Consider the following 57,671-nt stretch of genomic DNA (forward strand, 5'->3'; position numbering starts at 1 on the left):
CAGCGCGGGATCCTTAATGTAAGTATCGATGATATGACGATCGTAATTCTCGGAGAGGTTAAAATCTACCAACTGGAACTGACCCTGCTCCATCTTCTCAAGTACCATCTGCGGAAGTTCCCTGTCGCGTATAGCCGGGGCATCGGGGAGATCGAAATCGCCATCATATACAAAGGTCATGGTGTAGTTGTCCATAGCAATTTTTATTATAAAGTTACAGCATCATACACCATCCACATAGCAGATTAACAAGTTGATAATACATAAAATATCCTTAAAAATGTGGCACCTTCATTTTGGATACAACAATATTTGTTTTGGATACTTCCGGATTGAAATACGTACTGATATTTGCCTGTCGAATTATAAAAATAAAACCATGATACAAGCGAAAGGGTATGCAGCCCAAAATGCAGAAACAGACCTAGCACCGTGGGATTTTGAGCGCCGCAACGTAGGGCCGCACGATGTACAGATAGAAATATTGTATTGCGGTGTATGCCATACAGATCTCCACCTCATCAAAAACGAGTGGTTTCCGGGGTTGTTTCCTATGGTGCCGGGACACGAGATTGTAGGCAGGATCGTTGCTACCGGGGCACATGTAAAGAAATTCAGCATTGGCGACCATGCCGGCGTGGGCGTGATGGTAGATTCCTGCCAGCATTGCGAGAATTGCGATAACGGGCAGGAACAATTTTGCCTTGAGGGCGGCGTGCTTACCTACAACAACCTTGACAGGGAAGGCCAGCCTGCTTATGGCGGTTACAGCAATACTATCGTGGTACACGAGCGGTATGTACACCTTATTTCCGAAAAGCTGGACCTTGCCGCCGTAGCCCCGTTGCTTTGTGCCGGTATTACAACCTACTCGCCTTTGCGGAAGTGGAAAGTAGGCAAAGGGCATAAATTAGCTGTCGTAGGGCTTGGAGGACTGGGACACCTTGGGGTAAAATTCGGATTGGCTTTTGGTGCCGATGTGACTGTACTTAGCACATCAGAATCGAAACGCGAGGATGCCAAAGCGCTGGGAGCGCACCATTTTGTGGTAACTAAAAACCCTGAAGAAACTGCAGCAGTGGCCGCAACGTTCGACTTTATACTGGATACCGTGGCCGCCGACCATGAGATTGCACCTTACCTGGCCATGTTAAGGACGAACGGGACTTATATTAATGTAGGGATGCCGGTCAAACCGCTGGAAGTGTCAGCGTTTACATTGGCATCCGGCAATAAGACAGTAGCAGGATCCGGTGCAGGAGGAATGCCCGAAACACAGGAAATGCTTGATTTTTGTGCTGAACATAATATCGTGTCTGACATTGAGATTATCGATATTAAAAACATCAACAATGCTTTTGAAAGGATGCTGAAAGGCGATGTGCGGTATCGTTTTGTTATTGATATGGGGACTTTGTAGGCATTCTTCTTTTGTCTTGAAACAAAAGAAGCAAAAGTTCAAGGCCACAAATATTTCACTTAAAATCTACGGATTTTTGCATCGCGACCCAAGCCGCGGCCTGCTGCGCGCCGCTCGTGGATCGCTCTCCTTCTCCCAACGCGAAATCCTTCCTTGATTTTTACGTGAAATATTTGATGCCGAGCTTCACTCGAACCTGCTTACTCCTGCTTTATTTACAGTTACACAATAAGAGTTTTGGTTAGGTTTAGAGAAATTCAATTAAACAATAATCCTATCTTTACCATATCCTTTTTCAAAAATTCCTAAAATGAAGCCAACTGCACAATCACCCATACATATCGATTCTGTTTCGGAAATGCACCGCTTCCTGAACCTTCCGGGGCCCGAGCATCCGCTGATAAGCATGATCAGCTTTAAAGATGTTGAACCCGAACTAAACGAATGGGGACGCGGAATGATTATAAACCTTTATATCATAGCTATCAAAAAGGAATTTACAGGCAAAGTGCGCTACGGCCAGGGCTATTATGATTTTGACGAAGGCATGATGTCGTTCATCGCGCCGGGGCAGCTGTGCTACCAAAGCGGGCCCGGGGAGAATCCGAGGGGCGGGCAGATGCTTATCTTTCATCCCGATTTTTTAAGGAGTTACCCGTTGGGCAAAAAAATAAAGGAATACGAGTTCTTCTCTTATGATGTTACCGAAGCGCTCTACCTTTCACAAAAGGAAGAATCTATGATCGAAGGCATCATGAAGAATATCGAGCAGGAATACCACTCCACCATGGACGGTTTTAGCCATGATCTCATTATGTCGCACATAGAGCTGCTGCTCAACTATTCTAACCGCTTTTACAACAGGCAGTTCATGACCCGCAAAGTGGCGCACAACGACCTGTTGGTAAAGCTCGAACGCGTTTTTGAAGAGCATTTTTCTTCTGAAAATAAAACGGCTGCCCTGCCTACGGTAAAAGATATTGCCGCAAAGCTCAATGTATCGCCGGGATACCTGAGCGATATGCTCCGCACCTACACCGGGCAGAACGCACAGCAGCACATCCATAACAAGCTGATCGAGAAAGCGAAAGAAATTTTGACCACGACACCATTATCCGTAAGTGAAATAGCTTTCCAATTAGGATTTGAGTACCCGCAATCGTTTAGTAAGCTGTTTAAATCGAAGACGAATGTGTCGCCACTGGAGTTTAGGAAGTTGTTTAATTGAAAGCAGGTTCGTTTATTAAATTTAGAAGGTTTTAAAAATACAAGTTCGGAAAAGTTTGAACAAATAGTACAAACATGTTCTTCCTTTTCGACGAAGGAGAAATCTCAATTTGTTACAATGATTTTCTGAGATTTCTCTCTCCGCAAGCTCCGATCGAAATGGAAAACCGGTCATTTGAGAAATGACAATAATTCACAGAATCCCCATATCTGCAAAGCTCAGATAGCCGTTTTCGGTCACGATAACATGGTCGAGCACATTGATGCTTAGTGTATTCCCGGCGGCTTTGAGCTCGCGGGTTATCTGTTTGTCCTGCTCACTGGCCTGCAAAACGCCTGACGGATGGTTATGGCAAAGGATTATAGCGACCGCACTTTGCTCTAAAGCCGACTTGAATACAATCCGCACATCTACCACCGTTCCGGTAATACCGCCCTTGCTCAGCTGCGATTTGTAAATGACCTTATTGGAATTATTGAGGTACAATATCCAAAATTCCTCATGCGGCAATTCGCCTATAATGGGCTGCATGATTTCGAAAACCGCACGGCTCGATGTTATCTTTTTTAAGTCAACGGTTTCTTCTTCCCTCCTTCTCCGGCCGAGCTCCATTGCGGCGGCGATCGTTATGGCTTTCGCCTCCCCTATTCCCTTAAAATTCATAAGCTGCTGCAGCGACTGCTTGCCCAGTGCGTTCAGGTTGTTGTCTACACTTGAGAGTATACGCTTGCTAAGCTGTACGGCACTCTCGTTGCGGCTACCGGAACCGATAAGGATCGCTATCAGCTCGGCATCACTGAGTGCAGCCCTGCCTTTCAGCATCAGCTTTTCTCGGGGTTGGTCGTCCTCAGCCCAGTATTTTATAGAAAATGTGCCTTGTGTTTCTTCCATGGTTAAGGGAATTTGTACGAATTTAAGTAAATTCATAAACCATCGGCATACTATTATAAAATTTTCTGTCGTTAGTTTTAAAAATTATTCGTCATGAAACACCTCTTACTTTTATTCCTGTTGGGATTTGCCTGTGCTTCCCCTGTTGAAAAGACATTTGCTGAAAAGCTGTCCGATGCAGCAATTTCCCTTACGAAAGATGATGTGCGCTATGACGGCACTTATTTTAAAATCCCTTACCCCAATGGCGACGTGCCCAAAGGCAAAGGTGTGTGTACCGATGTGGTGATACGGGCTTACCGGAAACTCAACATCGACCTCCAAAAAGAAGTGCATGAAGATATGAAGGCCAATTTTTCCAAATACCCGAAAAGCTGGGGATTGAAAAGCCCCGATACCAATATCGACCACAGGCGTGTCCCGAATTTGCAGGTATTCTTCACCCGAAAAGGCACATCACTTCCCGTTACCGATAAAGCTGCCGACTACAAGCCCGGCGATATTGTTACCTGGATGCTGTCGGGCAACCTGCCGCATATTGGGATTGTAGTCAATAGAAAATCCGAAAAAAATAGTGACGGGTATATGGTGGTGCACAACATTGGCGGCGGCCAAAACCTTAACGACTGCCTGTTTGATTATAAAGTAACAGGGCATTACAGGTACCAAAAGAAATAGCATTCTACTTCTTAAGAAATTCCTATAAATTTTGATGCCGTTGCAATTTTTTGTAATTTGAATTACAAACTATTCTTATGGCAAAATTCAGGACGATCTTCAACCTTAGCGAAGGCGAAGATGATAAGGAAAAAACCCTCGAGACCATCTCAAGGAACATTACCTTTAAAGGCGCCAACCTATGGATACTGGCATGTGCGATACTGGTGGCGTCGGTTGGACTCAATGTAAATTCGACCGCTGTTATCATTGGCGCAATGCTTATCTCACCGCTTATGGGGCCTATCGTAGGCGCAGGGTTTGCACTGGGCATTTATGATTTTGCACTGCTTAAAAAATCATTGATCAACCTGCTTATAGCTACCGTTGTAAGCCTGAGTGTATCTACCTTTTACTTTTTTATAAGCCCTTTTAAAGATGTACAATCAGAACTACTGGCGCGCACAGCACCGAATATCTATGATATACTGATAGCCTTTTTCGGTGGCGTTGTTGGCGTAATCGCCGTTACGCGTGTAGAGAAAGGCAACCCTATACCGGGTGTTGCTATCGCGACTGCTTTGATGCCCCCGCTGTGTACCGCAGGGTATGGCATAGCCACAGGACAATGGGCCTATTTTCTTGGTGCTTTTTACCTGTACAGCATTAACTGCGTATTTATAGGGATAGCGACATTCCTTATTATTAAATACTTAAAGTACCCACCGAAAAAACAGGTGAACGAAAGGCAGCAAAAACAGGTAAAAGTCACCATTACAATACTGATCATCATAATGCTGGTGCCCAGCGGCTACCTGGCATGGTCGCTGTACCGCGAACAGCAGTTCCGGAAAAATGCCGACCTGTTTGTTGAAAATGAATTTACCTCAAAGGGCTATACTGTGGTATTTAAGAAAAGCGACTTTAATGCCGGAAAGAAGAAGCTGGAACTGGCTTTTTTACAAAAAAGGTTTAGTGACAGCGAGATCGATTCGTTGAAAGCACACATAAACGGCTACCATTACCTGACCGGTACAAACCTAATTATAAGACAGGATACCACCGACCGCTTTACAGCGCTGAAGGGCGATATACTCAATGAAATTAAAAGTTCTGAAAACGAGATTAATGTACGGGATGCGAAGATCGTACAATTAGAGAAGAACCTCGAGCAAAATAAGTTCGATACAAAACAACTGCTAAATGAATCCCGGGCATTGTTCCCACAGATCGTTTCAATGTCGGTTTCCAGGAATGAGATGCTTACCGGCAAAGACAGTATTACAGCATTTACCGCAGTAATCTACGCCGCACCAAAGGCCCTTAACAAAGCCGATACGGAAAAATTTGCGGACTGGCTTAACCAACGGCTTTCTGTAAAAAACGTGGTGGTGTTGCGGAAAGAATAATGTGATGGCCGATCACCTCTCTCCAAAACCACGCGATTAAAGCAATGTTTTCACCTCATCAAAATTAAGCCCGCCGTAATTACCGGAGCTCATGAGCAATAACGCTATTCCTTCAGTATCGTATTTCAGGTGGAAGAGGTATTCCTTAAAGGCAGCAGGATTGGTATAAATGATCAGGTCCTGTCGGTTAAAGGCTTTGGCGATCTGCTCATAAGTAACTTCTTCAAGCTGCTTGATCTTTACCGCATCCGGGCTGTAGAACACAACAGCTACATCGGCAGCATCGAGCGCCCCTTCATATTCTTTTAAAAATTCGGCGTTGAGGCTGCTGTAGGTGTGCAGCTCCAGGCATGCGATAAGCGTGCGGTCCGGGTATTGTTCTTTTACAGCTTTGGTGGTGGCGGCTACTTTGCTCGGGGAATGCGCAAAATCTTTGTATGCGACATTCTTTCCATTCTCCGCAATTTTCTCAAGGCGCTTGCTTGCTCCTTTAAAGGTCGCTATAGCCTCGTAGAAGTCGGCTTCATCTACACCCATGTTCTGGCATATCCATTTGGCTCCGGCCAGATTGTTCAGGTTGTGTGCCCCGAACACCTCAATCGGCATTGGGCCTTCGGGGGTTTCGAGGTAGGTGGTTCCGTTGTTCACAGTATATTCCGGCGTGTGGTACGGCAGCTTGCGGATTGGGTTGGTCGCTGCTTCGGCCACGCGCTTTACTTCGGGGTCGTTCTCGTTGTACACAAGTATTCCTCCGTTGGTTATCTTTTCGATAAATATCTCGAACTGCTCTACATAATTTTCGTAGGTAGGGAACACATTGATATGATCCCACGCGATGCCACTTATCAGGGCAATGTTAGGCTGGTAGAGGTGAAATTTCGGTCTGCGGTCCATTGGGGATGACAGGTATTCGTCGCCTTCGAGCACAATAAAATCGTTGTCCTCCGTCAGGTGTACCATGTTATCGAAACCTTCCAATTGTGCGCCTACCATATAATCCACTTCAATATTGTGGTATTTCATGACATGCAGTATCATGCTGGAAATGGTCGTCTTGCCATGCGAACCACCGATAACGACACGGGTCTTGTTCTTGCTTTGCTCGTAAAGGAATTCAGGATACGAATAGATGGTGAGCCCGAGTTCCTGCGCCTTAAGCAGTTCAGGATTATCAGCTTTGGCGTGCATGCCCAGGATAATGGCTTCTATATCCGGTGTAATCTTTTCGGGAAACCAGCTCAGTTCGGCAGGCAATAACCCTTTCTTTTCGAGGCGTGTTCGCGATGGCTCAAAAATAGCATCGTCGCTGCCGGTTACATGATATCCTTTATCGTGAAGGGCCAGCGCAAGGTTGTGCATGGCCGCGCCGCCTATAGCTATGAAGTGTGTTCGCATCAAATGGAATTTTGCCAAATTTACCAAATAGATTTATAATTGGCTTATTGCTGAAAACAAATCTTACATGAATTTCCTTCTTTGACCTATACTAATTGTTATTTCTGCATTCAGCCTATTTATAAGCCACTCTTTTTGCGAAGGTGTAATCTCATCAAGAACTCCTTTATTGTCGATATTAAAATCCTCCAGCATATCCCGCAGGTATTCGGCGTGGATGGCAGCTAACCGGTCGGCATTAGTAAAGTCCAGGCTGCCGATCTTGGAGATCACACTGTTAAGGCGGTTATCAGTTAAATAAGTGCGTATCTCTTCTAAAAGAAACCCTATCTGCTCCGTATTCGTTGTTACCCCGGGTATATAGGACCATTTCTCCGCTTCGTGGAATTTCTTCTCCTCATCGAACTCCTTATTCTTTAATTTCAGGATTGGGCGCTCATCATTTTCAATCAGCCCATTATGCCGCAATGGTTTTATCACTACTCCTTCTATCAGGTTATTTTCCAACGCGGGCCATCCTAACTGTGCCGGCACTGCGGAATTAATGCGTGTATTAAAATTCAGTGCCTCATTCAATTTGCCGGTAAAAAGGACGCGTGCATGAAAGATGCCGAACCTTTCTAAATAACCGACAGCATCTTCATAGTCAAGATAAGCTTTTGTGCCATCTTTTACTATGGCTATGTCAAAGGCACAAAAGCCTATTGCGGGGGTGTAGTATACCCCTGTCTGTATAGCTTGTACATTGGGATACGGCAGAACCTCCGGGTGCGGGTAGCTTCCCCCGAATAGCTCGCCATACAGCATATATTTTTCTGCTGGTAGGTCTGCCGATAACTGTTCAAAAAGCGCCAGCACTTTATCTTCAAGCTGATGTACGACTTCCTGGAAACCGAAAAAATCATCGCTCCACGACAGATACTCTTTCCTTTTGGCAAAGGCCAGCTTCCTGTCCCGGTATACAAAGCTGAAATTAGCGCCATGCACCTTTTCGGTCACGGCCCACTTTAGCTTGTTCAACTCACTGAATGCTGTTGTATCCTGCCCAAGGCTATTGAAGTTTTTGGGCATTTTCTCATATTCTGAAAATTCGTTCACCTATTTATTTTTGATTTATCACCGGGCATTCATTAAATACTCCATAATAATGTTTTTACATTATAGATAATAAAAAATAGACTGAAATAATTTTTCAGAAGCTTTGGTATTATTATCCTTATAGTAATTCAACTGCATTACCGTAGTTATAGTGCTTCTTGCGACCTCTTCATCTGTTAGCAATGGCTCATTCTCATCGGTGTAGGTTATTAAATGTGTGTACCCAGGTTTGAATGCAAAATACCACTGATTATTAACGTACCGACAACTGACAAACCGAACGCAATCTACACGTCTGCCTATATTATCCGAAATCCTGTTAAGCCCTAGTACTATAGCCTTGGTTTTGCTTTTGTCAGTAAGTACAGGGAATAGTATTTTCATTTTTGACACCCCTTCCGACGACAGTTCCTGATAGTTCTTAACCATATAGGTATCCAGTTTTTCTAAAAATTGCTTTTGTGAATCACGCGAGAGGAATGCTGTCGAGGCGGTCTGGAGTTCTGTATATTGCCGGGCCAATCTTTGATTACTATCTTTAAGCATATCGCTGGTATGCTCTTGTTTTAAGTTACTGCACCCGCAAATAAAGCAAAGCAGGAATACAGTTATGAGAATTTTTCGCATATAATTTTATCAGAGATAGTGAGATCTGCTGCTACAAATATAAAAAAACCGCCCTTCATCAGGGCGGCTATCTATTATCTAACGTCTTTTATCTAATCGTCTTATCTAACGATCGTCATTTCGTCAACAATATGTTTTGCTCCTGAGAACTTGTCGATGATCCAAAGTACATAACGGATATCCACATTGATCGTCCTTTGCAGGTCTTTGTCAAAGATCACGTCTCCGGCCATAGCTTCGATGTTACCATCAAAAGCAACGCCTATAAGCTCCCCTTTGCCGTTAAGTACCGGCGAACCTGAGTTACCGCCTGTGATATCATTATCCGTAAGGAAATTTACCGGCATGTAACCTTTCTTGTCTGCATACTGGCCAAAATCCTTCTTGTTGTACATATCAATAAGTTTCTTAGGCAGGTCGAACTCCTCATCATTCGGCTTATATTTCGCCACTTCACCCTGCATTGTGGTATAGTAGTTCACTTTGGCATCATTCCTCTTATCTTTAGGAAGCGACCTTACTTTACCGTATGTCAAACGCAGTGTGCTGTTGGCGTCAGGGTAGTATTTTGCAGTTGGGTTAGCCTCCCTCATACCTTCAACAAGAAGGCGGAATGCTTTTGAATAGTCTGCATCCAGCTTGGTTTGCTCATCCGATTTTGCCCTGTATTTTGTCAAAAGATCCGAAGACAGCTTGTACAGCTCATCTTTTTTCAACACTTCAGCATTCGGGTTTTGAAGGAAAGCAGCGAGCTTTTCTTTCGAACCGAATATACTTGAGTTGAAAGCATCGTTTACATACGCTGTAAAGTTATTGCCATTTTTATCACCCAGCTCTTTTACATAAGGAGCAATCGGGTATCCAACTGCTTTCGTAGCATAAAGGTTAAGCTGTGCTGCAAGCACGTCTTTCTCTATCGGCATATATAATGTTGCATACGACTCATCAATACCCGCCTGAAGATCAGGAAGCATTTGAGCCCTTGCAGCTTCGTTGGCATTGGTATACGCCTCAAGCCCACGGCCCAGGCTATACGGAAGTGCTGCGAAAGTAGCAGTCCTCAGCATACCCACCAGGTAGTTGTCATGGCGCGCCTTCTCATTCGTTTTAGAATAGAAGTTGTTCAGCGTGGCTATTACAGTGCCGTATTTATCTTTATTCGCAGGCATGTTTGCCCATTTGTTGAATTTATCTTCAGCCATTTTCTTTTCGGCGGCGGTCTTATGCTTGGTAAGCGCATCGATCATACCCTGGCGGTTCTTCCAGTAGTTGGCCACGCTTGCATATTGCGATGCATAGTGAAGGCGCACCTCGTCGCTTTTATCCATGTGCACTTTCATTTTGTCCATGCCCAGCTTAGATGATTCCACCCATGCCGGGTAAGCAAACTTCACGTTCTGCTCGATACCGCCCGCAGGCATCCAACGGTTGGTACGGCCAGGGTAGCCAAGTATCATGGCAAAATCGTTCTCCTGAACACCTTTAAGGCTTACAGGAAGGTAGTGTTTTGGCTTAAGCGGTACATTGTTAACCGAATATTCCGCAGGGCTTCCGTCGGGGTTGGCATATACGCGGAACATAGAGAAATCCCCTGTGTGGCGCGGCCATTCCCAGTTGTCTGTATCGCCACCGAATTTACCGATGCTCTCAGGGGGCGTACCTACAAGGCGAACATCTTTATAATCCTGGTACACAAAATAGTAGTACTCATTCCCCTGGAAGAAAGAGCGTACAGAAACTACATATTTCCCACCTTCGTTATTCTCTTTTTCAATAAGGGCGCTTTCCTGCTGTACGGCTTTTTCCCTTTCAGCTTCGGTCATTCCCGGGGTCAGCTTGCCCAATATCCTTTTTGTAACGTCATCCATCCTTACGAAGAAACGCACTGACAGCTCTTTCGGTTTTAGCTCTCCGGCACGGTTTGCCGCCCAAAAGCCATTTTTAAGGTAGTTCGCTTCAGGGGTAGAAAGTTCTGCAATGGCATCGTAGCCGCAGTGGTGGTTGGTAAGCACAAGGCCATCTTTAGATATGATCTCGGCAGTACAGCCGCCGTTAAACTGCACAATGGCATCTTTAAGGCTGTGGTTGTTGATGCTGTAGATCTCTTCAGATGTAAGCTGCAAGCCCATTTTTTGCATATCCCTGTGGTTAAGGCGCTCAATGAACATCAAAAACCACATTCCCTCATCAGCCCTTACAGGCAGTACCATCAGCGACATGGTAAGGAATAAAATAAGTTTTTTCATATAATTCGAATAAAGTTAATAGTTAGACTGATAAGTCCACCGAAACACAAAAATGTTACAGTAAAATTACCGGTTTATTGATTTAGTGATGCGAAGATAACTGTTTTTTGAGAATTTCGTAAAACAACACCGTCGTAAATACTGTACTGTCACAATTTTTCACGGTAAAAATCAATCTCCTATTAACTTCACCACGTACTCCAGCGCATCCTCACTTTTCGGCAATAGAATATCCGGCTGAATGCTGTCATTGTCTGGCATACCACTGGGGCGCACGTTGAAGCTGGTGGAAACCTGGAAAGTTATCCTGCTATTGGGGAGCATGTACCATATCAGGGGATCGGCATAAAAGCTGGAAAGGTTGCCGGTGGGCTGTCCAACGAGCATGCCAAGGCGGTAGTCTTTTACCATGGCGGCGAACATAGAACTCGCAGAAAATGTATCGTTATCTATAAGAAGGTACACTTTTTTCGGATGCTTCAGAGCAGACCTGAAGGGCTTGTGCTCTTTGTGTTCTACAACAGCTACAGTGCCGTCTTTGGTTTTACGGATCGCACCGGCATGCTCGTTCAGTCCGTATAAGAATTTCGCCCAGCGCAGGACGCCCGGTATGTACATTTGTGCAAAATTCTTCCGGAACTCGGGTGTCACTTTCCACATTGTGCGGGAGGATATGCGGAATGGCTTACCGGCAAAGTAGCGTGCCATATCTTCGCAGTACCGGTCATCACCGCCATCGTTGCCACGAAGGTCGATCACCAGGTTTTTTATCCCCCGCCTGTTTAGCTCCCGGAATGTTTTGCGATAGAATTTCCTGTAATAGCTCCGCGGTTTTGTATCAAAATCGGCAATGGTTATCAATGCCGAACTTTCATTGGGGAACGTCAGGGTACACACCTCTTTCTTTTGGGAAGGTGCACCTGCTTTATCGAGCTGCCCATACGTAATGCCTTCAGTCATAATTGGGGCTTCAATATCAGAATACATAATAGCATAGGGCGGCTCCCATCCGTAAACTTTCCATACATAATAGGGGAATGATTCACATATTGCCCGTTCATCCAGAAAGTCAAGCTCTTTTCCACATTGTTTTTTCATTGCCGAATAAATCGTATCCATTGGCCTGCCATTTATACTGATGATCCTGCGGGAAGCATCTGCCTGAGAATTGCTGCTAAAGCTTTGAAGCGGATAATAGCCTCCATCCTTTTTTTGGATATTGAACGGGAAGAACAGCCCTCCGCGTGCAACATATTCCTCGCGATATTTCCACGGATAGGTACGCGTATGGGCATCGTTCATGAATACCAGCAACTGCTCGGTTTTCCGCCAGAATCCGAAATTTGAAAGGCTGTCAGGCAGGCCCGCTTTCATCTGCTTTACGAATATATCCCACTCTTCCCTGTTCCGGTAGTGATACGGATTGACATGCGAGTAGTTGATTCCGTACACCATGACATCGATATCATGTACCATCTGCTTTTTAGAAAGCATGTCCTGCGAAAACATCTTTTGTGCGGCGCCCAGCATCAGGATAACGGCTGCAAAAATTACTTTTATCATTTCAATATATCTTTGAGCTCCACGATTTCGAAAGTATTGTCGTATTTAATGAACTCACGCAGCATTGCTGTATGGCCTGCCCCCAGGATAACCATCACTTTGTCGTCTCCCGCATCGGTAAGCCTTTGCAAAAGCGAATACATATACAGATTGCGGCGGTACCATTCCGATACCAGGTAAGCGCCCGTGAAATTGCCGTTGCCACCACCCCTGTTAGCAATGCTTAGGTACCACCCAATGTTTTCATGATCTTCTTCGGGCTTGTTGTGTTCAAGGAGCAATTGGGTCAGCGTATATGTGGCTATCCTTTTGTTTTCGGTTGCTTCATACTTTTTCATCGCAGCATCGCTTTGTTGTATAAGTCCGTCCTGTTTTGCTTTTTTCATTTCGGCTATAAGGCTGTCGTACGGAAAAACGGTTTGGTTATAATCTATAGCGTACAATTTTTTATGGTTAAGTTTCTTAGCAGAACGTAAAGCCACCTGCACGATCTCGTCACCTTTTTTACTTATCAGGCTGTCGGCATCCCTGCTGTAAAACTTGTCGAGCGACGCCTGTTTTTCATAAGGCCATTCTACAAATATCTTGTCCGGTGAAAAGGCTTTTATTTTATTGGCTATGTTCTCAAGCTCTTTCTGGCTCTTTGGGGTCATTACATCAAAACTGTTGAACTGCGCAACATCGTGCCCGGGGTTCTCAAAATGAAATGTCCCTATCACAAGTATCTGTTTCTTTTTTGCCTGACCGTAAGAAAGGAAGGAAGAGGCAATCATAAGTAGTAATGCTAATTTTTTCATGACATTGGTTTTTTAATTCGGATCAAAAGTACAGGCGGTATCACGGCGGTTTTAAAACTTTTGACCAATGAACGGATTGAAGCCTACTAACCGTCATTGTTGGCGTCCTGAAAATCCGTCATCCTGTTTTGGGCGGTTCGTGTACGCAAAATGGCTATTGGTGTAAATAATTGATTTACCTTTATGGCTATGGATACTTTTGAGGAAAAATCCATCATTATGAGACAGAAGATCCCTTTTCATTACCATATATTGCTGTTCGTCGCCGTATTCCTGTTCTTTACCGGATGGGATATGGGTTCCAAAGCCGACCGCATGACTGACGAGCTCAGCATGTCTAGCCTGATATTTGGCTTCACGCATATATTTACTATATTCCTTATTTACCTGCTCAATTACTACTTCGTTTGTCCTTATCTTCTCAACCGGAAGCGGATATTGCTGTATGCTCTTTCGGTACCTGCCTCATTACTCCTTTTTGCCGGATTAAGGTATCTGATAGAGGAAGTTGTCGTTTACAGCATTATAGGAATGCACAATTACGCCCCTGAATCATTGCAACCCGGTTATTACATCAGGGATAATTTCTATTTCGGGCTGCCGTCGATATTGCTTTCGGTAATTGTATATCTTTCCTGGCAGGCACACGTGTACCGCATGAAAAACCAGTTGCTGGAGATCGAGAACCGGCATGCCCAGTTCGCATTGCTCAAATCGCAGGTGAGCCCGCACTTTTTATTCAATACGCTGAATTCTTTTTACAGCGAATGGGTAGAAAAAGACGAGGAAACCGCAGCCGACCTGCTGGTACTCTCCGACTTGTTGCGTTATATCATTACCGAAAGCGATAAAGAACAGGTGCCTTTAGAAAAGGAGTTACAGTTTATTGATGGTTATATCAGGCTACAGAAAAAACGGTTCGAGAACCAGATGTACCTTACTTATTCTGTAGAAGGCGATGCCGGAAACCAAACGATACTGCCTGCCGTAGTAATTCATTTCATAGAAAATGTATTCAAGCACGGGATTATTAATGATAACGAAAAACAGGCTTTGATACATATTACTATTTCCGGGGGAAGCCTTGAGATACGGACGAGAAATCATATACAACAGGGAGAGAATTATTCCTCTACAGGCATAGGGTTCAAAAACTTAAGTGACAGGCTGGGCTATGCGTATGGTGAAAATTTCAAGCTCGATAAAACCACCGAAAATGATATTTTTACAACCTATTTAAAGATTCCGCTCAAACAATCATGAAGCTAACCTGTATACTTGTAGATGACGAACCGCCTGCTATCCGCCTTCTTGAGAAGTATGTGGAGCGCATACCTTTTTTAGAAAAGCTTGCCGTGTTCAGCGATTCATTAAAGGCGCTGGAATTCCTGAATGCCACCAGCGTTGATGTGATCTTTCTTGATATCCAGATGCCACAGCTTACAGGGCTGCAGCTGTCTAAGATCCTTCCTGAAAGCACAAAGGTCATATTCACCACGGCCTATCCGGATTTTGCATTGGAGGGTTTCGACCTTAATGCTACCGATTACCTGCTGAAGCCTATTGCATTTGAAAGGTTTTATAAAGCGGTGTCGAAACTCAGCCCTGAAAATAAGACAGCCTCAGCACCCGTCTCCCCTGCTACGGATTATCTTTTCATCAAAACTGATGGCAAGAATAAGTTCTCCAAAATTTTCCTTGACGATATATTATATGTAGAAGCATTGCAAAATTATGTGAGCATCCATAAGGTAAATGATACTGTTATTACCCACAGTTCGCTGAAGAATATCCTCGACCTGCTGCCTGCTAACGATTTTATCCAGATACACCGCTCCTATGCCGTAGCCGTAAAGCAGATCGACACCACCGACAGCTTTTCTGTCTTCATAAAAAAGAAAGAGCTCCCGTTGGGTAATACCTACAAGGATGCTTTCTTTAAAAGAATCGGGGACGTATAGTTAAGAATCCGTTGGGATTTATACATAAACCTTTGCTAAAATTAAAAGCACAGCTTTTCGGGTTAGCCGGGCTTTAGTAAATTTAATATCCAATTATAAAACTAAAGCTATGAGCACAGTATCCTTCATGAAAGAATTAGGAGAGAAAATTTTAAGCGGCAATGCACAGACACCGGAGCAGGAGCACAAAAATGCAAGTGACCTGATGGCATTCGTAAAAAAACTGGGACTTACATACAAGAATATCCAGATATCAGCCACCGGCGGTAAAGTAGTCCTTGAAGGCGAAGTTGACACGCAGGCTGATGCCGAGAAGATCGGACTCGCTGTCGGAAATGTACAGGGTGTTGAATCGGTAGAGAATAAAATGCGCGTAACGGTTTCGGAACCGGAATCGCAATATTATACTGTAGTATCGGGAGATTCGTTGTCTAAAATTGCCGGCAAATATTATGGCGATGTACAGAAATACAATGTAATATTCGAAGCTAACAAACCCATGCTAAGCGACCCCAATAAAATATACCCGGGACAGGTTTTGAGGATCCCTGCACAGAAGTAATAGCTGACCTCTAAATAAAAATCCCACAGAAGCGGGATTTTTATTTAGAGTGTATAGCCGGCTGCGGAAGCCCCTTCTATAAATTTTTGCTTTAGGGATTCGAGTTTAGCTATTGCCACATTTACCTTTGGGCTTTGTGTCGCTATTGCATTATCAAAAGGTGCCGGTATATCATTAACGGCAGCCCCGGCAGCCGTAATAGCTGCAGCTATTTCATTGGCAAGGTTTGCGTCGGAAGCCCTCACAAGGCTATCCACTCCCGCGCCATCTTCCATTGGAAAAGTTTCTGACAGCGGTACAATTCCATAGTAAAGGTTTGAAATTCCTTCCAAAGCTTTTTTAATATCAGTCAGTGAATTATCGCTGAACTTTGAATGTTCTGTATAATCATTACCCGACACGAAAGGCTGCTGCAGGTGTTTCTGCGAAAGCTCAGAAGTGGCGAGAACCAGGCCCCGGAAAATGTTTTTTATAACCACATCATTATCCTGCTCAATAACTGCGTTAACCATATCCCCATAGATGATTGGTGATTCGTGTTCCCATCCAAACCAAAAAAACTGCATGTCTTTCAGCAGCGTACTATACACGCTTACTGCCAACTGGCCCCGCCGTCCCGCCCAGGACTCAGTACCAATCGAGTTGAAATCAAGGTAAGTGGCTTGTCCGGGAAGGTTTAGTGAAGGATCGGTATAATCCGCTCCCCAAAGCAAATATTCAAGGCTATGATAACCTCTGGTAACATTTTCCTGTCCGCCCTGCTGGTGCCATTGCTTTACAGTACCTTCTGATATCTGGGGATATGCAGAAGTCCCGGTAAAGATGGAAAATGTATAATCTTCATTTAAAGGCCATACATCGATGTATTGCAGTGTGGCGGAACTTCCTGCATAATCCCTGGCTGAAAGCGCTATTGGCAGTGTTTTCATATACTCACCCATAGCTGTGCGCCATTGGGACTGGCAGTTCGCAAACTGCTGTTCCCGTGTGTCAACATAGACATGAAGTGAAGTCAAAGAGCTTGATAAAGATAGAAAGCTGTAGTAGGCGCCATCATAGGTTCGTTCAGCTACATCAAGATAGTTATCTACGATTTCGCCTTTATTGACAATAGGATTGCCTGGATTTTCGGTATCGCCGGGGTTTTCCGGGTTGTTTGGATTCGCAGGATTGGTCACATCCGAGCTACTGTCACTGCACGCGGCCGCCAAAAAAGCCGCTAATAGCAGAACGTTGATTTTTTTCATTAATGTTGGTTTTTGCTGCAAAAAAACAATTTATTCCAATACTAAAGGAACTTGTTTCCCAAACTTTTCAACATTTCAACAAACACCGAAAGACACTAATACAATTTGTGTGAAAAGTCTTAAACGTGAATTCGCTTTATGCCACCAACTTTAATTATTAAGCATCTGCCACAACTTGTCTTTTAATTCGGTTAACCCCTGCTGGGCCACTGATGATATGAACATATACGGAATGCCTTTAAATTCTTTATCCAGCACCTGTTTCAGTTCAGCTTTCAGCTCGTCATCCAGCATATCGGATTTAGAAATGACAACCAACCTGTCTTTATCCAGCATTTCGGGATTATAGCGTCGGAGCTCATCCAGCAATATCTCGTATTGTTCTTTAATATCATCAGCATCAGCCGGGATAAGGAACAGCAGTGTCGAGTTCCTTTCGATATGGCGAAGGAAGTAGTGACCAAGCCCTTTGCCTTCGGCAGCGCCTTCTATGATTCCCGGTATATCTGCCATTACAAAGGATTGGTAATCCCTGTAGGCAACGATACCAAGGTTTGGTTTTAGTGTCGTGAACGGATAATCTGCGATCTTTGGCTTGGCAGATGTCAGTACCGAAAGCAATGTTGATTTGCCCGCATTCGGAAAGCCTACAAGGCCCACATCGGCAAGCACCTTCAACTCTAGCAGTACATCCTTTTCCTCGGCCGGCATACCCGGCTGGGAATACCTCGGGGTCTGGTTGGTCGAACTGCGGAAATGCCAGTTGCCCAGTCCGCCCTTGCCGCCTTTTACCAATATTTGCTTTTCACCGTCTTCGGTAATTTCAAAAAGCACCTCACCGGTTTCCTGGTCCTTTACCACAGTACCCAACGGCACCTCAATATATTTGTCCTCACCATCGGCACCGGTACTGCGTGCGCTTCCGCCATCGCCGCCATGGGTCGCCTTAATGTGGCGCGCGAACTTTAAGTGAAACAATGTCCAAAGGCTTTTATTGCCTACAAGGTACACATGCCCCCCACGGCCGCCGTCTCCGCCGTCCGGGCCACCTTTTTCAATAAATTTTTCCCTGTGTAAATGCGTAGATCCCTTACCCCCTTTTCCGGAGGATACATATATCTTTACATAATCTACAAAATTTCCTTCTGTCATTTTTTTAGTTTAAAGTTTAAAGTTTAAAGTTTAAAGTTGCCAATCAGCACTTTTAACTTCCCCTAAAACTTGTTTTTATTCTTACAGAAAATTTAAACTTTCAACGTTTAAACATTCAACTTATTCTTTTAAAGACCGTATTTTCACCTTATCGATCTTCACGCCGTCCATTTTTTCTACTTCCAGCTCAAACAGGTGCCATGCCAGTTTTTCGCCTTCTTTCGGGATGTAGGACAACTCGGTCATAATGAGGCCGCTTACGGTGGTCACTTCATAATCGTTGATCAGCTCATCCAGGTCGAAGTACGTCAGGAAGTCGTGCAGCGGATAATGCCCGTCTACCAGCCACGTGCCGTCTTCATTGGCTACCAGCTGGAATTCGTCATGATAAAAATCGGCCGCATCGCCCACGAGGGCTTCCAATATATCGTTCAGGGTTATTATCCCCTGGAAAATACCGTATTCATCTGTCACCAGGGCATAATGCACCTTGGTTTTTTTAAATATTTCCAATGCTTTATAGGCAGAGGTATGCTCAATCAGGTACACCGGTTCTTTTACAATGTCTTTCAGCCTGAAATCAGGCTTGTCAAAATTAGCAAAGATATCTTTCAGTAAGGCAATGCCTATCACGTCGTCCAGGCTTGTCCCTTCACATACAGGGTATACCGAGTGCAGCTCCTGCAGCATTATATCGCGTATGCCGGCATTATCAGATCCCGTAGAAAGATACGCCACCGATTTCCTGTGGGTCATAAGCGAGTTCACTTTCCTGTCACCGATATGGAAAACCCGCTCCATGATATCGTGCTCTATCTCCTGTACTTCACCGCCTTCGGTACCTTCTTTAATGATCGCCTTAATTTCCTCTTCCGTCACTTTCCCGTCAGCCGTTGGACGTATACTGAATATCTTCAGCAGGAAGTCGGTCGTAGTGGTCAGCATCCATATAAAAGGCGCTGTGATGATGGAAATATACTTCATCGGCAGTGCCATGGCTTTTGCAATGCTTTCGGGGTAATTGAGGCCTATCCTTTTTGGAAGCAGCTCACCAAGCACCAGCGAGAAGAAAGTCAGTATCACTACCACGATCCCAACAGAGATGTTCTCTGCATAAGGCTTCAGTACCGGGAATTGCTCTATGAAAACCCGTACGTCGTCAGTTACTTTGTCGCCGCTGTAAATACCGGTCAGGATACCGATGAGCGTTATGCCTATCTGTACCGTAGAGAGGAATTTGTTGGGCGAGTTGGCAAGGTCGAGCGCAGCCTGTGCGCTGGCATTACCCTTTTTAGCAGCCATTTCGAGGCGGTTCTTACGGGCAGAGATCAGTGCGATCTCGCTCATGGAGAACACGCCGTTAAGAATAATAAGAAATAATATTATGGCTATTTCCAATGGTGGAATTTTTAGTTAAGCGTATCGATCACTGTACTTAATCGATCTGTAATTTCAGCTATTTCGCCGATGCCGTCCACACCGTGGAATTTACCCTGTTTCCTGTAGTACTCCATCAGCGGCGCCGTCTTTTCATTGTACTCCTGGTAGCGGTTCCTTATAAGGTTTTCATCCTGGTCGTCCGGCCTGCCGCTGGTCTTGCCCCTTTCAAGCAGGCGCTGCACCAATACTTCATCATCGGCTTCAAGGCCAACAGTTGCATCTACCTTCCAGCCTTTCGATTCCAGAAAGGTGTCCAGCGCTTCTGCCTGTGCGATCGTACGCGGAAATCCGTCAAATAGGAATCCGGCAGTATCCGGATGTTTTTCGGCCTCATCCTGCAGCATTTTTATCGTAAGCTCATCCGGAACCAGGTCGCCTTTATCCATGTAAACCTTTGCCTGACGGCCAAGTTCGGTATTATTCTTCAGGTTGTAACGGAACACATCGCCTGTAGAAATATGTGTCAGGTTGTATTTTGTCTTTAAAAATTCGGCTTGTGTCCCTTTGCCTGCACCCGGCTTTCCGAATAGTACGATATTGATCATTGTAGTAGTTAGGTTGTGTTATGATTGTAATTGATAAATTTCAGGTAGGTTGCGCCCCAGCCCGTCGTAATCCAGGCCGTAGCCCACGATGAACTTATTGGGGATCTCGAAGCCAATGTAATCCAGCGCGATGTCTTTAGTATACGCTTCCGGCTTAAAGAACAGTGTGGCGATCTTCAGCTGCTTCACGTTCTGGCTTTCAAACATTTTTTTAAGCTCTACAATAGTATTGCCGGTGTCTACGATATCCTCGATAATGACTACACTTCTGCCTTCAAGGCTCTGGCTGAGGCCGATGAGTTGCTTTATCTCGCCGGTGCTTTCGGTACCTTCATAGGAAGCCAGCTTTACAAAGCTCACTTCGCAGGGGCCATCGTAATGTTTTACAAAGTCGGACACTACCATGAATGCACCATTGAGCACACCAATGAAGACCGGGGTTTCGTCTTTCAGGTCGGATTCCGCCTGTTTTGCCATCCGCATAACTACTGCATCAATATCTTCTGCAGTAATAAATGGCACAAAATGTTTGTCGTGAAGCTGTATCACCCTATTAATTTAATGATTTGGAATAATTTGCAAATATACTAATTCGCTGATAGCTGATAAATTATACGCCTGTAATTTGTAATATTTTTATGAATGTTAAATTACCGCTAATAGTCAAGGGTTTGGGAACGCAAATGGGTAAATTCGTTATGCATTGAATAACCGAATTACTTTTACCATGAAAACATCGTATATCACACTGGCACTTATTGCCCTGGCAACACTTGGCTCGTGCAAAAAAGACCGCGTTACCAAAGAAGAAAAGCAGGAGGCCAAAGCCGAAGGCAGCACTACTGTAAAAACAGCTATTGGCGACCTTACGCTGCCGGCCCCCTTTAGCACAGAATCGGCAACAAAAAAGAACAGCATGGCCGACTGGCCGGAAGGGCAGACACCAAAGGCCCCTGAAGGGTTTACCGTAACTAAATTTGCGGGAGACCTGAAGAATCCGCGCAACACTTATATCTCACCGAATGGGGATATTTTTGTAGCAGAATCGGGCACCAGTGGCAGCGCCGACCAGATCACGGTATTGCGCGATAAAGATAAAGACGGCACTTATGAAACACGCGCTGTTTTTGCTGAGGACCTGAACCAGAATTACGGGATGCTTATCCTGAAGAATTATTTTTACATTGCCAATACCGACGGGCTGTACCGCTATCCTTACAAAGATGGCGATATGAAACTGCAGGGCAAAGGTGAAAAAATTGTCGACCTGCCGGCAAAAGGATACAACAACCACTGGACCCGAAACCTCTTGACGAATGCCGATGGCTCTAAGATATACATCTCTGTAGGATCATCAAGCAACGTTGCTGAGCATGGGATGGATCACGAAGTACGCCGAGCCAATATCCTGGAAATAAACCCGGATGGCACCGGAGAGCGTGTTTTTGCCAGCGGACTTAGAAATCCTGTAGGCATGGACTGGAACCCTGCCAATAAGGAATTGTGGACAGCCGTTAACGAGCGCGATGAGCTGGGCGACGAGCTCGTACCCGATTATATAACCAGTGTAAAAGAAGGCGGTTTTTACGGATGGCCTTACTCTTACTATGGCAAGATAGAAGACCCCCGCATGAAGGGACAGGGTAAAGACCTTGTTACCAAAGCTATTGTGCCCGATGTTCCTGTAGGAAGCCATACTGCATCATTAGGGCTCGCTTTTTATACTAAAGATGCTTTTCCTGCGCAATATAAAAATGGCGCTTTTGTAGGGCAGCATGGCTCATGGAACCGCTCTATACTAAGCGGTTATAAAGTGATCTTTATACCGTTTAAAGACGGCAAACCGTCAGGGCCGCCGCAGGATTTCCTTACCGGTTTCATTGCCGATGAGAAAAAAGCGGAAGTCTGGGGACGCCCTGTGGATGTAACCGTGATGAATGATGGTTCGCTATTGGTGAATGATGATGCGGGGAATACGATTTGGAGAGTGAGTGCCTCAAAATAAATTCCAAAAGACAATTCCAAATAATAAAATTGAGCTGCATTTAACCACATAGGCACATAGGCTTTTTAGTGGAAATTTATATTTAAGGATTGCATAAGCATACATAGATGAAGCGTAGCTTCAAACTATGTGTGACTCTGTCTCCTTCAAGAACTATGAAACCTATGTATCTATGTGGTTAAATTATCTATCCTATTTGTTTAGCTTTATGCCATGCTAAAAAAACTACTGCTACTATTTTTTTTCTTTACTATAAATGCTTTTGCGCAACAACCTGCTGACAGCATTCCCGCAAAAAACACATTGCAGGAAGTTATAATTAGCAATTACCACGTCAACGACAGCCTGCTGAATGCACCTGCCTCTATTGGTGTATTGTCTGCTGCTCAGCTACAGCGGAATAACCTCTCGGATATTTCGCCGGTACTGAATACGCTGCCGGGCGTTTTCATGCAGTCGGGCGGCATCAATACCAACCGCATTTCCATTCGCGGCATCGGGGCACGAACGCCTTACGGCACTAATAAGATACGGGCATTTTATGGCAGTATTCCTTTGACATCAGGTGACAGCGAGACTACCATTGAAGACATCGACCTTGAGATTATCGACCAGGTGGAAGTCATTAAAGGGCCGCTTTCCAGCCTATATGGCGCGGGACTCGGTGGAGCTATTTTGCTTTCGCCAAAACTCGCAGCAGCATCGGGAAGCACCGGGCGGGTCAGCAGCACACATGGGTCGTTCGGATTGATGAAAAACACCATTGGCTACAGCCTTAATACCGAAACTGCCAGCCTGAACCTGAGTTACCATAAATTAGAAACGGGCGGCTACCGGGATAACAGCGCTTACAACCGTGAGGGCGTTACGCTTGCTGGCGAACTGTTTCGGAGAGAGAACAGCAAGCTTACGTACTTTGGGAACTATACCTATATGAAAGCCTTTATTCCGAGTTCTATTGATAAGGCAACTTTTGAGAATAATCCGAGGGCGGCAGCCTTTACATGGAACGCTTCCAAAGGATATGAACAATACGATTCGTATCTGGGCGGACTGGCGTATGACTGGAAGGCCACAAACTGGCTGAAGAATTCCACTTCGGTATTCGTAAACTTTAAGCAGAGTTATGAGCCCCGCCCTTTTGATATCCTTACGCAGGATACTAAAGCATGGGGAGCGCGCACGCATTTTTTCGGTGATTTTAAATTGAGGGAGATGAAGTCGCAGTTCATTGCCGGGCTGGAATATTTCAATGACGGATTTAAAGGCGGAACGTATGCCAACCTTTATCAAGACAACAACGGACAGGGTTCGCTCCAGGGCGACAGACTGACGGGTTCCGAACAAAAGCGCGACTTCATCAATGCGTTTGCGCAGCTGCGGGTACAGCTTTCGCGAAAGTTTGAAATGCAGGCCGGGCTGAATTACAACAAGACGCAGTTTGAATTGGATAACACTTTCCCTGCTGAGGCTACATCTTCCGAAAGCTACAGCTACAAAGGCATCTGGTCACCCCAGGTTTCGCTACTGTACAAGCCTTCGAAATGGCAGACGGTCTATGCCTCGGTGAGCCGCGGGTTTTCGCTTCCGGCTATTGAGGAAACATTGACCGCAAACGGTACCATCAACCCAAACATCAAACCCGAGAACGGCTATAACTTTGAAGTCGGAGGTAAATTTTACCTTTTGGATAAAAACCTCTATGCCGAAATTTCTTTATACAGGATGCAGATAAAAGACCTGCTTGTGGCACAGCGCGTGGGCAACGACCAGTATGTTGGTGTGAATGCGGGTGAGACATTGCACCAGGGCATTGAGGCATCCTTAAATTATAACTGGCAATTGGGAACCGACCTTGCTTTGCGTCCTTATGCTGCCGCTTCTATTGGGAAATATGAATTTAAGGAGTTCGTGAATAATGGTATTGATTATTCGGATAACAACCTGACGGGTGTTCCTAATAACAAGATCAATGCAGGCTTTACATTGCTTATCCCAAAAGGGCTTTACCTTTCTGCTGACTATTATTATGTGGACAGGCTCCCATTGAATGATGCTAATTCGCTTTATGCAGATGGATACAACCTGCTGAACGCGAAAGCGGGTTGGCGGCATGAGCTGTTCAAAGGGTTTCTGGCGCATATATCGGCAGGGGTGAATAATGCTACCGATACCCGCTATGCATCAATGGTGCTGGTTAATGCCACGGGGGTTAACGGAGCCTCGCCTCGGTATTATTATCCGGGGCTGCCGGTAAATTATTATGGGAATGTGTCGGTGAGTTATTCGTTTTAGTTTGTCATGCTGACGACGGAAGCATCTTTATCAAACAAAGATTCTTCACTCCGCAAGCTACGTTCAGAATGACAAGGCGTAAATTTTCGTATTTTCGTTTTCAAATCATCTCCCTTTGGACCAGCAGTTTTATAATAGCATCGTAAACAGCACCGCCCACCGCCCCATTCGCGATCTGCTTTCGGGACAGGTGCTGGACAACCCGGAATTGCTGCCCGACCTGCTGCACATTGCTTTCGACAAAAAAGATAATAGCTACCACAAGGCCTGCTGGATTCTGGAACTGGTGATGGAAGCAAAGATTGAATGGCTGGCCCCACACCTTGATGATTTTTGCATTATGCTTTCAACCTACACGCATGAGGGTGCAATACGTTCGATCTCCAAGATCTGCCTGTTTGCGGTAACCCGGCATCAAAAACAGCATCTCCTTTCTGCAAAGCATTCTGAACAGATAACAGAAGCCTGCTTTGACTGGCTCATCGACCCGAATGGGAAAGTCGCTGCGAAAGCATACGCTATGAGGGCGCTTTTCCTTATCGGCAAAAAAGAGGACTGGATATACCCGGAATTGCAACGGATACTTTCGGAAGATTCGGTGAAGCATACGGCGGCTTATAAAGGTGCTGCGAAGGATATTTTGAGGAGGATAACACTTTAGTTATTACTTCTCGTCAGACTTTGCAGTGCAACGTCTCTACAACGGTGTTCATCATATTCCTTATTGATACGACACAGAGTGGTGTAATGCAACATCTGACAATCTTATTGAAGATAAAATCTTATCTTCGGCACGATGAAACCTATTGACGACATTCCGCAACCAAAACAAAGCCTGCTCTTCAGGATAACTACCAACCTTACCTTTTGGGTACTGATCGCGATACTTGCAGGCATATTGCTCGGGCATTTTTATCCGGCCACGGCTGTGAAAATGGAAATTATCGGCACCTGGTTCGTGAAGGTCATCAAGGTATTCATTGCGCCTATCATTTTCCTGACGATCGTTTTGGGTATTGCCGGTATGGGCGACCTTAAAAAGGTGGGACGGATCGGGTTGAAATCGCTTATTTATTTTGAAGTAGTTACCACGTTTGCATTAGCTATTGGCGTTACGGTCGCTTATTTTATGGAGCCGGGAAAAATTGACAAAGCCGGGCTGAATATGCAGAACCCGTCAAAATACACCCAGGACGCAAAAGCTTTCAGCTGGCTGCAGTTTTTTCTGGACAATATTACACTACAAGTGTTGCTCGCTGCGATAATCGTTGGTGTTGCGCTCAATTATTATAAAAAGCGGGAACAGGCTATCGGCGTTTTATATACCTGCTCGAAATATGTATTTCTGGCGTTAAAATGGGTAATGTACCTTGCGCCACTCGGGACATTCGGCGGAATGGCGTTTACCGTGGGTAAATTCGGGCTGCACACGCTGATCCCGTTAGGCAAACTGATGCTGACAGTTTATATTACCATGGCAATATTCATTTTTGTGGTACTGGGCAGCATCATGAAGTATTACAAACAGAATATTTTTACGTTCATAAAGTACATAAGGGCTGAGCTACTTATTGTTTTAGGCACGTCATCATCTGAAAGTGCGTTGCCCAACCTGATGGAAAAGCTCGAAAAGATGGGCTGCAGCAAATCGGTTGTCGGGTTGGTGGTGCCTACGGGCTATTCGTTCAACCTGGATGGAACTTCGATCTATCTTTCGATGGCCGTGATATTCCTGGCGCAGCTTTATAATGTACACCTGACTTTTGGGGAAATAGTTACTGTAATAGGCTTGCTGATGCTGACCTCCAAAGGTGCGGCGGGTGTGACGGGAAGCGGATTTATCGTACTGGCTTCTACATTGACAGCTATTCACAAGATCCCTGTAGAGGGGCTGGCGTTCCTTTTGGGTGTGGATAAGTTTATGAGCGAGGCACGGGCGATTACCAATTTTATTGGGAATGGGGTAGCGACTATTGTTATTTCTAAATCGGAAGGGGAGTTTGTAGATGTGGATAAACCGATAGTGGAGGCTGATTAAAATGGAACGCGGATGACGCGGATCGAGCGGATGACCGCGGATTTTTCCAAAGAAAAAGATCATTCATGACTACAAAAGGCACGAGTGTAGCTACTCCTTCTCCTTTGAAGAGGGCTGGGGTGAGGCCTCATCTTCGCTATCGTAGTTGAAGTTTCGCAATTTTGGTGCGCCGAAGAATGTGACTGCGACTACACCTAAGGTAAGGCAACCGCCGACTACAACGGCACGCACCGTACCCAGCCAGTGCGCCATGACACCGCTTTCGAAATCGCCCAACTCGTTGCTGGAGCTTACAAAAATGGTGTTTACCGAGGCTACACGCCCGCGCATATGATCGGGCGTAACAAGTTGTAATATCGTACTGCGGATGACTACGCTGACAGCATCGAACATACCTGATAAAAGCAGCATGGCAAAGGACAATATAAAATTGGTAGAAAGCCCGAAGCCAATGATACAGAGCGCAAAGCCGGTTACTGCGATAAATAATTTTCTTCCCGGATAGGTCTTTAACGGCAGGAATGCCAAAAGGCCAAGTGTGAGCAACGCCCCTATTCCCGGCGCAGAACGCAGCAGACCGAAACCAACCTCATCTACATGCAATATCTCTTTTTGGTACACCGGCAGCAGGGCGACCGCACCACCAAACAGCACGGAGAACATGTCCAGCATTTGCGCCCCGAAAAGGGCCGGCGTTTTGACAACAAATTTTATACCCTGCGAAAGGCTTTGAAGAAAGGGTTCTTTCTCCTGCTTGAGGATAGGCTTGCGCTTAATAGCAAGCATTGGAAAAAGGAGCAGTACCTGTATAACGATAACAGCAAACATACCGTTGACTATACCGTTCATGGCTATCATAAGCCCGCCTGCCAATGGGCCGAGCATAGCGCCTGTTTGCCAGGCCATGCTGCTCCAGCTTGTGCCGTTGGGAAAATGTTCCCTGGGAACCACAAGCCCGAACAATGAGAACATAGAAGGCCCCATGAAAGTGCGTATTATTCCCCCGCAAAAAACGAAGAAATAAATGAGGTATAGCACGGTGTGCATGCCCAATTCGGCAAAAGCGTAAGAGGTGGTCAGCGTGAACAGGCAGGTACCGGTTATGATGTAGCTCGTAATACAGAACAGCACCATCTTGCGCTTTTCGCTAAGGTCGACAAAGTGGCCGGCAAACAGCGAACAGCCTATGGCAGGTATTACCTCGGCAAGGCCAACGAAACCGAGTGCCAGCTTATCATTGGTAATGTGGTACACCCAATAATAAATGATGGTAGACTGCATGTTAAGGGTAAAAATGAGCCCGAAGCGCACAGTGAGAAACAAGCGGAATTCCTTTAGCCTTAGCGCAGGATTTTTGCCAAAAAATCCTTTTTCCGTAACCTCTTCCAATTTATGATGCTTTATTTTTTATTAGTTTCAAAGGTCTTGTTTTACTACAAAGGCAGTAGGTTTTGGATAAATAATCTTAATTTAAACTCACAGTGCATCGCGACCTGCCTATCGGCAGACACGCTGCGCCCGATGCGACAAACGTTAACGACTGACAAAACATAAATGACATACTGCTTTCAAAAAACTGTGGCTGCGACCTGCCTTTGCCGGCATGCAGGCTGAAAACTAAAAAAACCTACCCTCCATTACGAAGCCTGTCGAGTAGTGTCCGTATATTCACCGTTGCAAAACCGGAACTGTGGTCGGAATGGCCGTACGGGAGTATCAGCTCTCCGTTATGGATCACCGACCCGCAGGAATAAACAACATTCGGCACATAGCCTTCGCGCTCGTCCGGGTTCGGCACTATGAGCGGGTCGCGCAGCCTGCCAATCTCTATAGACGGGTCATGTATGTCCAGCAGCGACGCCCCAATTGTGTAGCGGCGCATTGGTCCCACGGCATGTGTTATTACGAGCCATCCGTATTCGGTTTCTATAGGTGAGCCGCAGTTGCCTATCTGCACAAATTCAAAATGGTATTCAGGCCCCTGTATCTTGATAGGGTTTTCCCATTCGTTGATATTGTCGGAATACATCAGGTAGTTGTTCCAGCCATCAATCCGGGAAAGCATGGCATACTTGCCGTTGATCTTACGGGGAAACAGCGCCAGATTTTTGTTCTTGGCCCCTGTCCCATTGAGCGGGCTGGTCTTGAATTCGTAAAAATCGGTGGTCTTCAGCAGCTTTGGCATGATGTGCACGCCATCATAGGCCGTATAGGTGGCATAATAAACCGCCTTGCCATTATCATCGGTAAATTTTACAAAGCGGGCATCCTCGATACCTTTCGACTCAAAGTCGGATATCGGGAAAATCACGCGATCGCTGATATCAGTATCTTTTGAAAAACTTATCCTCCTGTAGCTGTCGGAAAGCGCCAGCAGAAGGTTATATTGCCTTATGACAACGGGATCATCTGTTTTTTGGCGGGCTTCGAGCACTACCTTTTTAAGCTGCTCATAGTCGAAACGGTCTTCAAGCTGGTTTGTGACCATTTCCAGGAATCCGCCATTTATATCGGCCTCCTGCGCTTTTTTAAGGAAAAGGCGTTTATGGTAGATGATGTTGTGTATCTTGTCGGCCTCATCGATATAGTTCCCCGCAGGCATTACTATAATATCATTGTTCCTGTCGATCATCGCCCGGCGGAACACCACTGAGGACACGTGTCCCTCGCCCACCGCACGGAAGCTGATGATAACGCGCAGCTGCCCTTCCTCAAGATTGGACTGGTCAGGGTCCGGCACTATGGACGGGTTAAAGAAGGCTGCCGATTCGATGGAATACTCATGGGTAAAATAGGATCCGATCAGCAGCTTTGTGTAATCGTCAAGCTTTTCGAAGTCGCCACCTGCCATGGCAATATATCTCTTTACGCGCTCGCAATGGCGGAAAAGTTTTTTTGTGATGCTCCTGTGCCTTTTCGAAAAATCCTGCAACAGGGGCGAAATCAGGCCGAAGGTTTCTTCTTTATCAAGAGCCAGTATTTTTTTCAGCAGTTCGACAGCCCTTTCTTCACCATTGAAAAAAAAGCGTGCGATCACGCGTCGTGTATCGGGAAGTACTTTTGCCGGTTTTCTTTCTACGGTTAATCTCATACGTAAACATTTGTATCCGCAGGTGCGGATTAGTGAACCTCTAAAATACGCATAATTTCAAATACGGAAAGCTTGAAAATGCTAAAATTATCGTAAAAATACTACAAAGGAAATGTGTGCGTTTTTGCAGCGCACCTACCTGTGGCAGGCAGGTTCATAACCCGGTTTTTATACCACATGTGACTTAATTTTTAGTAATAAATAGTATCTTTGGCATTGAAACAACAACACAACAATGAACTATTTTTCTTCTGATTTTAAACTGGGGATACTGGGCGGCGGCCAGCTTGGCAAGATGCTGCTGACGGAGACCCGGAAATTCGACATACAGACGTATGTGCTCGACCCGAGCGATGAGGCGCCGTGCAAAATTGGCTGCAACCAATTCTTTAAAGGCGACCTTATGGATTATGACACCGTGTACAACTTTGGCAAGCAGGTAGACGTGCTGACCTTTGAAATAGAGCATGTAAACGTTACCGCCCTCGAAAAGCTGGAGGCGGAAGGCATACAGGTGTACCCATCGCCAAAGACGCTGAACCTCATCCAGAACAAAGGGACACAGAAGGATTTTTATGCTCATCATAAAATCCCTACTGCCGATTACCGCAGGTTTGAAACGCTGGCCGAACTTATACGAGCTGTCGAAGAAAAGCATATTATAATGCCTTTTGTATGGAAAAGCACCGAAGGCGGGTACGATGGCATGGGCGTTAAAGTAGTCCGCAATGCTGAAACTTTGGAGAGCCTGCCGGATGTGCAATGCATTGCCGAGGCGATGGTGCCCTTTAAAAATGAGTTGGCGGTTATCGTGGCACGCAACCCGTCGGGAGAGATAAAAACGTACCCGGTGGTGGAAATGGAATTCCATCCAGAGGCCAACCAGGTGGAGTATGTGATATGCCCGGCACGGATAGACCATGTAGTGTCTGAAAAAGCACGTGCTATTGCATTGAAGGTATCAGAGCATTTCGACCATGTGGGATTGCTGGCCGTAGAAATGTTCCAGACCATAGACGATGAAATTTTAGTAAATGAAGTTGCCCCACGTCCACATAACAGCGGGCATTATTCTATTGAAGCAAGCTACACATCGCAATTCGAGCAACACTTACGCGCAATACTCGACCTGCCGTTGGGCAATACTGATAGCAAGGCCGCCGGGATCATGGTGAACCTTGTGGGCGAGGAAGGCTACAGCGGGAACGTAGTGTATGAGAACATTGACAAGATAATGAAGCTGGACGGCGTTACACCCCACATATACGGTAAGAAACAAACAAGGCCGTTCCGCAAAATGGGGCATGTGACGATAGTGAACAAAGATATTGAGCAGGCAAGGAGAATTGCTGAGGAAGTAAAGAATACAATTAGAGTTATAGCATAAATTGTTCCGGGTTTGGAGTTTTGGGTTCAGAGTTAACCCGGAACCCTAAACCCGGAACCCTAAACCTGAAGTTATGAAAGTAGCAGTGATAATGGGCAGCATATCGGATATGCCGGTAATGCAGGATGCCATAGATATATTGAAGGAATTCGGGATTACAACGGAGATCGATATTGTATCGGCGCACCGTACGCCGGAGAAATTGTTTGAATTTAGTAAAGATGCACATATAAAAGGTATTTCGGTTATTATTGCCGGAGCCGGTGGTGCAGCGCATTTGCCGGGAATGGTGGCCTCTATGAGTCCGCTGCCTGTGATTGGTGTACCGGTAAAATCCAGCAACTCCATTGATGGTTGGGACAGCGTTTTATCTATACTGCAAATGCCGGGCGGCGTTCCTGTAGCTACCGTGGCTTTAAATGGCGCGAAAAATGCAGGGATACTTGCCGCACAGATAATAGGCAGCCACGACAAGATCGTGCAGGCAAAAATGATAGCATACAAATTAAGCCTGAAAGAAGCGGTGAATAAGGCTTCGGAGGGATTGAGGAATAAGGAATAGTTTTTGTAAAAGATAAGCTATGGATATAAATGCTGCAAAAATAGAGTTGATACAAATTGTCCTTGACCTGGATGATGCTGAACTTATTGTAAAAGCAATTCAATTTCTCAAAAATGAGCAGACTGACTTCTATGACGAATTGTCGGAGGATGAAAAGCTTGAAATACAATACGGACTTGAACAACTTGACAGGGGTGAAAGGATTTCGTGGGAGGATTTCAAAGAGAGACGGCTTAAAAAGTAACATTACAAGAATCGATAAAAAAATTCAATCAGAAAAGAGATCCGTAAATACTACGGGCAAATATAACCATGAACTTACTCACACAAAAATTTACCACAAAACACGATACCGCACCATTTAGTGGGATAAAGACCGAAGATTTCATGCCTGCTTTTAAAGAAGGAATTGAAATTGCGCGCAAGGAAATTGATGCTATTGTTGCTAACCCTGAGGAGCCGACTTTCGAGAACACCATTGAAGCCATGTCATTCGGCGGCGAGGTTCTGGAACGTACCTCATCGATATTCTTTAACCTACATTCGGCGGAAACCAATGATGAGATACAAAAGATCGCGATGGAAGTGTCGCCCCTGCTCTCGGAATTCGGCAATGACGTTCGCCTGAACAAAGAGTTGTTTGAGCGTGTAAAAGCTGTTTATGACAAAAGGGATTTGCTGAACCTTACACCGGAACAAACCACTTTGCTCGAAAAGAAATACAAAGGCTTTTCGCGCAATGGCGCCAACCTTGCGGAAGACAAGAAAACACGACTTCGTGAGATTGACAAGGAGCTTTCCCGGCTTAGCCTGCATTTTGGAGAAAATGTTTTAGCGGAAACCAATGCCTACCAACTGTATATTACCGACGAAAAAGACCTGTCCGGACTACCGGAAGGGACAATAGAAGCCGCCCGCGAGCTGGCTATGAGCCTTGAAAAAGAGGGCTGGGTATTCACGCTGGATTACCCGAGCTACGTACCCTTCATGACCTATGCCGATAACCGTGAACTGCGTAAGGAACTGGCAATTGCTTTTGGAGCAAAGGCTTTTCAGGGGAATGAGTTTGACAACCGTGAGATTGTTTTAAAGATAGCGCAACTGCGCCATGAGCGTGCCAACCTTTTGGGTTATAAATCGCATGCTGATTTTGTATTGGAAGAGCGCATGGCCGAAAGCCCGGAGAAAGTGAAGTCGTTCCTGCAGGACCTGTTAGCCAAAGCGAAGCCTGCAGCCGAAAGGGAATTTGCCGAACTGACCGCTTTCGCAAAAGAAACAGACGGGCTTGACCACCTTGAGAAGTGGGATGGCGCTTACTATTCTGAAAAACTAAAGCAAAAGCTCTTCAATCTTGATGATGAGAAGCTGAAACCGTATTTTAAGCTGGAAAATGTACTGAACGGCGCGTTTACCATTGCCGGAAAACTGTACGGATTGAAGTTTGACGAAGTAAAGGACATTGACACCTACCATAAGGACGTTACAACTTACGAAGTAAGAGATGAAAATGGAAACCTTGTCGCGATTTTCTACGCCGATTTCTTTCCAAGAAAAGGGAAACGCAACGGCGCGTGGATGACCTCGTTTAAGTCGCAGTACGTAAAGGACGGCGTGAACGAAAGGCCGCATGTTTCGATCGTGTGCAACTTTACCAAGCCTACAGAAACTAAGCCGTCGCTGCTCACATTTAATGAAGTGACAACGCTGTTCCATGAATTTGGGCACGCGCTGCACGGCATGCTGGCCGATACAGTCTACCCGAGCCTTTCTGGCACTAGTGTATATTGGGATTTTGTGGAGCTGCCAAGCCAGGTGATGGAAAACTGGTGCTATGAGCCGGAAGCATTGGCCTTTTTTGCACATCACTACCAGACCGGCGAGATGATCCCTATGGAATACATCAACAAAATAAAAGAGAGTGCAAGTTTCCAGGAAGGCATGGCTACAATGCGCCAGCTGAGCTTCGGCTTGCTGGACATGGGATGGCACAGCGCCGACCCAAGTGGCATAACCGACCTGAAAGCCTTTGAAACGGAGCAATTCGCCACAACGCAATTGTATCCCGATGTAAAGGAAAATGCCATGAGCACGGCGTTCTCGCATATCTTCCAGGGCGGGTATTCGTCCGGATACTACAGTTACAAGTGGGCGGAGGTACTGGATGCAGATGCTTTTGAGCTCTTCCTCGAAAGAGGTATTTTTGATAAAGAGACCGCGATGAGCTTTAAAAATAACGTACTTTCTAAAGGCGGCACAGAGCACCCAATGCTTTTATACAAGCGCTTCCGCGGGCACGAACCAAAGCCTGACGCATTGCTGAAAAGGGCGGGGCTTCTTTAGATTGTTGGACTGTTAGATCATTGGATTTTTAGATATTGGAAACCCCGGAGTTTATGGCTTCGGGGTTTTGTTTTAGTCTTTTAGAATATAATATGCAAGCCATCCTATAGTATAAGTTACATCCTGATTCATAAATTTAGGGTCGGGATCATCACCTTCTTCATTTAATTTTCTTTTACCTGGACAAAAAGGCCAAGATCCCGTGCAATATGTATGGCAAAATCCTATTGTATGCATATATTCATGACATATATTGACAGCCAGGGCTTGAGCAAAAGAAAGATCTGGCATATTATCCTTTATGTTTTCGTACCATGCATATGTCGTAGATGAACCCGGGCTTGTTTCTCCTAAAGAGCTTCCACTTCTTTCAAGTATTAATTTAATTGCCACTTCAGGCTTTGAAAACAATTTGTCTAGTACCTGGTTACCTGATATCCTTCCATTTATAGTTTGAATATTTCTGCAACCATCACAATAGCTTTTACAGTCAAAAGACAATTTGCTTACCTGATATTGAAATTCCTGAGAATTAAAAATAACATTGACTAATCTAAATGCCTCTTCTGCATCTTTTTTGAATCGAGGATCAAATAGCTTTGAGTCAGGATCATACTTTATAATGATACTCCTTGGGGTGGCATATGATAACCCCACAACAAAAAATAAAAATAAAAATTTCATAAACTAATCTTTTAAGTTATTTATAATTACGTATTAAACCGGGTAATAAAGATATACTGAAAAATCATCTTCACACCAAGTGTTTTTACCTGTTTTTCAGCAAAGTAAAAAACAGGTAAAAATACGCAATAAATAACTTTCATTTATTTTTGAAAGTTTAAAAATAAACTATATCTTTGAGCTATGGAATTCAGTGAAGCAAAAAATAAGTTCGTACAAACCTGGGGGGCATTGGGTTCCCAGTGGGGCATCAACAAGACGATGGCGCAGATACACGCCCTGCTGATGGTAGCTCCCGAACCGCTATCTATGGAAGATGTGATGGAAGAGCTCCAGATATCCCGCGGCAATGCCAGCATGAACCTTCGTGCGCTTATGGACTGGGGTATTGTATATAAGGAGTACAAGCAGGGTGAGCGCAAGGAGTTCTTTACCGCCGAAAAGGATCTTGACGAACTGGCAGTGAAGATAGCACAGGAGCGCAGCAAACGTGAAATAAAGCCTGCGCTGAAAGTACTTAAAGACGTTTCGACAGCGGTAAAAGAGAACAAATCGGCTGAAGCGAAGCATTTCACAGAGCAGACGACCAAGCTGTACGACTTTGTGCTGAAAGCTGACAATATGCTCGAAAAAGCGACCGAAATGAAGGACAACTGGCTGGGAAGCCTTATCCTAAAAATCATGAGGTAAAAAAATTTAAATCAATGTTTCATTTTTTTCTGAAACTTTAAAATTTATAGTATATGAAAAATATAAATTATATGAATTATGCAATGGTGGGTATCCCATTGTTCCTCATAGGAGTAGGATGGCTGATTAATCCTGATATGATAATTTCCGGGTTACTTTTCACCATAGTGACCGACGCTTTTCAGCTGATTGTGGGCATTGGGTTGTTTATAGACAGCGGTTACAGGGACAGTTATTTAGGAGTTTACCTTATTGGCGTAGCGATATTCTTTGCATTATGGATATTCATTGCACAGACGTGGATCATCGCCATCCCTCCCCTTCTCGCCTTATACCTGAGCATCATTATATTCACAAAAGCAAAACACGCAAAGCCATGAACCTCAACCTGGTCGCTTACAGCATTTTCCTGGCAATCGTAATCTATATTATCGTGGTGGTGGGGCGCATCTGCTATCGCAACGGCAACCTCTTTGTTTTAGAGCTGCTGCCGGGCCACGAGGATCTTTGCCTCCGCATCAATAAAATACTACTGATGGGCTACTACCTTGTCAACATAGGGTATGCTGCCATGACGCTCGTTAGTTGGGAGAAAATTACCGGGCTGCCGCAGCTTGTGGAGGTTATCGCCATAAAAACCGCTGGTATCATCTGCATCATCTCAGCCTTGCATTACCTCAATATTTACCTGCTTACCAATCATGTTCAAAAACTTATTCGATAAACCAAATATTCAACCTCATGGAAACTTCAAAAATTTTAACCGGTTACGCCATCTACTTACCCCTCGCACTCGCACTGACTTTTTTTGTATCCCGTACGCTTTTCAGGAACGGGAAGATCTTTATGCTCGACATATTCAAGGGACGTGAAGACATTGCCAATGCTACCAATCGCCTTTTCGAGACCGGGTTTTACCTGCTCAACCTCGGCTTTGCCCTGATGATACTGCGCCTCGACCTTAGCAGCAACAGTTACCAGTCGCTTGTAGAAGCACTGAGTTACAAGATTGGCGGCTTTTCGATTTACCTGGGCCTGATGCTGTTCTTTAACCTGTACTTCTTTTTCAGGGGTAAAAGAAAAGCAAAAGAGAACCGTACCGAAGAAAGAATCGTTTTTAAAGCCTGATAACCTTAAACCAACCATCATGAACTTTACCATCCCAAACTGGCTCATTATCCTCGGAGGCATCGGCCAGATATTTACAGCGCTCATTTATCCCTACATCCGCCATCGTGTTTTCGACTGGTATAATGATGTAAAGCAGCTGAAACCCCTGAACCAGGAGATTGCGAAAACCTACGGGCGCTACATACAGGGCTTAAACTTCAGCTTTGGGCTGATTGCTATTCTTATCCCAGACGACCTTAAAAACCAGACGCACCTTTCCATTGCATTAACCGGGCTCATTGCCGCTTACTGGGTAGGGAAAGTCGCCACACAAATAGCCTATTACCCTATGTATGACATTCCGAAGAAAATGCTGTTCCGTTTGGGCGGCTTTGGAATGAACGCACTGTTCACGCTCTTTGCTGTGGTTTACACCCTGCTGCTTATCCATAATTTAAAAGGTTTTTAAAATGAAAACCTTACACAAAATAAATACCTGGGCGGTTGTTACTAATTTATTCCTTTGCATAATCCCTTTCCTCGGGATGCTGGCCTTACTTCCTCTTGGTTTGCTGCAGCTAATACTGGCTTTTATAATTACAGGAAGATATTACAGGAATCTCGATCGGAAGCGGAGATCAGTATTGCTGAAATACTGGCTGTTTGTTACCCTGGAGGTTACTATTATGGTAGTAGTTTGTCTTTTTGATGGCTTCAGCGATCTTTCCGCCGTCTTCTTACTCTTCCTTTTCCCTGCCTGCATAGCTATTTACTTCGTTTATACAACCTACACCATCACCAAATATTTTAAATATGGGAACACTGCACCTCAACACTGAACTTTTACACTCGGAGAACAACACCAAAACTGCCGAATTGTATAATGAAGCTACCGAAGACTACGAATTCTGGAGCCGTGACTTCAATATGCACTTTGGTTATTACAGTCCGTTAAGCACCAACCCATTCCGGCGCGACAGCATGCTTAACGAAATGAACCGCCAGATATACGACCGACTTAACGCCAAAGGCCTGCTGTGCGATATGGGCTGTGGCATGGGCGGCACGATGAAATACGGACTTACAAAATACAAAGACCTTAGGATAATGGGCGTAACACTATCGGATTTCCAGGCAGAAGAAGGAAACAAAAGGCTCGAAGGGCTTAATGGATCTATCCTGAAAGAAGATTACAACCAGACTTCATTTGCTAATGATACCTTTGATGGCGTAATGGCTGTCGAAAGCTTTTGCCATAGCGGGCACAGCATTGATTCTTTTAGTGAAGCGTACCGGATACTGAAGCCCGGCGCAAAGCTTGTTGTCGCCGATGCCTTCCTTAAAAAAGACTTTGAAGAATTATGCATTGGAGGCAGCTACTGCTATAAAGGCCTTTGCAATGGCTGGAGCCTGGAAAAGCTGGGCAACATCCACAAAGTAAAAGCAATGCTGGAGGAGATCGGGTTTAAGAATATTACCATTGAAGATATTTCTTTCCGTGTAGCGACATCGGTACTGCATGTGCCCTTTGCGATAGGCGGCTTTATGATTCGTAAAATTTATAATGCCGAAGCATTGAAGCCGCAAAGCATTAAAAATTTAAAGGGCTCATTGTTTGCCTTATTGTCAGGGGTACAGATGAATAATTTTGGGTATTATATGATTACGTGTACAAAGTAGCAGGTTCCCTACTTGCAAGGTTTTCAAGAACCTTGTAGGTCGGACAAAACACAAAAAACCTTCAAGATGTTATGCTTTGGGGAATTTGGTGTTAACGCAATAGGAAATAGCCCCTATTAATGTCCTTAACGATATTTCATAGAGACAATAATTCCAGCAAATAAAATGATTGGAATAATGACTACAAATAGAAGATAGGCGCCTATCGGATATTTCTCTATCAATGGATATTTCCCTTCATATTTTTCTATTATTCTTTGTACTTTACTTTTCCTGAAAAGAAATAAATAATTAAGTATTATCAACATTACACTCATAATGATCATGTAAGCCTTAACATACTTACTGTAAAATTCTTTGCCATAATAGTCATTTATCAGCAACGAAGGTATACCTATAAAGAACAACCATTGCATAGCAACAAAAATCAGCTTAGCCTTTTGAAGATCACTTCCTGATTTTTCGTAAAACCCACACAATATGATATAGTACAGGAATTTCATGTTTTAAAATAATTTTTATCCAAACAAAACAACCAGTCCCAGCCAGAATATCGGTATCGCCTCTACCCAGAAAAGTGTGTAATACTTAGGCCTTTCGGGCGTAGCATAAATGGTGAAAATCGCAGTGGCAAGCACCATGCAGGAGTTGGCGGCCAGCTGTCGGTAGTCGATGGTTATCCTGAGCAATTCGAGGAAGAAGAGAAAGGCTAACAGAAATAGGTTGAGTATTTTGGTTTTCCGCACCCCTATCTGCTGCGGGATGGTTTTCAGGTGCGGGTCGTCTTCCTTCAGGTCGATGATCTCGAATACCAGTATAAGGACGATAATCAGCAGAAACCGTTGGGAAAATTTGAGATAGGCATCGGATGTCAGCGGCACCTCGGCATCAACAAGCGGCAGCACCAGCGTGATCCCGGCCCAGCACAATGCCACGATATAGATCTTTACCCCGCTCCAATTGCGCAGGTTTTTTGTATTCGGAAAGAAAGGCACGGTATAAAGGGCAGTCAACCCGAAAAAGACTATCGCGGTTATCTGCGTAATCCTTTCGAGAAAAAAGAAGCTTATCCCGGCAACGATGAGGGCAAGTGTACTAAGGCCCACGATAACTTTTATCCGCCTTCCCGCCGTCTTTTTTACACGGAACAATCCGTCGTATTTCATGAAATTATAGCTGAACATAGTACCGCAATAGGCAAACACCGCCACAGCCCAATTGAACGGCAGTCCAAACATGTGGTTGGTCATTAATACCAATGCCAGCACGCTCATGGCAACATGCATGCTTCCATAGATATAGGCCTTAAATAGCTGTTTAATCGCATTCATACCTTACAAAAATAACGAATATGACAACAGGAACAGTTTTGAGGTAAAAAATTCACAAATTGCAGTTCAAAAAAGCATTTTTAATTGAAGATATTTAGCTAATTTTGTGCCTCTAAATCTTTTGCTACAACACACATGAGAACAGATGCTTTTGCTTTAAGGCACATTGGCCCAAGGGAGAATGACCTCCAACATATGTTTAAGACAATTGGTGTCGAATCCATCGACCAGTTAATATACGAAACACTGCCGGATGACATCCGCTTAAAGGCGCCGCTGAACCTTGAGCCGGCCATGACCGAATATGAGTATGCAAACCATATCCAGCAATTAGGCAATAAAAATAAAATATACAGGTCGTACATCGGTTTGGGCTACCACCCTGCCATCGTGCCTGCCCCGATACAACGTAACATTTTCGAAAACCCGGGATGGTATACTGCCTACACGCCTTACCAGGCCGAGATAGCGCAGGGCCGCCTTGAGGCTTTGCTCAACTACCAGACTACGGTTATCGAATTATCGGGTATGGAAATAGCCAATGCATCGCTTCTTGACGAAGGTACTGCCGCCGCTGAGGCTATGGCGCTTTTGTTTGATGTGCGTACACGCGACCAAAAGAAAAACAACGTAAATAAATTCTTTGTTTCTGAAGAGATATTGCCGCAGACTTTATCTGTACTGCAGACACGTTCGACACCGATTGGCGTAGAGCTTGTTATAGGCAACCATGAGGAGTTTGGCTTTGGCGATGATTTCTTCGGGGCGATACTGCAATACCCGGGCAAATACGGCCAGGTATATGACTATGCCGGCTTTATCGCGAAAGCAAAAGAAAAAGAAATAAAAACAGCTGTTGCTGCCGACATCCTTAGCCTTGTGAAACTGACTTCACCGGGTGAAATGGGCGCAGATGTTGTTGTGGGTACAACGCAGCGTTTTGGTATCCCTATGGGTTATGGCGGGCCGCATGCAGCATTTTTCTGTACGAAAGAAGAATACAAGCGCTCAATGCCGGGCAGGATTATCGGGGTGACTGTTGATGCTAATGGCAACCGCGCACTGCGTATGGCATTGCAAACGCGTGAGCAGCACATCAAGCGCGAAAAAGCAACTTCAAACATCTGTACAGCGCAGGTACTGCTTGCCGTTATGGCCGGTATGTATGCGGTATACCACGGGCCGAAAGGGCTTGGCTACATTGCTGATAAAGTACATGCATCTGCCGTTACAACTGCCGATGCGCTGAACAAGCTTGGCGTTTACCAAACCAACACCGCTTTCTTTGACACTATCCTTGTAAAAGCCGATGCTGCCAAAGTGAAAGTTGCTGCCGAAAAGAAAGAGATCAACTTCTACTATGTAGATGCTGATACCATCTCTATTTCATTCAACGAAACGACATCTGTAAAAGACATCAATGATATCCTTGCCGTATTTGCGGAAGCGACAGGGAAAACTGCCGAGACTGTAAGCGAACTTTCAGGAAGCGTTGCTATCCCGGATGTGGTAAGCAGGACAAGCGAATTCTTGAAGCATGATGTATTCAACAAATACCACAGCGAAACGGCTATCATGCGCTACATCAAAAAACTGGAGCGCCTTGACCTTGCACTGAACCATTCGATGATATCATTGGGTTCATGTACCATGAAGCTGAATGCCGCATCGGAAATGCTGCCTTTGAGCATGGCCAACTGGAACAGCATCCACCCATTTGCCCCTGTTGATCAGGCAGAAGGCTACCAGCAAATGCTTAAAAAACTGGAAGAGCAACTAAACGTGATCACCGGATTTGCAGGCACTACGCTACAGCCTAACTCAGGTGCACAAGGCGAATATGCCGGCCTTATGGTGATACGCGCTTACCACCAGTCCCGCGGCGAAGGCCACAGGAACATAGCGCTTATCCCGGCTTCGGCACACGGTACCAACCCGGCAACCGCACACATGGCAGGTATGCAGGTAGTTGTGACCAAAACATCAGAGAATGGCAATATCGACGTGGAAGACCTGAGGGCAAAAGCCATTGAGCACAAGGATAACCTTGCCTGCCTTATGGTAACCTATCCGTCAACACATGGTGTATATGAAGCTTCGATAAGGGAGATCACAAACATTATTCACGAAAACGGAGGACAGGTATATATGGACGGTGCAAACATGAACGCACAGGTTGGCCTTACCAATCCGGCTACCATTGGCGCTGACGTTTGCCACCTTAACCTGCACAAGACTTTCGCTATCCCTCACGGCGGCGGAGGCCCTGGCGTTGGCCCTATCTGTGTGGCGAAACATTTGGTTCCGTTCCTGCCTACCAACCCTGTGATACCTACAGGCGGCAGCAATGCCATTACTGCTATTTCTGCAGCTCCATGGGGATCGGCGCTGGTATGCCTTATTTCTTACGGCTATATTACGATGCTTGGCGCGGAAGGACTTACAAATGCTACAAAATATGCAATCCTGAATGCAAACTATATTAAGGAAAGGCTGAGCGGCCACTACGAGACGCTGTACACCGGCGAGATGGGAAGGGCTGCCCACGAAATGATCATCGAATGCCGTCCGTTCAAGGCGAATGGCATCGAGGTTACGGATATTGCCAAACGTTTGATGGATTACGGCTTCCACGCTCCTACAGTTTCTTTCCCTGTGGCCGGAACGCTGATGATCGAGCCTACAGAAAGCGAGAACCTTGAGGAGCTTGACCGTTTTTGTGATGCGATGATCTCTATCCGTAAAGAGATCGAAGAGTCGAACGCTGATGATAAAAACAATGTACTTAAAAACGCACCGCACACACTTGCGATGCTGACAACTGATAACTGGACACTTCCTTATACAAGGGAGAAAGCAGCATTCCCGCTTGAGTACCTGCAGGAGAATAAATTCTGGCCGGGCGTAAGGAGGGTTGATGATGCCTACGGTGACCGAAATTTGATCTGTTCCTGTGCGCCTATTGAGGCGTATATGGAAAACTAATCAAGAAGAGGCTGCCACAGGGCAGCCTTTTTTTATGAATGTGCTGCCCGGATTATTAATTAAAACAAATTTAAATATTGAGAAAATTATTTTAAACTAAAACAAAATGGAAAAAAAGAGGATACTGATCGTTGGGCTTGAAGAAAATGAGGTGAATGCTATACGCAAAAACCTGGAGTTCGAATATTTGGTAATACACTACGACATGCTGCCGAACGTCAAACTCATGGAGGGGCAGCTGTTGGTGGAAAGCCCGACAGTACCCGGTAAATATTTTGTTGTAGATAAAGTAGTTTTCCATGGTATTTATGAAACAGATGTCGATTTCCTAACCCTACTGGCGTTGTGGAACGGACCTTGCCTGCCCGATGCGCTTGGCATGATGGATCTGAGGCAGCGCATACCGGGACTGGTGCGGGCGCTGAGGGCAACCAAATTCGGCAGCAGCAAACGAGGTATGGCTATAGGCAGGCAGCAATGGCATTCTGATACCGAGGTAGTGGCTAAGTGGGGCATCTGGCATTGCGGGGAAGACAAGCATAAGTTCAGCGGCGATTGGGAAAGCAGCGAAACTTCTGTGATCGAACCGTTCATCGATGGTGAAGCTTTACGCATAATGATCGTTGGCGACAGGCATTGGCAGATACGGCTTACCGGCGATGGATGGCTAAAGTCGATACACAATGAAGGTTCGTGGGAAATGGACGTTGACCCTGAACTACTGGAGGATAGCCTCAATATCGCAAAGCATTTTAATCTTGATGCCGTGGGTGTGGATTATATGGTAGGCAAGGATGGGCAACGGCATTTGCTGGAAGTGAACCACATCCCGAATGTAACGGTATTCCCTTTTATTACTGAAGCGTTTGTCGCGTATGCATCGGAGTGGATAATGAGATAAAAAGTTTAACCACTAACCTGCCTGCAGCTGCAGGCAGGTTAGTGGTTAAACTTTTTAATGACCCTCATCATTTTTAAAATTGATGAAATTCCTGTATTTTGTAGCAAATAAACCGTATGAAAGACATCGAAAACCGGCAGGACCTTGAATTGCTCCTGGCTGAATTTTATAACACCCTGCTGAAGGACCCGTCTATAAGCTATATTTTTACGGATGTGGCGAAGATCGACCTGCCGCACCACCTACCGATACTGGCTGATTTCTGGGAACTGAGCCTTTTTCATACCGGGGACTACAGGAACAACCCAATGAAAGTACACCTTGACCTTAATGCTAAGGAAAAGCTTACTGAACAGCACTTTGAAACCTGGCTCAACCATTTTTATGATACGGTGGACAGGCATTTTGAAGGACTGAATGCAGAAAAAATAAAAACACGCGCTGTATCTATAGCGACAGTGATGAAAATAAAATTAGCCGCAACTTAAATTATCGCTTTCTGATTATTCTTTAAAAAATATAAATTTTTAATAAATTTATATGCACGCATAATTGTTTAGGTTTCACATATCAGATAATTGATTAACTTAGCTATAAATTTAGGAGGGACATGAATATTAAAATTACAGGTTCAGGGAGTTATATCCCCACAAGAACCGTTACGAACCTTGACTTCGCAAAGCATGTTTTCCTTAACGATGACGGCACCCCACTTAACTATTCGAATGAGGTGGTAACCGAGAAATTCAGGCAGATCACCGGGATCGCAGAACGCCGCTATGTTGAGGATAACCTGCAGACATCTGACATAGCCTTTCTGGCTGCTGAAAAAGCGATAGAAAGCGCCGGTATCGACCCGGAAACACTCGACTATATCATTTTTGCCCATAACTTTGGCAATGTCAGGAGCGGGACGATACAGGGCGACATGCTGCCGAGCCTTTCAGCACGCGTAAAGCACAGCCTTAAAATAAAGAATCCGAAATGCGTGGCTTACGACCTTCTTTTCGGGTGTCCCGGATGGGTGGAAGGCGTTATCCAGGCCCAGGCGTTCATTAAGGCCGGTATGGCTAAAAAATGCCTTGTCATTGGTGCCGAAACACTGTCAAGGGTTGTCGACCCGCACGACAGGGACAGTATGATCTATTCCGATGGTGCAGGGGCAACCATTATAGAGGCAACAGAGGACGAAGGCGGTATCCTTGCGCACGAAACAGCATCTTTTACCCATGATGAAGCCTATTTCCTGTATTTCGGAAACTCTTTCAATACCGATCACGATCCGGATGTACGCTACATTAAGATGTACGGCCGGAAAATATATGAATTTGCCCTTAACCACGTGCCTCTGGCCATGAAGGAATGCCTGGATAAAAGCGGGCTTGCCATTGAAGACGTAACCAAAGTGCTTATTCACCAGGCGAACGAAAAAATGGACGAGGCGATAGTGCAGCGTTTCTTTAAGCTCTACAACCACAGCGCCGCAAAAGACATCATGCCCATGTGCATTGGCAAGCTGGGGAACAGCAGTGTGGCCACCATACCCACGCTTTATGACCTGATGATAAAAGGAAAACTGAAAGAACAACAGCTCCATAAAGGCGATGTGGTATTATTTGCTTCTGTAGGGGCAGGTATGAACATCAATGCTTTTGTTTATAAAGTGTAAATGTTTGGAACGCGGATGACGCGGTTCTTTGATAATCAAGGACATTTTGTCTTTGCAAAATATATGTTCCAGACCCCAAAGGTTTAAAAACCTTTGGGGCCTTTTTGTATGATGCGGATTGAAAATATGATTTTGAACGTTTGCGTGAGCGATAGAAGCGGCATCCCCGTAACGCAGTGGAGGGATATAGCGGATAGCGCGACCCTCGAAGTGGCTTGTGCGTTGGAAGGGGCACGCCCAAAATTATCTTTTTATTTTCGCTAAAACTTTATCTACAGAAACATTTACCTGGTAAACCAGCCTCAGCTTGTATACGGTAAATGCCGTAACTGCCATGTAAAGCCCTATTTTGTAAAGAAGGTTAATAAGGTGCGAAGCGCTGTTAGGAAGAAAATATATAAGCGCCCCGGCAGCAGCGAAGATAAGGCCCATCTGGAAGAACTTTTTGTCGAAAGGGAGCAGTCCGAACTTTTTGTAAATGAAAAGGAGTTTGCTGATATTGAAAAGGGTCATGCTGATAAACGATGCCCAGGCCACACCGGTGATCCCGTAGCCTGCCCCGATAAACCAGATGTTAAGCGATACATTGACACCAATAAGAAGTAGCACCGCTAAAAGGTTAAAACGGTAGTATTTGGAATAGGTGATAATTTCGCCGTTAAAGCCTGTAGCCATATTGACCAACACGCTAAAGCCCAATATTTGGATGATAGGGATTGTCGCTTTCAGCTTATCATAGTCGGGCATAAGGCGGAACAGGTCTTCCAACCCTATGAAAATACAGCCATAGAGCACAGCGCCAATAAAGAAAAGCAGGCGGGCTATTTCTTTGTATTTTACATTCAACTCGGCAATATTGTGGTTTTTGAGATAATTGGAAATGATGGGCGCATAGAGGGCGAACATCCCAACGGCGGGTATCTGCAACGTAGTGGCCAGGATAGCCCCAATGCTGAACACACCGTTGGCTTCCATAGAAATCATCTTAGGGATTATGAGTCCGTCTATCCGGAAGGCGAGTAATGAGCCGAGGCTCCCTGCGAGTGAATACAGGCTGTAGCGAAAATATTCTTTGCGGGATATTTCGCCAAACAGTGTCTTAAAGCGGTAATTGAACCCCGGTTTGTAATATTTAAATAAATAGATTGCGGTAAAAAGTAGTATGAGAATAAAACCGCACATGTATATCCATAAAGCAGCATCGCGCGTTACTACATTATAAATCAGCAATAAAAAGGCGGCAGGCAGCACCACTTTGGGTATCAGTTTTTCGAACATGGCAGGCCAGGCAATCTTTTGCAGGTCCTGCAACTGCTTTTTAAACAACTCTACAAATGCCAAGGCAACAGCTATGGGGAAAGCAAAATAGACCAACCCTTTGAATTCGGGTTCGCCCAGTTCCTCATAAAACAATACTCCTGCGAAGACTATACTGCTGACCGCTGCAACCGAAAAAATACTATAGAGGAAAAGCTGTTTTTGGCGGTGTTCATTCAGGGCAGGATAAAATTTAATGAGTGACTGGCTAGCTCCCAAAACCATTACAGGGAACAGCAATTGCGAAATGCTGTCGATGTACCTCACAATGCCCTGGAACTCGAAATTACGCGGATAGATAAGCAGTGAAGAGACCACGCCTATGGCAGTACCCATGTAGTTGATGATGGCAAACCACACCACCTGCTTTATGGGGGCTACTTTTTGCTTTTCCATTACAGGGCGCGTTTTCTGGCAGCAATGATCTGCCCCGGTTTTACAATAAAGCTTTTGTAGTATTTGAGCAATTCCCGTAGCATATGTTTCACCTCTGCCCTATTGTAAAATTTACTGAAATATTTCGGCAGGCCAAGCGCTTCTTTCAGGCCTTGCTTGTATGCGCTGAAAAGGCTTCGGTTGGGATCGATAAGCGTTGCTAATATCTTGTATTTGCTTTGGGTAAGGTCTTTGTTGAGATTTCGGGTGATAACGCGGTCGTGGACGATTTTAGAATGTATATCGATACCTATAAGGAACTTGTGGTAATGCACGCGGTCGCAATAGTTCCTGTCTTCGCCATAATGCCCGAAAAGTGGCTCGAAGAAACCCACTTTTTCTACACATTTTTTGCTGACAAGCCAAGCTGCTGCATTAACGAACGGAACAACCGCAACGCCATCCTGCTCTTTAGTTTTCCGGCTGTAATAGGTTTCGAAGCTTTTGTCAAACTGTATTCCGTCCCCGGAATAATGCATCGGGCTCATTATCCCAAAAGCAGCATCCTTTTCCATTTTCCCGACAAGGCTGCCTACAGTTCCTCCAAACACCCATGCATCCTGGTTGAGCAGGAAAAAATAGTCTGCCCCCTGCTCCAGCGCCATTTTCATCCCTATGTTATTGGCTTTGCCGAAACCAAGGTTGTCAGGTGACTTGACAAGCTGAACCTGAGAATACTTTTCCAAAAGCGCAACAGAGTCATCAGTTGAATTATTGTCGATAGCTATAATGCTCACGTGATATGATGATGCCAGCAGCGACGCGATATTCTTATCGATCCAGCGCGCGCCGTTGTAGGTGACAATAATTACAAAAACCTTTTTATCCAATGTTTCGCTTTTCTTCCGCAAAAATAAGGATATTTGCACCTATTCTGCTACAAAATGAATTATTACGTTATTATCCCCGCTTACAACGAAGCTGCTTTTATAGGCGAAATGCTACAGTCACTCGCCGGGCAGACAGCGCTTCCTGCGAAAGCTGTTGTAGTGAATGATAATTCGACCGACGGTACAGAGAATATTGTTACGGGATTTTCAACGGCACATCCGTGGGTAACGTTGGTAAATAAAAAATCGGATGCCATACACCTGCCGGGCAGTAAAGTAATTCAGGCTTTCAACGCCGGGTATGAAACGCTTGACGAAAATTATGACATCATTGTAAAGCTGGATGCCGACCTTATACTGCCCCCTGATTATTTTGAAACGATATTGAATGCTTTTGCAGCCAATGAAAAGGCCGGAATGGCCGGAGGCTTCGCCTATATAGAAAAAAATGGGGAGTGGATACTGGAGAACCTTACCGATAAAGACCATATCCGGGGAGCATTCAAAGCCTACCGGAAAGAATGCTTTTTGCAGATAGGCAAGCTCAGGGCTGCCATGGGCTGGGATACGGCCGATGAGCTCCTTGCCAAATTTTACGGATGGGAAGTGGTTACCATCGAAAGCCTGAAGGTAAAGCACCTAAAGCCTACCGGGGCCAGCTATAACAAAGCGGCGCGCTACAAGCAGGGCGAGGCTTTTTACACCCTTGGCTACGGCTTCCTGATAACCGCTATTGCCGGGGCTAAGCTTGCGATGCGAAAAAAGAAACCGTTCCTGTTCATCGATTATATTAACGGCTTCCTAAAAGCAAAAAGGCAGGGGAAACCGATGCTGGTTACCCCGGAGCAGGCAAAATTTATCCGCAGGTACCGCTGGGATAAAATGAAGGGCAAAATATTTAATAAGTAAAGTATTAAAAAACTATTAACTACTATTAGATACTGATTACAATTCGGTACTTTAGCCATTATTTTTAAGTATAAATGATAAGAGCATTACACCAGATAGGCATCTATTTCCTGATGCTGAAAGAGGTCTTCAACAAACCGACCAAATGGAAGGTGATGAAGCCCCTGATTTTTAAGGAAGTTGATGACCTCATAATAGGTTCACTTGGCATTGTGGCATTCATTTCGTTCTTTATCGGGGCGGTTGTTGCCATACAGACGGCACTGAACCTTACCAACCCGCTAATACCGAAAATGCTTATTGCGTTTGCAACTAGGCAGTCGGTAATATTGGAATTCGCACCTACCTTCATTTCCATTATCATGGCGGGCCGTGCAGGATCGTATATTACCTCGAGTATAGGTACCATGCGCGTTACCGAGCAGATTGATGCTCTTGAAGTGATGGGTGTAAATTCCCTGAACTATCTTGTATTCCCAAAAATAATCGCTTTTACACTTTATCCTTTTGTAATTGCATTGTCAATGTTCCTGGGCATGTTTGGCGGTTATGTAGCAGGTGTTTACGGAGGTTTTATAGGCAGCGATGAATTTATTCAGGGTATGCAGACGGACTTTATACCTTACCATATTTTTTATGCATTTTTCAAGACATTATTATTTGGTATGGTATTGGCCACAGTGCCGTCATTCCATGGTTTTTATATGAAGGGCGGGGCGCTTGAGGTAGGAAAAGCAAGTACAACCTCGTTTGTATGGACGAGTGTTACCATTATCCTGATCAACTACATACTAACCCAATTAATGTTAAGCTGATGATAGAAGTAAAAGATATAAAGAAATCATTTGGGGAGGCTGAAGTACTAAAAGGGATATCCACCACTTTTGAAAGCGGAAAGACCAACCTCATCATTGGGCGAAGCGGATCGGGTAAAACGGTAATGCTAAAAACCCTGCTTGGTATACACACACCTGATTCGGGCACTATATCATTCGACGGCAGGATCTACTCTGAGCTCAACGCAGATGAAAAGAGGGCATTGCGTACCGAGATAGGAATGGTTTTCCAGGGCAGCGCGCTTTTCGATTCGATGTCGGTTGAGGACAATGTAGCCTTTCCGCTGAAAATGTTTACCAAAAAACGGAGTAAAGAAGTACGGGACCGGGTTAATGAAGTACTGGAAAGGGTTAATCTGAAAGATGCCAACAAAAAATTCCCTAACGAGATATCGGGCGGTATGCAGAAAAGGGTCGCCATTGCAAGGGCTATCGTAAACAACCCCAAATACCTTTTTTGCGATGAGCCCAACTCGGGACTTGACCCCGAAACATCCATCGTTATTGATGAGCTGGTGCAGGAGATCACCAAAGAATATAATATCACCACGGTGATCAATACCCACGATATGAACTCGGTGCTGCAGATCGGGGAAAAGATTGTTTTCCTCAAAAACGGCATCAAGGAATGGGAAGGCGACAACACGCAGATTCTTGAAACACGGAATAAATCGATCGTTGAATTCGTTTACTCATCCGATCTTTTCAAGAAAGTGCGTGAAAGCCTGCTTGCTGAAGAAGAAGAGCATAAGAAGGAATAGTGATTTCAGTTTTCAGCCTGCCGGCCGGCAAAGGCAGGTCGCAGTCACGGTTTTCAGTGACAGCGGTTGTGAAAATAATTAGAAAGCCCGTTCGTGAAAAGACGGGCTTTGTTTTTTAATTCCTACCACTTAAGTTGACAAAAAATAGTCAATAATTTAAACCGACAAGGTTTTAAAAACACAGGTTTTCAGAAGTCTATAGGATTCTGTGAATGAATAAATTAAATTTTTAAATTATTTAATTTTACAGGGATTAAAGGTTTATCGGTAATGCTTATATGCCGCTCCTCCGGAGCTCAAGTAGTTTCGCTTACATTTTGCTATAAATATTCCGTCCCTCCGGGACTCATCAGTGGCAGCCCCAGCGGGGCGATATGTTTATAGAGACGTTGAACATGAATGCCTTAGAACTCCGGAGGAGTGATATATGAATTATTTATAACTCTTCCGAAAACCTGTGTTTTTAAAACCTTGCAGTTTGAGAACGCAACGATTGTTATTGGTTTCATGAAAGGTCTTCGAGACCTTTCAGATATAATTAAAATAAAGTTTCAGTCTATTTTATACTTATAATTGGTAATATCAAAAAAAGCGTTAGGCATTTGATAAAAAAAGCCCGTTCAATCGAACGGGCCTTGGTGCGTTTTGGAAAGTAATGTATTAATGTACTTCCCGTTGAAGGTACACCCATCCTGTTACCTGTTTCCCCTGGGAAAGTGTAACCACATAGAAGTAGGTACCGGTTGGCAGGTCGCCTTTATCCGACTGGCCGTACCATTCATTTTTATAATTCTCTTTCTCATATACTTTCAGGCCGTAACGGTTAAAGATCATCAGTTCCCTAACATCAAGGTTGGTAAGGTCAAAATTCTGGTTGTATTCATCATCATTCGGAGAGATACCCCTTGGGATGAAACAACCGGTATTATCTACAGTTATAGAAGCTACAGCGCTGCAACCATCGGCATTGGTCACTTTAACAGCGTACTCGCCGCCGGTAAGATTTGTAATATCGGCCGATTCGCCTGTAGAGTTATATCCGTCAGGGCCGGACCATTCAAAGCTCGCGCCCGGGATATCAGTAACGTTCACGATAGAAATAACATAGTTAAAATCAATGCACCCTGCCTCAAGTGCAACGGTAAACGCATTGGTGTTGAGCACAACTTCAAACTGCTCTGTAGTGCTGCATCCGTTCACTTCTACCTCGGCTTCGTACATACCATCTTCCGATATTTCTATGTCAGCTGCCGTAGCATCGGCCTGCAGTACCCCATCTTTATACCATTTATAGCTAGCATCGTTCGCATTAAAGTTGGCCGGAACTAAAGAAAGTGATGATGTCTGGCCTTCGCATATCGCGGCGTTTCCATCAAAAGTGAAATGAGGAGCCGGATTTACAATAACAGCAACAACAGATGCAGGCGACGAACAGCCATTTACGGTTACAGTCAGCGAGTAGTTGCCCGAAGCGCCAGGCACTGCATTGCTAAGCAGCGGGCTTTGCGCGGCAGATGTGAATCCGTTAGGGCCTGTCCATGAATATACCGCACCCGGTACCGCTGTAGCTATAAGCTGGACATCGGTTCCTTCGCAGACAGGGGCAATTGCAGCCAATACCGGCGCACCCGGCCTGTCCTTAAGCGTTACAGTTATAATAGCCTCATCATCCGGGCCACAACCTGATACTATATATTTAAACTGGTACGTTCCCTGGACGATACCTGCTGTATTGAACATACTTCCTGCCAAAGCGCCCGTACCATTAATATCCTGCCAGGTACCACCTGCATCGTGGGGCGTGCTAAGGTAGTCTGTAAGGTCTATCATATCGCCGTCGTTACAGACAGCAACACTATTGTCGTTACCTGCTACAGGAAGCGCGTTAACCTGCACTGCTATGGTTGTTACCGGCGACGAACAGCCGTTTACTGTAATGGTAAGCGAATAGTTTCCGCTATGGGCAACCGTTGCATTAGCAATTACAGGATTTTGGACTGCAGAAGTAAAGCCATTAGGCCCTGTCCAGGCATACACTGCGCCCGGCACCGCTGTAGTGGTAAGGTTAATGCTTGCTCCTTCGCAAAGCGTACCGATTGCCGGCACTACCGGAGCGCCCGGCCTGTTTTTAAGTTCTACGGTTATAATGGCTTCATCGTCCGGGCCGCAGCCTGATACTACATATTTAAACTGGTAGGTTCCATCAGCGATTCCTGCCGTATTGAACGTACTTCCTGCCAAAGCGCCTGTACTGTTCACATCCTGCCATGTACCTCCGGCATCGTGGGGTGCACTAAGGTAGCCTGCAAGGTCTATCGAAGCCCCGTCATTACATATTGAGATGCTGTTATCATTACCTGCTACAGGAACTGCATTAACCTGTACAGCTATTGTGGTTGTTGCAGATGTACAGCCGTTTACAGTAATGGTAAGCGAATAGTTGCCGCTATGGGCTGTAGTAGCATTTGCAATTACAGGATTCTGGAGTGCGGAGGTAAAGCCGTTTGGCCCTGTCCATGCATATACGGCACCCGGTACGGCTGTAGTGGTAAGGTTGATGCTTGCCCCTTCGCAAAGCGTACCGATTGCCGGAACTACCGGTGCGCCGGGTATATCTTTGAGCTGGATGCTTATAGTAGCCACATCATTAACGCCGCAAGCGCTCGTAACGGTATAAGTAAACTGGTAGGTGCCCTGGACAACGCCTGCAGTATTGAATGTTGTGCCTGTAAGCGCACCCGAACCATTTACATCTGCCCATGTCCCTCCGGCATCGTGAGGGTTGCTAAGGTAGCTCTCAAGGTTAATCGCACTGCCGGTATTACACATTGATGCACTATTATTGTTTCCGGCATTAGGCTGCGCATTTGGCACTATCGTATAGTCGAGTGTCTGGTTGATGCATGAGCCGGGGTTATCCGACGTTATGGTTACGTGATAGGTTCCGGCATCGGCGGCATCAAAGGCGGGAAAGTTCAGAACATTAGTTGTACCTAATATCGTTCCGGGAGCGCCATCTTTATACCATGAATAATTAAGGAACGTAAAGTTTTGAACTGATAGCGAACTGTCCTGGCCTTCACAGAATCCGTCTGCCTGGATCGCAAGAGGATCCAGCGCATTGATATCCAGCTGGAAGTTCAGCGAGTTACCGCAGGCATCGGTTACCCTGAAGTTGTAAGTTCCCGGCTCAAGACCGGTAAAAAGATTTGAAGTGCCATTGTTTACCACAAAAGGATCGCCATTTTTGGTTGTGATGTCATAGATAAGCGGCCCAACACCGTCAGCGGCAATTATTACCTCCGAAGTATTATTAAGGCACGGGAAACTGTAGGCCCCATCGATTGTTGGTGCACCGCCGAAAGTAAAGGTATCAATGATCTCAAGGCAACGGAAGTTGGTTGAAGCGCCATTGCTGTATACATAGAAAACCCTGACAATCCTGAATTCTCCCGTGTAGGCCAGGTTGATATTGGTTGTATTATTACTTAGGAATACCGAGTTGGCATTTGAAGGCAATGAACCTTCCGCATAAGCCGCTCCCGTTCCCGGGTGCCCCCAGGTACCGGTAACGGTATTGTATTTCTGAAGCCAGAATGACTGCAGGTTAGAGCCGTTGCTCGTATAATGCAGGCTGATATTGAACGAACCGCAATTTGGTATGACGTCAACATCATTGGTAACCACCTGGTATCCCTGTACGGTAACCGTTTTGGTTCTTACAGTACCACAGTTATCCACCGTTTCAAATTTATAAACACCTGCAGGCAGCGAGTTCATGTAAAAGTTACCATCCACAGGATTAATGTTGAAAGAAACATCCGCAGGCCCGGAATAGGCAGCAGGGTGCTCGGTTATGTGGACCGAAACAAGCACATTGGTATTAGAGCCAAGCCGTATAGAACCATCGCCCAGCGTACAGCCAGGCCGCTGCGTATCGGTCAGCTGAAGGTCGGCCGCCGATGGCTGTATCGTTTCGTTCAGATCATATTCGTCACCACACACATCCACTACATGGAACGAGTAGGCGCCCATGGGAAGGTTTTCCATAAGGAAAGCGGGGTCGGGGGTTATAAATGCCGACACATCATAGGGTGGCCCGGGAGGATGCGCATCAATATACGCCTGGGGCGCGCTTGTCATAATGACACTGGCAATACCCCTTGGCGCCACTGTAGTTACCGTAATCCCTATCTGGCCCAGGCAGGTATCGCCGCTCACAGTGCTTACTATTGATGCCGTTGCATCATCTGTAAGGTCAAGCGTATGTGTTTCTGTGTGCCCGCACGCATCTGTTAGCTTTATAACATAGCTTCCCAGTGGTACCGGGTTGCTATCTGAGCCATAAGCAGTTGTTGCGCCGCTGTGTGTAGGGAAAGCGGGGTTGAAACTTGCCGGGTTGAATCCCGCAGGGGCACTTACAAAGGTTACGGTATAAGGAGCCCTGTATACTGTCGGTGAAAGGGTAAAGTAAAATTTATGGCAGCTGTCGTTTTTCGGCTCAGCATTAAAATCGAATTTCTGGTCAATGGTATTGTTATTCCTTATGAACACATTACCGCAGGCATCTGTCACTTTGAGATTGTAGGTATATTCCTGATCGTGATAGAACGGAAGATTTGATAAAATATGGTTATCTATATTGTTACCTGTCGCTACTGTTTGTGTAACTACTATCGGCGCTCCGCCGCCCGGTGGAAATACGGTATATTCAAAAGTTAGCGGGTAAAATATCTCATTGCCTGCTATAGTGGCAAAAAAATGATCGACTGTGATCTGGTTACACGCAGGCAATGGGCCCGGGGCGATAACCAGCGGGTCTATAATTACGCTGGTAGCTACCTGTGTAAGCTGCACGGTAACCACTACAGCATTGCCACAGTTATCTATAACTTTTACCTGATAAGTACCTATCGGAAGGTTGTTGAACACATTGGTTGGCTGTACAGGCTTTGTCACAGGCCCTGAAACAATTTCATAACTAACAGCAGTACCCGACGTTATATTTATCGTTAAACGCCCGTCGCCCGGACAGTGCACATGCCTCGGCGTAATGGTATATGTGAGTGGTACTATTGCATTTGTTATCGTAACCGTGTCGGTAGCCGTGTTTGACAGCGGCCCAAGCGACTGCGTTGCAACAACAAGATAATCCCCTGCCACAAGGCTGTTCACTGTACTTGTCGTAACAACAGTAACCGGTGTAGTTGTGTTCGGCAGTAAGTATACTTCATATGCAACCGACGATCCGGCCGTTTTTCCTGTAAGGGTAAACGTAAGCGTACCGTTACCAAGGCAGGTTTGCGGTGTTGCCGTTACATCAAGCGTAAAAGGATCCAACTGCGCATACGAACCAAACCCGGAAAGCAGGGTTAGCAGTAAGCATAATTTAAAAAATAGTTGTTTCTTCATAAGTATTATTTAAGTTGATTGGTTTTTTTTATTCTCTCCGACACTGCAAACCGGCGCCTTATTTATTTTTAACAGCCGAAAGCCCAAAAGGCCCGCTATAATGATTACTTTATACCGGAAGATGACAGCCTGATTTAAATGCAATTACCCTTCTCAATAACATGATGCTGCTTCCCAAAAACGGGGTATTGCCCTCTTTCCGTCATTGAGAAACAGGGCATACCGATATTATAACAGTTGAAACGTTAAAATCATCCCTGATAATTTTAAATTTTAACATAAAAAATCTTTACAAAGATTTAAATCAAATGAATATCAGCAGTTTACTGTAGTTAATATTTCCTAACATCCAAGCTATTATACCGAACATATAATAGTCGTCAAAGTGTTTATAAGGTTGCGTTGCAGGAGTTACTTTATTTCACGTTGCAGGTATACCCATCCGGTTACCTGTTTCCCTGCCGATAAGGTAAGCACATAATAATATACACCTGTAGGGAGGTGCCCGCGGTGGGACTGCCCGTGCCATTCGCTGATGTATCCATCCTTTTCATATACCTGCAGCCCGTAACGGTTGAATATTTCTATATGTTTTATATCGAGGTTCGAAAGGTCGAAGGAGTCGTTAAGACCGTCGCCATTCGGCGAAATGCCCCGCGGTATAAAGCAGCTCGTATTGTCCACAACTATAGATGCGTTTTGGCTACAGCCTTCGGCATTGGTCACCTCAACGAAATATTCCCCGGATGCGCCGTCAGTAATAACAGCTTCCTCCCCCGTATGCGAATAGCCGCCCGGGCCTGTCCATAAGAACGAAGCGCCCGGCATTTCGGAAAGGTTGGTAATCGCGATTACATATTCCGTATCCCGGCAGCCTGCTTCAAGCGCTACCGCGAAAGCATTCGTATTTTGTGTAACAGTAATTTCGCGGGACGAAACGCATCCGTTGCTGCCCACCTCAACTTTATAAAGGCCGGTTTCAAATACCTCTATGGTACTTTGGTCAATGCCTGTCATCTGCTCTCCATCGTGGTACCACGTATAGGCAACAGCATTGGGCGCAAAATTCCCGGGAATAACCGAAAGTAACGAACTCTGCCCTTCGCATATCATGCTATCGCCTTCTACTGTAAATTGGGGAATAGTATTAACCATTACCGAAATCGTTGACGGTGGGGAAGAACAGCCATTGGTTGTAACGGTGAGCGAATAGGTCCCGCTGTGGGAAGTTGTGCTATTTGGAATGAACGGATTTTGGATTGCCGAGGTAAAATTATTCGGGCCCGTCCATTGGTACGCAGCACCCGTTACCGCGGTAACCGAAAACTGTATCGCGCCACCCTCGCACACCGGGGCTACCGGGGCAATGAGCGGAGCCTGAGGCCTGTTCCTTAGCTCTATGGTTATGACAGCATCGTCGGAAAGGCCGCACGCGCTTGTCACTGTGTACCTGAAATGATACGTTCCCGCTGCAAGGCCGGAAGTATTGAAAATGTTCCCTGCTAAAGCCCCACTGTTATCCATATCCTGCCATATTCCACCAGTGCTGTGCGGAAGGGAGAGATAGTCCTCGAGGTTGAGCGGCTGCCCGTCATTACAAAACGAAAGGCTGTTATCCTGCCCTGCAACAGCAACAGAATTGATTGTTACCGAAACTGTGGATGGCGGCGAGGCACAGCCATCTACCGTAACTGTAAGCGAATAATTCCCGCTTTGGGCTACTGTGCTGTTAGTTATAGTTGGGTTTTGTACCGTTGAGATAAAATTATTTGGCCCTGTCCACTGGTAGGTCGCGCCCGCAGCGGCAGTAACCGAAAATTGTACCGTGCTGCCCTCGCATACCGCTGCTATTGGAGCAATAAGCGGTGCCTGGGGCCTGTTCTTCAATTCTATGGTTATAACAGCTTCATCTTCCAAATCGCATACGCCTGTTACTTTATAGGCAAACCTATAAGTTCCCGGTGCAATGGCTGCGGTATTAAATATATTCCCTGAAAGCGCTCCTGTAGCATCTACATCTTCCCATGTTCCTCCCACATCGTGCGGAGACGACAGGTAAGCGGTAAGGTTCAGAGGTTGGCCGTCATTACAATAAGAAATGCTGTTATCGTTGCCCGCGACAGGAAGCGTATTGGGCAGCACCTGGTATTGCAGTACCTGGCTGA

51 protein-coding genes (2 of these 51 only partly in view) are annotated in these 57,671 nt (G+C 45.3%); 29 read left to right on the forward strand and 22 right to left on the reverse strand.

Features of this window, described 5'->3' with window-relative positions; translation table 11 throughout:
- Nucleotides 1-195: the start of a hypothetical protein gene (locus tag HYN59_RS01305; RefSeq protein WP_108776545.1), read on the reverse strand. It extends 204 nt beyond the left edge of the window; the window shows 195 of its 399 coding nt (coding positions 1-195); the start codon lies at nt 193-195; its stop codon lies beyond the left edge, outside the window.
- A 184-nt stretch (nt 196-379) separates the two neighbouring features.
- Here HYN59_RS01305 and HYN59_RS01310 point away from each other — a divergent pair, with 184 nt between their 5' ends.
- On the forward strand, nt 380-1,420 hold the full coding sequence (locus tag HYN59_RS01310) for an NAD(P)-dependent alcohol dehydrogenase (protein ID WP_108776546.1): 1,041 nt from the start codon (nt 380-382) through the stop codon (nt 1,418-1,420).
- Between the two features lie 310 nt (nt 1,421-1,730).
- Entirely contained in the window at nt 1,731-2,648 is a 918-nt protein-coding gene (locus HYN59_RS01315) for a helix-turn-helix domain-containing protein (RefSeq protein WP_108776547.1), read from the forward strand.
- 192 nt (nt 2,649-2,840) lie between these two features.
- On the opposite strand, the gene radC is transcribed toward HYN59_RS01315, so the two are convergent.
- The gene (gene radC / locus HYN59_RS01320) at nt 2,841-3,539 is read right to left on the reverse strand and encodes a RadC family protein (RefSeq protein ID WP_108776548.1); all 699 of its coding nucleotides are present in this window, start codon (nt 3,537-3,539) and stop codon (nt 2,841-2,843) included.
- 93 nt (nt 3,540-3,632) lie between these two features.
- On the opposite strand from radC, the gene HYN59_RS01325 reads away from it, so the two are divergent.
- Both HYN59_RS01325 and HYN59_RS01330 read left to right on the forward strand, forming a co-directional pair.
- Complete coding sequence (locus HYN59_RS01325; RefSeq protein ID WP_108776549.1) at nt 3,633-4,217, forward strand: DUF1287 domain-containing protein; 585 nt, start codon at nt 3,633-3,635, stop codon at nt 4,215-4,217.
- Between the two features lie 77 nt (nt 4,218-4,294).
- Nucleotides 4,295-5,605, forward strand: a complete 1,311-nt coding sequence (locus HYN59_RS01330) for a DUF389 domain-containing protein (protein ID WP_108776550.1) — start codon at nt 4,295-4,297, stop codon at nt 5,603-5,605.
- A gap of 36 nt (nt 5,606-5,641) precedes the next feature.
- Here HYN59_RS01330 and HYN59_RS01335 read toward each other — a convergent pair whose 3' ends face one another.
- The 6 genes from HYN59_RS01335 to HYN59_RS01360 form a co-directional block, all read right to left on the reverse strand.
- Nucleotides 5,642-7,000, reverse strand: a complete 1,359-nt coding sequence (locus HYN59_RS01335; protein ID WP_108776551.1) for a UDP-N-acetylmuramate--L-alanine ligase — start codon at nt 6,998-7,000, stop codon at nt 5,642-5,644.
- 63 nt (nt 7,001-7,063) lie between these two features.
- Nucleotides 7,064-8,098, reverse strand: a complete 1,035-nt coding sequence (locus tag HYN59_RS01340; RefSeq protein WP_108776552.1) for an RNA ligase family protein — start codon at nt 8,096-8,098, stop codon at nt 7,064-7,066.
- Nucleotides 8,099-8,158: 60 nt separating this feature from the next.
- Nucleotides 8,159-8,725, reverse strand: coding sequence for a hypothetical protein (locus HYN59_RS01345; protein WP_108776553.1), 567 nt, complete (start codon nt 8,723-8,725; stop codon nt 8,159-8,161).
- Nucleotides 8,726-8,826: 101 nt separating this feature from the next.
- Entirely contained in the window at nt 8,827-10,971 is a 2,145-nt protein-coding gene (locus HYN59_RS01350) for a S46 family peptidase (RefSeq protein WP_108776554.1), read from the reverse strand.
- Between the two features lie 171 nt (nt 10,972-11,142).
- Nucleotides 11,143-12,534: a S41 family peptidase gene (locus HYN59_RS01355; RefSeq protein WP_108776555.1), complete on the reverse strand. Its 1,392-nt coding sequence runs from the start codon at nt 12,532-12,534 to the stop codon at nt 11,143-11,145.
- Entirely contained in the window at nt 12,531-13,331 is an 801-nt protein-coding gene (locus HYN59_RS01360) for a DUF5694 domain-containing protein (protein WP_108776556.1), read from the reverse strand. Before HYN59_RS01360 ends, HYN59_RS01355 begins: the two co-directional genes overlap by 4 nt.
- Nucleotides 13,332-13,550: 219 nt before the next feature.
- Here HYN59_RS01360 and HYN59_RS01365 point away from each other — a divergent pair, with 219 nt between their 5' ends.
- From HYN59_RS01365 to lysM, 3 genes are all read left to right on the forward strand, one after another.
- Entirely contained in the window at nt 13,551-14,594 is a 1,044-nt protein-coding gene (locus HYN59_RS01365) for a sensor histidine kinase (protein WP_108779607.1), read from the forward strand.
- Nucleotides 14,591-15,292 (forward strand): LytR/AlgR family response regulator transcription factor, encoded by a 702-nt coding sequence (locus HYN59_RS01370; protein WP_108776557.1) that lies wholly within the window; start codon nt 14,591-14,593, stop codon nt 15,290-15,292. The genes HYN59_RS01365 and HYN59_RS01370 overlap by 4 nt, the downstream gene beginning before the upstream one ends.
- A 109-nt stretch (nt 15,293-15,401) precedes the next feature.
- Nucleotides 15,402-15,854 carry a peptidoglycan-binding protein LysM gene (gene lysM / locus HYN59_RS01375; RefSeq protein WP_108776558.1) on the forward strand — a complete coding sequence of 151 codons (453 nt, stop codon included), beginning with the start codon at nt 15,402-15,404 and terminating at the stop codon, nt 15,852-15,854.
- 44 nt (nt 15,855-15,898) lie between these two features.
- On the opposite strand, the gene HYN59_RS01380 is transcribed toward lysM, so the two are convergent.
- The 5 genes from HYN59_RS01380 to hpt form a co-directional block, all read right to left on the reverse strand.
- Nucleotides 15,899-17,101: an imelysin family protein gene (locus HYN59_RS01380; RefSeq protein WP_108776559.1), complete on the reverse strand. Its 1,203-nt coding sequence runs from the start codon at nt 17,099-17,101 to the stop codon at nt 15,899-15,901.
- 150 nt (nt 17,102-17,251) lie between these two features.
- Entirely contained in the window at nt 17,252-18,253 is a 1,002-nt protein-coding gene (gene obgE / locus HYN59_RS01385; RefSeq protein ID WP_108776560.1) for a GTPase ObgE, read from the reverse strand.
- A 120-nt stretch (nt 18,254-18,373) separates the two neighbouring features.
- Nucleotides 18,374-19,600, reverse strand: coding sequence for a hemolysin family protein (locus HYN59_RS01390; protein ID WP_245895737.1), 1,227 nt, complete (start codon nt 19,598-19,600; stop codon nt 18,374-18,376).
- A gap of 62 nt (nt 19,601-19,662) precedes the next feature.
- Complete coding sequence (locus tag HYN59_RS18210) at nt 19,663-20,238, reverse strand: adenylate kinase (protein ID WP_245895631.1); 576 nt, start codon at nt 20,236-20,238, stop codon at nt 19,663-19,665.
- An 18-nt stretch (nt 20,239-20,256) separates the two neighbouring features.
- Entirely contained in the window at nt 20,257-20,787 is a 531-nt protein-coding gene (hpt, locus tag HYN59_RS18215) for a hypoxanthine phosphoribosyltransferase (RefSeq protein ID WP_245895634.1), read from the reverse strand.
- 178 nt (nt 20,788-20,965) lie between these two features.
- On the opposite strand from hpt, the gene HYN59_RS01400 reads away from it, so the two are divergent.
- From HYN59_RS01400 to HYN59_RS01415, 4 genes are all read left to right on the forward strand, one after another.
- The gene (locus HYN59_RS01400) at nt 20,966-22,243 is read left to right on the forward strand and encodes a PQQ-dependent sugar dehydrogenase (protein WP_108776562.1); all 1,278 of its coding nucleotides are present in this window, start codon (nt 20,966-20,968) and stop codon (nt 22,241-22,243) included.
- 213 nt (nt 22,244-22,456) lie between these two features.
- Nucleotides 22,457-24,538, forward strand: a complete 2,082-nt coding sequence (locus HYN59_RS01405) for a TonB-dependent receptor (RefSeq protein ID WP_108776563.1) — start codon at nt 22,457-22,459, stop codon at nt 24,536-24,538.
- A 115-nt stretch (nt 24,539-24,653) separates the two neighbouring features.
- Complete coding sequence (locus HYN59_RS01410) at nt 24,654-25,199, forward strand: hypothetical protein (protein WP_108776564.1); 546 nt, start codon at nt 24,654-24,656, stop codon at nt 25,197-25,199.
- A 135-nt stretch (nt 25,200-25,334) separates the two neighbouring features.
- Nucleotides 25,335-26,576 carry a cation:dicarboxylate symporter family transporter gene (locus HYN59_RS01415; protein WP_108776565.1) on the forward strand — a complete coding sequence of 414 codons (1,242 nt, stop codon included), beginning with the start codon at nt 25,335-25,337 and terminating at the stop codon, nt 26,574-26,576.
- A 90-nt stretch (nt 26,577-26,666) separates the two neighbouring features.
- On the opposite strand, the gene HYN59_RS01420 is transcribed toward HYN59_RS01415, so the two are convergent.
- Together HYN59_RS01420 and HYN59_RS01425 are read right to left on the reverse strand one after the other, a co-directional pair.
- A complete protein-coding gene (locus HYN59_RS01420) occupies nt 26,667-27,965 on the reverse strand; it encodes an MFS transporter (RefSeq protein ID WP_219928789.1) in 1,299 nt (432 codons plus the stop codon).
- Between the two features lie 238 nt (nt 27,966-28,203).
- The gene (locus tag HYN59_RS01425) at nt 28,204-29,667 is read right to left on the reverse strand and encodes a glycoside hydrolase family 130 protein (protein WP_108776566.1); all 1,464 of its coding nucleotides are present in this window, start codon (nt 29,665-29,667) and stop codon (nt 28,204-28,206) included.
- A gap of 235 nt (nt 29,668-29,902) precedes the next feature.
- Here HYN59_RS01425 and HYN59_RS01430 point away from each other — a divergent pair, with 235 nt between their 5' ends.
- The 4 genes from HYN59_RS01430 (at nt 29,903) to HYN59_RS01445 (ending at nt 33,956) form a co-directional block, all read left to right on the forward strand.
- Nucleotides 29,903-31,054 carry a 5-(carboxyamino)imidazole ribonucleotide synthase gene (locus HYN59_RS01430; RefSeq protein ID WP_108776567.1) on the forward strand — a complete coding sequence of 384 codons (1,152 nt, stop codon included), beginning with the start codon at nt 29,903-29,905 and terminating at the stop codon, nt 31,052-31,054.
- 73 nt (nt 31,055-31,127) lie between these two features.
- Nucleotides 31,128-31,616: a 5-(carboxyamino)imidazole ribonucleotide mutase gene (gene purE / locus HYN59_RS01435; RefSeq protein ID WP_108776568.1), complete on the forward strand. Its 489-nt coding sequence runs from the start codon at nt 31,128-31,130 to the stop codon at nt 31,614-31,616.
- 19 nt (nt 31,617-31,635) lie between these two features.
- Nucleotides 31,636-31,860 (forward strand): hypothetical protein, encoded by a 225-nt coding sequence (locus HYN59_RS01440; protein ID WP_108776569.1) that lies wholly within the window; start codon nt 31,636-31,638, stop codon nt 31,858-31,860.
- Nucleotides 31,861-31,928: 68 nt separating this feature from the next.
- Entirely contained in the window at nt 31,929-33,956 is a 2,028-nt protein-coding gene (locus HYN59_RS01445) for a M3 family metallopeptidase (protein WP_108776570.1), read from the forward strand.
- A gap of 72 nt (nt 33,957-34,028) precedes the next feature.
- On the opposite strand, the gene HYN59_RS01450 is transcribed toward HYN59_RS01445, so the two are convergent.
- Nucleotides 34,029-34,640, reverse strand: a complete 612-nt coding sequence (locus tag HYN59_RS01450; protein ID WP_108776571.1) for a hypothetical protein — start codon at nt 34,638-34,640, stop codon at nt 34,029-34,031.
- Between the two features lie 183 nt (nt 34,641-34,823).
- Between HYN59_RS01450 and HYN59_RS01455 the strand changes: the two genes are divergently transcribed.
- The 7 genes from HYN59_RS01455 to HYN59_RS01485 are packed head-to-tail and all read left to right on the forward strand — an operon-like array spanning nt 34,824 to nt 38,120.
- Nucleotides 34,824-35,330 carry a GbsR/MarR family transcriptional regulator gene (locus HYN59_RS01455; protein ID WP_108776572.1) on the forward strand — a complete coding sequence of 169 codons (507 nt, stop codon included), beginning with the start codon at nt 34,824-34,826 and terminating at the stop codon, nt 35,328-35,330.
- Between the two features lie 53 nt (nt 35,331-35,383).
- Nucleotides 35,384-35,710: a hypothetical protein gene (locus HYN59_RS01460; protein ID WP_108776573.1), complete on the forward strand. Its 327-nt coding sequence runs from the start codon at nt 35,384-35,386 to the stop codon at nt 35,708-35,710.
- Complete coding sequence (locus tag HYN59_RS01465; protein ID WP_108776574.1) at nt 35,707-36,054, forward strand: hypothetical protein; 348 nt, start codon at nt 35,707-35,709, stop codon at nt 36,052-36,054. The genes HYN59_RS01460 and HYN59_RS01465 overlap by 4 nt, the downstream gene beginning before the upstream one ends.
- A 17-nt stretch (nt 36,055-36,071) precedes the next feature.
- On the forward strand, nt 36,072-36,458 hold the full coding sequence (locus HYN59_RS01470) for a hypothetical protein (protein ID WP_108776575.1): 387 nt from the start codon (nt 36,072-36,074) through the stop codon (nt 36,456-36,458).
- 19 nt (nt 36,459-36,477) lie between these two features.
- Nucleotides 36,478-36,909, forward strand: coding sequence for a hypothetical protein (locus HYN59_RS01475; RefSeq protein WP_108776576.1), 432 nt, complete (start codon nt 36,478-36,480; stop codon nt 36,907-36,909).
- Nucleotide 36,910: 1 nt separating this feature from the next.
- On the forward strand, nt 36,911-37,279 hold the full coding sequence (locus tag HYN59_RS01480; RefSeq protein ID WP_108776577.1) for a hypothetical protein: 369 nt from the start codon (nt 36,911-36,913) through the stop codon (nt 37,277-37,279).
- A complete protein-coding gene (locus HYN59_RS01485) occupies nt 37,254-38,120 on the forward strand; it encodes a methyltransferase domain-containing protein (RefSeq protein ID WP_108776578.1) in 867 nt (288 codons plus the stop codon). The genes HYN59_RS01480 and HYN59_RS01485 overlap by 26 nt, the downstream gene beginning before the upstream one ends.
- Before the next feature lie 125 nt (nt 38,121-38,245).
- Here the strand turns inward: HYN59_RS01485 and HYN59_RS01490 are convergent, their stop codons facing one another.
- Entirely contained in the window at nt 38,246-38,623 is a 378-nt protein-coding gene (locus HYN59_RS01490) for a hypothetical protein (protein WP_108776579.1), read from the reverse strand.
- A 15-nt stretch (nt 38,624-38,638) separates the two neighbouring features.
- Complete coding sequence (locus HYN59_RS01495; RefSeq protein ID WP_108776580.1) at nt 38,639-39,451, reverse strand: UbiA prenyltransferase family protein; 813 nt, start codon at nt 39,449-39,451, stop codon at nt 38,639-38,641.
- A 135-nt stretch (nt 39,452-39,586) separates the two neighbouring features.
- Here HYN59_RS01495 and gcvP point away from each other — a divergent pair, with 135 nt between their 5' ends.
- The 4 genes from gcvP to HYN59_RS01515 all read left to right on the forward strand — a co-directional run bounded on the left by gcvP (nt 39,587) and on the right by HYN59_RS01515 (nt 45,006).
- A complete protein-coding gene (gcvP, locus tag HYN59_RS01500) occupies nt 39,587-42,436 on the forward strand; it encodes an aminomethyl-transferring glycine dehydrogenase (RefSeq protein WP_108776581.1) in 2,850 nt (949 codons plus the stop codon).
- Nucleotides 42,437-42,542: 106 nt separating this feature from the next.
- Complete coding sequence (locus HYN59_RS01505) at nt 42,543-43,337, forward strand: ATP-grasp domain-containing protein (protein ID WP_108776582.1); 795 nt, start codon at nt 42,543-42,545, stop codon at nt 43,335-43,337.
- 116 nt (nt 43,338-43,453) lie between these two features.
- Complete coding sequence (locus HYN59_RS01510) at nt 43,454-43,825, forward strand: group III truncated hemoglobin (RefSeq protein ID WP_108776583.1); 372 nt, start codon at nt 43,454-43,456, stop codon at nt 43,823-43,825.
- A 122-nt stretch (nt 43,826-43,947) separates the two neighbouring features.
- Complete coding sequence (locus HYN59_RS01515) at nt 43,948-45,006, forward strand: 3-oxoacyl-ACP synthase III family protein (protein WP_108776584.1); 1,059 nt, start codon at nt 43,948-43,950, stop codon at nt 45,004-45,006.
- A 243-nt stretch (nt 45,007-45,249) separates the two neighbouring features.
- On the opposite strand, the gene HYN59_RS01520 is transcribed toward HYN59_RS01515, so the two are convergent.
- Nucleotides 45,250-46,719 carry a lipopolysaccharide biosynthesis protein gene (locus tag HYN59_RS01520; protein ID WP_108776585.1) on the reverse strand — a complete coding sequence of 490 codons (1,470 nt, stop codon included), beginning with the start codon at nt 46,717-46,719 and terminating at the stop codon, nt 45,250-45,252.
- Nucleotides 46,719-47,588: a glycosyltransferase gene (locus HYN59_RS01525; RefSeq protein WP_108779609.1), complete on the reverse strand. Its 870-nt coding sequence runs from the start codon at nt 47,586-47,588 to the stop codon at nt 46,719-46,721. Before HYN59_RS01525 ends, HYN59_RS01520 begins: the two co-directional genes overlap by 1 nt.
- 54 nt (nt 47,589-47,642) lie before the next feature.
- Between HYN59_RS01525 and HYN59_RS01530 the strand changes: the two genes are divergently transcribed.
- The 3 genes from HYN59_RS01530 to HYN59_RS01540 all read left to right on the forward strand — a co-directional run bounded on the left by HYN59_RS01530 (nt 47,643) and on the right by HYN59_RS01540 (nt 50,094).
- The gene (locus tag HYN59_RS01530; RefSeq protein WP_108776586.1) at nt 47,643-48,497 is read left to right on the forward strand and encodes a glycosyltransferase family 2 protein; all 855 of its coding nucleotides are present in this window, start codon (nt 47,643-47,645) and stop codon (nt 48,495-48,497) included.
- 74 nt (nt 48,498-48,571) lie between these two features.
- A complete protein-coding gene (locus HYN59_RS01535; RefSeq protein ID WP_108776587.1) occupies nt 48,572-49,312 on the forward strand; it encodes an MlaE family ABC transporter permease in 741 nt (246 codons plus the stop codon).
- Complete coding sequence (locus HYN59_RS01540) at nt 49,312-50,094, forward strand: ABC transporter ATP-binding protein (RefSeq protein ID WP_108776588.1); 783 nt, start codon at nt 49,312-49,314, stop codon at nt 50,092-50,094. Before HYN59_RS01535 ends, HYN59_RS01540 begins: the two co-directional genes overlap by 1 nt.
- Nucleotides 50,095-50,754: 660 nt before the next feature.
- Here HYN59_RS01540 and HYN59_RS01545 read toward each other — a convergent pair.
- Entirely contained in the window at nt 50,755-55,506 is a 4,752-nt protein-coding gene (locus HYN59_RS01545; RefSeq protein ID WP_108776589.1) for a gliding motility-associated C-terminal domain-containing protein, read from the reverse strand.
- A 411-nt stretch (nt 55,507-55,917) separates the two neighbouring features.
- Nucleotides 55,918-57,671: the final stretch of a T9SS type B sorting domain-containing protein gene (locus HYN59_RS01550; protein WP_108776590.1), read on the reverse strand. It continues 2,503 nt past the right edge of the window; 1,754 of the gene's 4,257 nt are visible here — the last part of the coding sequence; the start codon falls outside the window, past its right edge; its stop codon occupies nt 55,918-55,920.

Source organism: Flavobacterium album (assembly GCF_003096035.1).
Taxonomy (GTDB): Bacteria; Bacteroidota; Bacteroidia; order Flavobacteriales; family Flavobacteriaceae; genus Flavobacterium; species Flavobacterium album.

Bases quoted from the DNA above. Each gene is read 5' to 3' on its own strand.
- HYN59_RS01310 (WP_108776546.1), top strand. From the start codon at position 380: ATGATACAAGCGAAAGGGTATGCAGCCCAAAATGCAGAAACAGACCTA.
- HYN59_RS01315 (WP_108776547.1), top strand. From the start codon at position 1,731: ATGAAGCCAACTGCACAATCACCCATACATATCGATTCTGTTTCGGAA.
- radC (WP_108776548.1), bottom strand. From the start codon at position 3,539: ATGGAAGAAACACAAGGCACATTTTCTATAAAATACTGGGCTGAGGAC.
- HYN59_RS01325 (WP_108776549.1), top strand. From the start codon at position 3,633: ATGAAACACCTCTTACTTTTATTCCTGTTGGGATTTGCCTGTGCTTCC.
- HYN59_RS01330 (WP_108776550.1), top strand. From the start codon at position 4,295: ATGGCAAAATTCAGGACGATCTTCAACCTTAGCGAAGGCGAAGATGAT.
- HYN59_RS01335 (WP_108776551.1), bottom strand. From the start codon at position 7,000: ATGCGAACACACTTCATAGCTATAGGCGGCGCGGCCATGCACAACCTT.
- HYN59_RS01345 (WP_108776553.1), bottom strand. From the start codon at position 8,725: ATGCGAAAAATTCTCATAACTGTATTCCTGCTTTGCTTTATTTGCGGG.
- HYN59_RS01350 (WP_108776554.1), bottom strand. From the start codon at position 10,971: ATGAAAAAACTTATTTTATTCCTTACCATGTCGCTGATGGTACTGCCT.
- HYN59_RS01355 (WP_108776555.1), bottom strand. From the start codon at position 12,534: ATGATAAAAGTAATTTTTGCAGCCGTTATCCTGATGCTGGGCGCCGCA.
- HYN59_RS01360 (WP_108776556.1), bottom strand. From the start codon at position 13,331: ATGAAAAAATTAGCATTACTACTTATGATTGCCTCTTCCTTCCTTTCT.
- HYN59_RS01365 (WP_108779607.1), top strand. From the start codon at position 13,551: ATGAGACAGAAGATCCCTTTTCATTACCATATATTGCTGTTCGTCGCC.
- HYN59_RS01370 (WP_108776557.1), top strand. From the start codon at position 14,591: ATGAAGCTAACCTGTATACTTGTAGATGACGAACCGCCTGCTATCCGC.
- lysM (WP_108776558.1), top strand. From the start codon at position 15,402: ATGAGCACAGTATCCTTCATGAAAGAATTAGGAGAGAAAATTTTAAGC.
- HYN59_RS01380 (WP_108776559.1), bottom strand. From the start codon at position 17,101: ATGAAAAAAATCAACGTTCTGCTATTAGCGGCTTTTTTGGCGGCCGCG.
- obgE (WP_108776560.1), bottom strand. From the start codon at position 18,253: ATGACAGAAGGAAATTTTGTAGATTATGTAAAGATATATGTATCCTCC.
- HYN59_RS01390 (WP_245895737.1), bottom strand. From the start codon at position 19,600: ATGAGCGAGATCGCACTGATCTCTGCCCGTAAGAACCGCCTCGAAATG.
- HYN59_RS18210 (WP_245895631.1), bottom strand. From the start codon at position 20,238: ATGATCAATATCGTACTATTCGGAAAGCCGGGTGCAGGCAAAGGGACA.
- HYN59_RS01400 (WP_108776562.1), top strand. From the start codon at position 20,966: ATGAAAACATCGTATATCACACTGGCACTTATTGCCCTGGCAACACTT.
- HYN59_RS01405 (WP_108776563.1), top strand. From the start codon at position 22,457: ATGCTAAAAAAACTACTGCTACTATTTTTTTTCTTTACTATAAATGCT.
- HYN59_RS01415 (WP_108776565.1), top strand. From the start codon at position 25,335: ATGAAACCTATTGACGACATTCCGCAACCAAAACAAAGCCTGCTCTTC.
- HYN59_RS01425 (WP_108776566.1), bottom strand. From the start codon at position 29,667: ATGAGATTAACCGTAGAAAGAAAACCGGCAAAAGTACTTCCCGATACA.
- HYN59_RS01430 (WP_108776567.1), top strand. From the start codon at position 29,903: ATGAACTATTTTTCTTCTGATTTTAAACTGGGGATACTGGGCGGCGGC.
- purE (WP_108776568.1), top strand. From the start codon at position 31,128: ATGAAAGTAGCAGTGATAATGGGCAGCATATCGGATATGCCGGTAATG.
- HYN59_RS01440 (WP_108776569.1), top strand. From the start codon at position 31,636: ATGGATATAAATGCTGCAAAAATAGAGTTGATACAAATTGTCCTTGAC.
- HYN59_RS01445 (WP_108776570.1), top strand. From the start codon at position 31,929: ATGAACTTACTCACACAAAAATTTACCACAAAACACGATACCGCACCA.
- HYN59_RS01450 (WP_108776571.1), bottom strand. From the start codon at position 34,640: ATGAAATTTTTATTTTTATTTTTTGTTGTGGGGTTATCATATGCCACC.
- HYN59_RS01455 (WP_108776572.1), top strand. From the start codon at position 34,824: ATGGAATTCAGTGAAGCAAAAAATAAGTTCGTACAAACCTGGGGGGCA.
- HYN59_RS01460 (WP_108776573.1), top strand. From the start codon at position 35,384: ATGAAAAATATAAATTATATGAATTATGCAATGGTGGGTATCCCATTG.
- HYN59_RS01465 (WP_108776574.1), top strand. From the start codon at position 35,707: ATGAACCTCAACCTGGTCGCTTACAGCATTTTCCTGGCAATCGTAATC.
- HYN59_RS01470 (WP_108776575.1), top strand. From the start codon at position 36,072: ATGGAAACTTCAAAAATTTTAACCGGTTACGCCATCTACTTACCCCTC.
- HYN59_RS01475 (WP_108776576.1), top strand. From the start codon at position 36,478: ATGAACTTTACCATCCCAAACTGGCTCATTATCCTCGGAGGCATCGGC.
- HYN59_RS01480 (WP_108776577.1), top strand. From the start codon at position 36,911: ATGAAAACCTTACACAAAATAAATACCTGGGCGGTTGTTACTAATTTA.
- HYN59_RS01485 (WP_108776578.1), top strand. From the start codon at position 37,254: ATGGGAACACTGCACCTCAACACTGAACTTTTACACTCGGAGAACAAC.
- HYN59_RS01490 (WP_108776579.1), bottom strand. From the start codon at position 38,623: ATGAAATTCCTGTACTATATCATATTGTGTGGGTTTTACGAAAAATCA.
- HYN59_RS01495 (WP_108776580.1), bottom strand. From the start codon at position 39,451: ATGAATGCGATTAAACAGCTATTTAAGGCCTATATCTATGGAAGCATG.
- gcvP (WP_108776581.1), top strand. From the start codon at position 39,587: ATGAGAACAGATGCTTTTGCTTTAAGGCACATTGGCCCAAGGGAGAAT.
- HYN59_RS01505 (WP_108776582.1), top strand. From the start codon at position 42,543: ATGGAAAAAAAGAGGATACTGATCGTTGGGCTTGAAGAAAATGAGGTG.
- HYN59_RS01510 (WP_108776583.1), top strand. From the start codon at position 43,454: ATGAAAGACATCGAAAACCGGCAGGACCTTGAATTGCTCCTGGCTGAA.
- HYN59_RS01515 (WP_108776584.1), top strand. From the start codon at position 43,948: ATGAATATTAAAATTACAGGTTCAGGGAGTTATATCCCCACAAGAACC.
- HYN59_RS01520 (WP_108776585.1), bottom strand. From the start codon at position 46,719: ATGGAAAAGCAAAAAGTAGCCCCCATAAAGCAGGTGGTGTGGTTTGCC.
- HYN59_RS01530 (WP_108776586.1), top strand. From the start codon at position 47,643: ATGAATTATTACGTTATTATCCCCGCTTACAACGAAGCTGCTTTTATA.
- HYN59_RS01535 (WP_108776587.1), top strand. From the start codon at position 48,572: ATGATAAGAGCATTACACCAGATAGGCATCTATTTCCTGATGCTGAAA.
- HYN59_RS01540 (WP_108776588.1), top strand. From the start codon at position 49,312: ATGATAGAAGTAAAAGATATAAAGAAATCATTTGGGGAGGCTGAAGTA.
- HYN59_RS01545 (WP_108776589.1), bottom strand. From the start codon at position 55,506: ATGAAGAAACAACTATTTTTTAAATTATGCTTACTGCTAACCCTGCTT.